Origin of the sequence: Xanthomonas arboricola pv. guizotiae (genome assembly GCF_002940205.1) — a bacterium.
Lineage (GTDB): Bacteria > Pseudomonadota > Gammaproteobacteria > Xanthomonadales > Xanthomonadaceae > Xanthomonas > Xanthomonas arboricola_C.
Genome location: NZ_MDSK01000002.1, coordinates 1 through 57,671 on the forward strand (window position 1 = coordinate 1; position 57,671 = coordinate 57,671).

The following is a 57,671-nucleotide window of genomic DNA, read 5'->3' on the forward strand; positions in this document are numbered from 1 at the left end:
AGGTAAGCAATGTTCGATGAGGGCAAATTGTGCTGGCGTGATCTCCATGTCCAATAGTTTAACCTCCCCAACCACTAGCGTTAACAGGCCCTAAAAAGGCGTGATTAAAGCAACGAACACACGATGCTTTTCAGGCGAACTCCTCAACAGCTCTGTCAGCCAGCTCCGAATGCGCCTTGCTCTGCGATTCGTTCACGGGAAAGTGAATTCGTCGATCGGCTGGTCCCCGTGGGCAGGAGGCGTAGCCTCGCCGCGTCACGTATGAGGACCTGAAGCTATGCGCATCCAGCAACACATCGGCCGTCATGTTGGTCCGTCTGTTTCGCCCGCTCCAGAGGCACCTGTTTCAGTTGAAGATTTTCCCGCTTCCAATGGCTGGCCCATGGGGCTGGGATCGTTAAGACAAGGTTTGCGTAGGAAAAATTCCTCTTCCGTGCACGCGTCCGGGAGGCATACCGGCGGAGATGTCATGGCCGAAATTCAGGAAGCAGAGGCAGTGTACGATGCATTCGTGGTGGCCAGGTATCTTGCCGATCCACTGCATGGCACTGCAGACAATACGGCGGAACTGATCGCTGAATTGCCCAACTCGGGCGAACCGGAACATTCTCCGGAAGCCGACCAACCTGTGCATTCCCACGAGCACACGCCGGGCGATCACACGGCACTGCCGGCAGCAGACCATCAGACTCAGCCTGGTAACGGCGCGGAGCACCCTATGGATCCGCATCCGATCGAGCCTGCAGCGCACGAGAGCATCATGCACACCCTGGCTGAGGAAGGGGCGCCCGGAGGCGTTGCCGATCTGGCAATGAGCTTGGGCATCAGTGGTGCCATGCTGCCGCTCTCTGGCCTTGCGATCTATGCCGCTTACAAGGAAACCCGCGAAGTGACTGAACAACGCGGTGCGCTGCGGCAACGCAAACGTCAACTGGAGTCGGAGAGGGCGTTGCTGCGACCTGCGTTTGGGAGCGGCCCATTGGGTGCAGTTGCAGGCGCTCAGATCCATGCCTTGAGCGAAGCGATCGATACCGTCGCTTACCAACAGCAGCGCAACGCACGTGATGGCGCCATCGCGATGACCTCAATGGCGTCTGCAGGCGTGATCTTTACCAAGGCCACGACAGAGCTCGGCATCCAGGGCGGGCTGGCACTCGGGGCCAAGAACGCAAATGCTGCTGGCTTGATCGGTCACAGCACCGCCGCCGCAGGCGCCGCGTCGGCGGCCGGTATTGCCGGCACATTCGTGTTGGCTCCGCTGGCAAGCGTCGCTGCCACCGCACTGGGCGGTACGTTCCTGCACCAGTCACGCAAGGAAAAAAAACGCGTGGTTGCCGATGTGGCGCGTGTGGAAGACTTCCTGCAACACCTGGAACCGGGCGAACTCAGCCCAGGCGCGCAACGCTACCAGCACTTCTTGAGCATCAAGCTGGCCCAGCGCAGCGGATTCGCCGGCAGCTTCAACAACTGGAACAAGGGCTTTGTCGTTGGCGGCGTCACCTACACGGCCAGCACCTTGACCAAAGCCGGAGTCAGCACCGCAGTCTTGCTTGGTGCAGCCACAGTGGCCGGGCCCGTGGGTACGGGTTTGGTGGTCGGTGCCGGTCTGCTGGGTGCGGTGACGATGGGTGTTGGTGGACACCAGTTCCTGCTGGCGCATGGAAAGCAAAAACGCTATCGCAAGTACGAGGCTGCAGACCTTCCCGGCGTGGATCGGGCATCGCTTGCCGTGGCCGACCTGCTGCCCGCGGCCGAGGCGGGCCTCGCTGCTGTAGCGGGTGGAGAGGACCCGTATGGCGCACCGCCCGTCAGTGACCGTACCCGAGAAGAAGCCTCGGATACCGTCGTAACCACCGATGCTGGCGACCCGCAGGTGTCTGACCACGTCATGCCCGACTCAGCCGGGCACGCAGTGACTGCCCAGTCGGTAGCGAAGAACCGGATATCGCCTGCAGCCGACGACGCGTCGTCGGTGATGGACGCAACTGCTGCCGTTCCGCAGCATGGATTTGAATTGCGCAGCGCCCTGTACGCCTGTATCGACGGTCAGGAAAGAGCACGGGAAGAGCTCTTGCAGGCCTGCGCCAGCGATATGAAGAAACGCTATCGGGCAGTGCCTCGCTCTACCGATCAGAGCCCAGCAACGGGTCAGGCTGCTCACTCGTCCTCGCTTGCGAAGCGAGCCAAGGCAGCGTTTTTTGCAGGGGCGACCTACGGGCGAGCAGTGCTCACTGGCAAACCTCGCGTGGCTGGCGAAAAAGCAGCGCGAAGCTATGCAAAACATACCGATACGTTGACCGAAACAGCGTTGGGTCAGTGGCTGCAAACGCCAGGCTCGGTCAAGCCGCAGATTGCGTACATGCAATCCTGCCTTGAGTTACAAAAGAAATATCTAGACGCAAAGCTGCGGTTGCGGGTGGAACTGCCGGCGGTGAATGCTGCAGGTGGTGCAATCCACCACACGCAAACCATAGCCACCACGGCTAGGCAGGCGCAGGCACGCCTGTCCACGCAACTGCATGAAGCGCGTGAGCGCGAAGGATTTCAGTTGCGATCCGTCAGCCTGATGTTGGAAGAACTGGACATGGCAAACAAGGAACTGGCAAGTGCGGACATTAGAGAAATCCGCCGAGCAGAAAATAGGATGCAGGGGTTGCAACAGCGCCTGATCGGTGCGTTGACCGTAAACGCGATCACACCGCAACCAGGAAGTGCGGGCTTTGCGCATTTCTGCATGAAGCAGGCCAGGCGGCACACTACCGATGTACGCGGTACGTTGCTGGCCACCGAAATGCAGGCCGCGCGCATTCGTGAAGAGGCTGCGGCAGCGGCAACGCCGTCATTCAGCTCTTGAGCGATCAGCAGCCGTGGAGTCGTTGCCAGTGGGATGCACCTGGCGCCACGGCCTGGGGGGGGCTGACAAAACGTGGCGAGCAGTCTTCAGTGTGTGCGGGCGGGCGCTCATAGCCGCAGCGTAGGAGTGGTAGGTACCGATTCGTAGCGAACGCCGTGCCCGCCTGACGGTGAGAGCAGTCGTTCTGTTGGCCTCCTATTCCTTCGGCCTGATCCACACCTGCTCCTGCACACCGCGCACGCTGGGCTTGGCGGTGTTATCCAGATCGAACACCACCACGGCGTTGTCGCCCTTGCGCTGGAACGGGGCCGGGAAATACAGCGCACGTTGCGGGCCGATGGCCCAGTGGCGGCCGAGGTTGACGCCGTTGGCCCAGGTTACGCCCTTGCCGAAGGCGCGCATGTCCAGATAGGTGTCGGTCGGTGTGCCGATGCGCAGCGAGCCGCGATGGAAGGCCGGGCCTGCGACGGGGTTGCGGGTCCAGCCGCGGATGCTGTCGGGCGAGCGCATCGGCAGCGGGAAGGCCTGCCAGCCGGTGAGCTGCCGGTTGTCCAGTAGTACCGGGTCGACCAGCCCGGCGCGGCCGTCGGCCATGCGCGGGCCGTAGTTGATGCGGCCGCTGTTTTCGACCAGCACATCCAGCGTGTGCTGGCCGGCCGGAATATCCACATCGGTGGAGACCTGCTGCAGCCGGCGTTCGACGCTGCCGACCGGCTTCTGGTCGACATACACCCGTGCCACATCGCGCACCTCGCCCAGATACAGCGGCCCCTTGCGCGGGCCGGTGACGGTGGTGCGGTAGAGGATGTAGCCGTAGTCCTGGCCGAAGTGTTCCATCGGCTGCGGGGTGTCGATGGCGATCGGGGCGGGGAGGTTGTCCCATAGCGAGGCCGATTCGCGCAGTTGCGTTTCCGGCAGGGCGGCGATGGCGATCGGCGCCGGCAGCGCCGGCGGCTGTACGCCGGTGACGCGGGCGATGGCATCGCGCATCAATGCGAACTTGGGCGTGGGGCGACCGGCCTCGTCGAGGATGGCGTCGTAGTCGTAGCTGGTGGTCTGCGGGGCGTAATGGTCGCTGGGATTGCCCTGGAAATTGGCACCATTCATGAAGCCGAAACTGGTGCCGCCGATGAACATGTAGAGATTGGCCGAGTGGCCCTGGCGCAGGATCCACTCGAATTCTTCGGTCTGTTGCTTGGCATCGGTGCTGGCGTGCGGTTTGCCCCAATGGTCGAACCAGCCGGCCCAGTATTCGCCGACCATGCGCGGTTGGTCGGGACGGAACTTGATCAGTTTGTCGAACGCGCTCCTGGCCTCGCCGGGGGCGAAGTTCACCACCGCCAGGGTGTCCGGCAAGGTGCCGTTGGCGAGCATGTCGGCACCGTCGGAGGTGAACAGCAAGGCGTCGTCGAAGCCGGCCTTGACGTACATGGCGCGGTTGTCGGCCATGTAGGCATGGTCGTCGTCGTAGGAGCCGTATTCGTTCTCCACCTGCACGGCGATGATCGGCCCGCCGTTGTGATTGAGCAGCGGTCGCACCTGTTGGGACACGGCATCCAGATAGGCCTGGCTGGCGGCGAGGAAGCGCGGGTCGCGGCTGCGTACACGGATGTTGTCCTTGCCGAACAACCAGGCGGGGTAGCCGCCGGCTTCCCACTCGGCGCAGGTGTAGGGGCCGGGCCGCAGGATCACGTTGAGGCCTTGCGCGGCGGCCTCGCGTACGAATGCGGCCACATCGTTGTTGCCGGCAAAATCGAACTGGCCTTGTTGCGGTTCGACCAGATTCCAGAATACGTAGGTCTCCACCGTGTTCAGGCCGAGTGCGCGTGCCTTCTGCAGGCGGTCTTTCCAGTAGTCACGCGGGATGCGCTGGAAATGGATGGCGCCGGAGAGCAGTTGATAGGGCTTGCCGTCGCGCACGAACTGCGTGCCCTGGGTGCCGAAGCTGGGCCAGCGTTCGGTGTCTGCGGCTGCGCCGGTGATAGGAAGCGCAAACGCGAGGGCCAGGACGAGCGGTGCAAGGGTGGTGCGCAACATGAGCGATTCTCGGCGGTAGCGAATGACTGGTGATGGCGGTGGATGGGGCGTTGGGTGGATCGGTGTTGGTGGTGTCCCTCATCCGCCCTTCGGGCACCTTCTCCCGCTTGCGGGAGAAGGGGGGCTTGCGGGAGAAGGGAAGCTTGCGGTAGCTGTCATGGTCAAGCTGCCACCGCGATGCGTTCGCTAGGCGAACGAGGGCGGGAGATCCTCCTTGTTGGCACCGAAGCTCAGATTGGGCGTGGACCCCATCTCGAACTCCAAGATGCCGCCTGCGGCAAGATCGGCATGGCGCAACCAGGAGCGGTTGGTCGGTGTGCCGTTCCAGCTCAGCGACTGCACATACACGTTCTGCGCGCTGCTGTTGTTGGCGACGATACGCAGCGTGCGGCCGTTGCCGACATCGAGTTCTGCGCGCTTGAACAGCGGGCTGCCGAGGACATAGTTGCCGCTGACCGGGTCCACCGCATACAGCCCGAGCGCGCCGAGTACGAACCAGGCGCTCATCTGCCCGCAATCCTCGTTGCCGGACAGGCCATTGCGCGCGTCGTGGTATTGCTCGCGCAGCAGCCGGCGCACCATTGCCTGGGTCTTGTACGGCTGGCCGGCGTAGGCAAACAGATACGCGACGTGATGGCTGGGCTCGTTGCCGTGCGCGTACTGGCCGACCAGGCCGTCGATATCCGGTGGCGCATCGGCGGGCAGTTCGGAGCCGGTGGAAAACAGCTCGTCGAGCTTGGCGACGAAGCCGTCGCGGCCGCCGTACAGGTCCATGTAACCGTACAGATCGTGCTGGTTGAGGAAGCTGGCCTGCCAGGCGTTGGACTCGGTGAAATCGCGCCATTTGCTGATATGGCCCATGCCGCGCGGGTCGAACGGCGTGGCCCAGCTGCCGTCCTCCAGACGCGCCTGCACGAAGCCGCTATCGCGATTGAACACATTGCGGTAGTTGCGCGAGCGCTCGCGCAGTGCGCGTGCATCGTCGGTGGCACCGGCGGCCTGCGCCAGATGCGCGCAGGCCCAGTCGTCGTAGGCGTATTCCAGCGTGCGGCTGACCGCTTCGTCCACCTTGTCGGCGGGGATGTAGCCGAGCTTGCGGTAGTACGCCAGGCCATGGGTGGTGTCGTCCATGGCGCGCTTGCGGTAGGCCGGCCAGGCGGCCTTGTAGTCGATGCCGGTGAAACCCTTGGCATGCGCCTCGGCCAGCACCACCGCCGAGTGATAGCCGATCATGCAGCCGGTTTCCACGCCTTGCAGCGGCCAGATGCCCACGCCGTCCGGGCATTCGTTGGCGCCGCGCACCAGGCATTGCAGCAGGTCCGGTACGCGCTCGGGCTGCACCAGGGTGAGCAGCGGATGCGCGGCGCGGTAGGTGTCCCACAGCGAGTAGGTGCTGTAGTTGTGATAGCCCTTGGGTGCGGTGTGGATCTGCAGGTCCATGCCGCGGTAGCGGCCATCCACGTCGCTGAAAAGGGTGGGCGCGAGCAGGCTGTGATACAGGCCGGTGTAGAAGATGCGGCGTTGTGCGTCGTCGTCGCTGTCGATGCGTACGCGTGCCAGTTCCTTTTCCCAGGCGGCCACGGCTTGTGCGTGCACGCGGGCGAAGTCGAAGTCGGGCAGTTCCGCATCCAGGTTGGCCAGCGCATTGTCGGCGCTGACCGCCGAGATGCCGACCTTGATCAGCAGCGGTGCGTCTGAGGCATCTGGGTAGTGCAGGGCGGCCTTGAGGTGCACGCCGTCCACGCTGCGAGTGCCTGCGGCCAGCGGTTGGTCTTCGTTGTACAGCTGCACCTGCTTGAACGGCCGCGACAGCCGCATGGCGAAATAGATGTAGCGCCCCTGCGCCCATTGATGGACGCGCCGGCCACCGGTGAGGGTGCGGTCGTCGACCACGCGCAGTTGCGCGTCGGTGATGCGGGTGGGGATGCCGGGTTTGTCCTGCATGCCGTGGCACAGGTCCAGCAGCACATGCGCCGGCTTGCCCTTGGGAAAGTGGTAGCGGTGCAGGCCGGCGCGCGCGGTGGCGGTGAGTTCGGCATGTACGCCGCTGTCCTTGAGCCGCACGCGGTAGTAGCCGGGCGAGGCGGCTTCGTCGGCATGGTCGTAGCGCGAGCGGTAGCCGCGGTCCGGTGCGTCGAGGGCGCCGGGCACCAGCTTCACTTCGCCGGTGGCGGGCACCAGCAGGAAGTCCAGCATGTCGCCGATACCGGTACCGGACAGATGCGTGTGCGAAAAGCCCATGATCGAGCCATCGGACTCGTGATAGCCCGAGCACGAATCCCACACTGCGTTATAGGTGTCGGGGCTGAGCTGCACCATGCCGAACGGCAGCGTGGCACCGGGAAAGGTATGGCCATGGCCGCCGGTGCCGATGAACACATCCACATGCCGGGTGAGCTCGGCGCGGGTGCGCGCATCGGCCGGGAGCGCGTAGTTGCCGGCGCGCGCGCGCGCCAGGCCGGGCAGGCCGACGCTGCCGAACAGGGCTGCGGCGATGGCGCCTTGGAGAAAACCGCGTCGTGTTGCCATGGTGATGTGCTCTTGGATGTCACGAAGTGGGGCGGGCCGTACCCTCATCCGCCCTTCGGGCACCTTCTCCCGGCGGGAGAAGGGAAGATCAAGCGCTCTGCAGTTCCGCGTTGCAAGGGCAGGCCCTTCGCAAAATCAGGCGCTGCGCAGCAGCTGGGGTTTGCGTTGGTGCAGGTCGATGATCAGTTCGCCGAACAAGGTGTTGGCCCAGGCGAACCAGTCGCGGGTGAAGCTGCCTGGGTTGTCCTTGTCGAAGGCCTCGTGCATGAAGCCGGTGCCGGCATGGGTGGTCTTCAGCCACTGCAGGCATTGCCGCAGTTGTGCGTCGTCGTCGCTGACCAGGGCGTACTGGATGATCGACATCGGCCAGATCGTGCCCATGCCGCTGTGCGGGCTGCCGACGCCTTCGGCCGCGCTGCCGCGCGAGAAATACGGGTTGCGTTCGCTCCAGGCCAGCTGGCGCGTGCGCAGGAACACCGGGTCGGCGCGGTCGCAGCAGCCCAGGTAGGCCAGGCTGAGCAGGCCGGGGGCGTTGGCGTCGTCGATGAACAACTGGTTGCCGTAGCCATCCACCTCGAATGCCCAGTAGGCCTGCCCATCGGCATCGCGCTGCTGGCCGAACTTGTGTGTCGCCGCTTCCACTTCGTCGGCCAGCGCGGTGCAGTCGGCGGCGAACCCGGCATCGCGATGCAGGGCCGTGCTCATCGTCGCCAGCTGGCGCAGCGAGGCCACCGCGAACAGGTTGGCCGGCACGAACAACGGATACACGCAGGCATCGTCGGAGGGGCGGAACATCGAGTGGATCATGCCGTTGGGCTTGGTCGGCTGGCCGTAGCCTTCCAGCACCAGGGTCTCGGTCGCCAGCGGCGAGGGGCGCTGGAACACGTAGGGGCCGCGGTCGTCCTTGCGCTGTTGCTCGCGGAAGGTTCTGACCACCACCTGCATCGCCGCGCGCCAGTCGTCGTCGAACGGGGCGGCATCGCCGGTGGCGCGCCAGTATTCGTGCGCGATGCGGATCGGGTAGCACAGCGAATCGATTTCCCACTTGCGCTCGCCTACGCCGGGCTTCATCTCGGTGATGTCGTTGAGCGACCACTTCAGGCGCTGGGTCTGGCCATCGGGCAGGAAGGCGTTGGCGTACGGGTCGAGCCGGATGCAGGCGGCCTGGCGCTGGATCAGGCCATGGAACATGCGCCGCAAGGCAGGGTCGCGCCTGGCCAGCGGCACATACGGGTGCACCTGGGCGGAGGAGTCGCGCAGCCACATCGCATGGATGTCGCCGGTGATGACGAAGGTGTCCGGCTTGCCGTTGCGGGTGCCGGTTTCCACCGTGGTGTCCAGCGTGTTGGGGTAGCAGTTCTCGAACAGCCAGGCCAGCTCGGGGTCGGCGATGCGCGCCTTGATCTGCACGATCTGCCGCTCGACCGCCGTGCTGACGAAGCGGCGCTGCGCCTTGGGCGGGCGCTTGCTGACGAAGTTGCCGGCAGCCGTGGAGGTGCCGGCAACGGGGGCGGCGAAGGCGGGCAGTGCGCCGGCGAGCAGGCCGGCGCCCGCGCTGGCGCCCAGCAACTGGAGGATGTCGCGGCGGGTGTGCATGACCTGGAGCTCCCTGGAATTTCAGCAAGCGGTCGACGCAGCGGACATCCTTGCAGCGGCGGCATCACGTGCCGGGCCGATGATGAGACCTATGCATGACCAATTCCCGATGACCATACAACGTGTGCGCCGAATGTGCATAGTGCGCCCGCACAATTCGGCGCCGTACGCGTGGGCTGCGGCCATGGCGAAGTGGCCGGTCCGCGTCCTCCGCGGTCGCGCGGCACCGGCTTTCAACCGGCCGCATGCCCGCGCCACTGCGCCGGTCCCGCGCAGTGGCCATCGTCGTGCGCATGTCCGAACAGTTCGTCCAGCAGCCGCCGCGATGGGCTCCACTCGCCGATGGCGGGGTGGATCAGCATGGCCTTGCAGGCATCCAGATGGTTGCCGCTCAGCGCCGCCTCGATCGCCGCATGCTCGTACGCCTTGAACGTGTGCACCAGTCCCTTTACGGCGCTGGGCAGCGGCGCGGCCGGGATCGGCACGATGCGGTCGCGGTCGATGTCCGAAGCGATTTCCACGATGTCGTCGTCGGCCAGTTCGGCCAGCGCGCCCTGGTTGCGCACGTTGACCACGTGCCGGCTGGGGCGGGCGCCGGTCAGCGCGCTCATTACGTCCACCGCGATGCGGTGATAGCCGGTGCTGGCACGGAACGGGTCCGGCTGCGGCGCCAGATCCGGCGCGAACGCCGAGCCGGCCTCGGCCTCCAGCTTCATGTACGAGCCGGAGCGCTGCGCCAGGTAGGCTCCATAGGTCTGCACCGCGCCGGCGGTGTCGCCAGCCTCCAGGCGGCTGCGCAGGTCGCCGATCAGACTGCGGTTGAGTCGTTCGATCTCGCCACCGCGGCTGGCCCCGCTGGCGCGCTGGTTGTCCAGGGCGCGGCGGCGTTCGTAGAAGAAGTACAGGTACTCGGTGGGAATCAGCCGCAGCGCGCGCAGCATGTCGAAGTCGAACAACGGCGCCAGGTACAGCTGGCGCAGGATGGCGTCGTCGGCGAGCACGCGGTCGAGGATGTCCACGCCGCGCAGGCGCACCGCGCGGATCCAGCCCAGATGATTGAGGCCGACGTAGTCGCATTCCACCTCTTCGGCCGGCTCGCCGAGCGCGCGCGCGATGTTGTGGAACAGCTCCACCGGCGTGTCGCAGATGCCGACCACGCGCGCGCGGGTGTGCGCGCAGATGGCCTGGGTGATCAGCCCGGCCGGATTGGTGAAGCTGACCAACCAGGCGTCCGGGCTCAGGCGCTCGATCAGGCGCGCCTGTTCGATCGCCACCGGCACCGTGCGCAAGGCCTTGGCCACGCCGCCGGGGCCGGTGGTTTCCTGGCCGGAATAACCGTGGCGGATGATGGTCTGCTCGTCGGAGGCGCGCTGGGCGATACCGCCGACGCGGATGCTGTTGAGCACGAAGTGCGCGCCTTCGATCGCCGCTTCCAGCGAGGGCGCGGCGTGCACCTGCAACGCGCCGCCGGACTCGGCGACGATGGCGCGGCCCATCGCCACCATCAGCGCCAGGCGCTCCTGGTCGGGGTCGTACAGCACGATGTCGCGCGCACCCAGCGCTTCGGCGGCCTCGTTGACGCCGTACACCACCAACGGCGTGCGGACGCCGCCGCCGCCGATCAGGGTCAGCTTGCGATTGTCGACAGAAGTGCTCATGGAACGTCCTCGTATGTGGGGGGAGATAAGAGAAAAAGGCCGCCGAGCGCGCCGAGCGCGCTGCAGCAGGCTGCGCCGGCATGGCAGCCGTGCTGTGCGCTCTCGTCCAGCGACAGGCCGCGCAGCTGGGTGGCCAGAAAGCCGGCATCGAAGGCATCGCCGGCACCGGTGGTGTCGCGCACCGGCACGATGGGCGCGGCGATCGGGCGTGCGCCGTTGTGGTCGATCACCATGGCGCCCGCCGCGCCGCGCTTGATCACCGCCTGCCGCAGGCCAAGCGCGCGCGCCCACGCCAGGCAGGCATCGGCACCATCGCCGCAGCCCATCAGCGCGGCCTCTTTCTGGTTCGGCAGGAACCAGGTCACTGCGCGGCAGGTGGCGTGGTTGGCCGGGTCGGTGAGCCAGGCCGGGCTGAAGCCCACATCCAGCGAGGTGGTGCAGCCGGCGTTTGCCAGCGGCGGCAACACGACGGCAGCCAACGCGGCCGGCAACGGCATTGCGAAATGCACATGCCGGGCCGCGCACATCGCGGCAATGGATTGCTCGCGCAGCAGCAGCGTGCCCAACCCGGCATTGGCGCCGACATAGGTGAAGAACGAGCGGTCCTCCTGTAACGACACGCTGGTGGTCACGCCGGTGCCGGCTTCCGAATCGACCAGCCCGTCGGCCGAGACACCGAACTCGCCCAGACGCTGGGCGAACAGCGCACGGTCCTGCGCACCGATCGCACCGAGCACGCGCACGCTGCAGCCCAGCCGCGCCAGCGCGCAGGCGGTGATGACGGTGCCGCCGCCGAGCTCACGCGTGTAATGGCGCGCAAGCGCTTCTTCGCCCGGTGCCGGCCAGCATTCGAAGCCGCTGAAGATGTGGTCCAGATAGACCTCGCCGATCACCACGAGTTGCGCGGTGTTCACTGCTGGAACGGCCATGCGCGCTGCCTCCGTGCCTGGATCAGATACAAGGCGCTGCCCGCGCACAGCGCCACCACGGCGGCGAGCAGGCGGTGTCCCGGGCTGGTCGCCAGCAGGTACAGCCAGCCGGCCACGCTGATCAGCAACGGCCATGGATACAGCGGCATCGCGAAGGCGCGCCGACGTCGCCTGCGTCGCAGCAGCACCACCGCCAGGCATTGCGCCAGAAACTGGAACAGGATCTGGATGATCATCAAGGTGGCGATCAGATCGTCCAGCGACAGCAGGCAGGCCAGCGCCGAGGTCGCACCGACGAACAGCAGCGACACGGTCGGAAAGCCGCCGCGCGGATGCAGCCGCGCGAATACGCCGAAGAACTGCCCGGCCGCCGCCGCCGCATACGGCACCCGCGAATACCCCAACTGCACCACCAGCGCCGAGCCCCAGCTGGCCAGCACGATCAGCGCCACCGCCACGGTGCTGCCGATGGGCCCGTAGATGGCCTGCATGAAGTCGGCCATCACCGCCTTGGAGTGCGCCGCCTGCTGCCAGGGCAGCACACCGAGCAAGGTGATGTTGAGGCCCAGATACAGCAGCGCCACGAGCGGGATCGAGATCAGCACCGCGCGCGGAATCGTGCGGCGCGGCTTGCGGATTTCGCCGCCCAGCATGCACACGTTGTTGTAGCCGCCGTAGTCGTAGACCGCGATCAAGGCCACTGCACCGAAGCCCAGCCAGAATCCGTGCGGCGACGCCGGGCGGGCGTGCAAGAACGCCGAGGCGATGCCGACGTCGAAATGCAGCACGCCACTAACGATGATCCACCCGCAGGCGCCGATCACCACGGCACTGACCAGCAACGACAGCAGTTGCACCGAGCGCACCTTGCGATACAGCAGCAGCGTGTTGAACGCGCACAAGGCCATCGCGACCGCAGTGAGCTGCGTATGGCCCAGCCCCGGCAGCAGGAACGCCAGGTACTGCACGCAACCGACCGCCGCCGAGCCCACCGACAACGGCGCGGTCAGCAGCGTCTGCCACAGATACAGAAAACCGAACAGCCGCCCCCAGCGTTCGCGCCCGTACGCCTCGCGCAGATAGTGGTACGGCCCGCCCGAGCGCGGGATCGCCGCGCCCAGTTCGGCCCACACCAGGCCATCGCACAGGCAGAGCAGCGCGCCGGCGACCCAACCGGCCAGCACCGCCGGCCCGGCCAGTGCCGACAAGGCCAGCGGGATGGTGATGAACGGCCCGATGCCGATCATGTTGAGCAGGTTGGCCGACAGCGCGCTCCAGAAACCGAGCGTGCGCGGTGGTGCGGCGGCAGATGTGGACGATGGCACCAACACCGATGGGCTCAGCATGTGCCGTACGCCGCATGCGTGTTGCGTGCTGCGGTGGCTGCACCATGTGCAGTGCGCATGTTGTCGGCACAATGGATGACGGTGGCTTCCAGTAGATGCAGATCCAGCACCAGCACTGCGTTATTGCCTTTGCGCAGCCACGCGCCGGGGCAGAACAGGCACTGTTGCGGCCCGATGTTCCAGTAACGCCCCAGCAGGCGTCCATTGACCCACAGATAGCCTTTGCGCCATTGGTGCATGTCCAGGTACACGTCGCCGACCGTGTCCAGCGCGATGTCTGCCGCAAAGAACAGGCCGGGGCGCGTGGCTGGACCCTGCAGTGGGCGCAATATCGGCACGCTGTCCTCATCCAGTGCGATGCCATGCACCTGCCACTCGCGCAGCTCGTTGCCATCCAGCTGCACCGGGCCGAGCAGGCCCTTGGCATCGCCCAGTGCCGGGCCGAAATTGATATGGCCAAAGGTGTCGACCAGCACGTCGAGCTGGCGTTGCTGGGCGGCGGCGTTCGGCAATGCGAGTTGCGCTGCACTGTTGAGGTGCGCATGCCGCATGCGCGACACATGGCCGATCTCGCGGCCATCCAGGTGCACGGCGGCGTAGTCGTGCATCTGGCCCAGATCCAGTTGCGTGCCGGCAGCAATGCGGCGCCGATAGAGCACCAGGCCCAGGTTCTGCTTCAGCAGGGTCTGGTTGTCGGTGGGGCGATCGGTATGCACGGGCCGGTCGCCGAGGTTGTCCCAGAGCGAAGCGACCGGGGTTGCGGTGACCGAATCGAAGCGCGCGCGCGCGGGTGCCGCCGGAATCGCTGGCAGCGCGCCGCTGCTGTGCTGGGCAATGATGGTGCGCAGTGCCAGATAGGCCGGGGTGGCGCGACCGCCTTCGTCGACCGGTGCGCTGTAGTCGTAGCTGGTGATCGCAGGCTGGAATTGCGACCCATCGTCTTCGGCATTGGCGCCGGCGCTCAGCCCGAAATTGCTGCCGCCATGCACCACATACAGATTGAACGAGTAGCCGGCCGTCATCAGCTGTTGCAGCATCGGTGCGTAGTCGCGGCGTGCCACATCGGCATCGCCCCAATGCGTCAACCAGCCTGGATAGCCCTCGGCCACCCACACCGGAGCGTCGCCTGCGGTGGTTCTGGCCTCCTGCAATTCGGGCAGATCCGCACCATCCAGACCCAGCGCCGCGCCGGGCAGATAGGCCTTGCGTCGGCGCAGATCCTTCATGCCCTCGGCCAATGAAAACGGACCATCGATGCCGTGCTGGCGCCATAGCGCGGCCACTGCCTGCAGGTAGCCCAGGTCGCTGCCGTGCATGCTGTATTCGTTCTCGATCTGCAGCATCAGCACCGGTCCGCCGGCACTGGCCATCAACGGGGCGATGCGCGGCGCCACGGCGGCGATGTAGCGCTGCACCGCCGCCATGTAGCGCGCGTCGCCGGCGTCGCGCAGGCGCATGCCCGGCTCGCGCAACAGATACGGCGGCAGCCCGCCCAGCGTCCACTCGGCGCAGACATACGGGCCGGGGCGCAGATACACCCATAGCCCTTCCTGCTGGCACAGCCTGATGAAGGCAACTAAATCGCGTTCGCCGGTGTCGAAATCGAACTGCCCCGGCTCGCGTTCGTATGCATTCCACATCAGGTACAGCGCGATGGTGTTCAGGCCCAGTGCCTTGGCCATGCGGATGCGATGCAGCCAGTCCGCACGGGCGATGCGCAGCGGATGCATCTCGCCGCTGCGGATTTGCCACGGCTGCCGGTCCAGCACGAACTGGCCGCGCTCGAAGCCGAACGCATGCGGCCGTCCATCCGGCAGCGGCGCATGCAGCGACGGCAGCGCCGGCGCGGCCGCCAGACCGAACGGTGCGAGCAGGCCGAACGTACACAGACTCCTGCGTTTCATCGCTGCTCCAGGGAGTGATAAGGAATCGCTGCGTTGCGCCGCGCAGTGAGTACGCCACGCGCCGCTAGAACGCGTACTTGACCGTGAACAAGGCGGTGCTGCCGGCATCGACGATGTCGGAGATCGCCAGGTTGTTGCGGCCCACATGCGCCCAGTAGCTGTATTCCTTGGTCAGGTTGGAGATCGACAGGTCCATGCTCACGCCGTTGTCGAAGCGGTAGCCGGTGTGCAGATCCACGCGCCGGGTCGGGCGTGCCCACAGGTCGTTCCAGGGCGCGCCTTCGTGCAGGAAGTCGTAGCCCAGCAGGTACGAGCTGCTGAAGTGGTAGCTCAGGTTCAACGAGAACCCGTTGTGCTCGTAGAACAACTCCAGGTTGGCCATCGCCGACGGCGCCGATTGCATGTGTTCGTTGTCGAAGCCAGCCAGGCCCAGATCGGCGCGCGCATGCTGGCGGGTGGCGTTGGCGCTGATGCCCAGGCCGTCGAAGGGCGCGGGCAGATCCTGGAACCTCTGCCGCGCGCTGAGTTCCACGCCGTAGATCTTGCCGTCGCCGCCGTTGGTGGGCATGTGGTACAGCACCGTGCCGCTGCCGGTGGTGTTGCCATTGGCCTGGGCCGAGCCGGCATCGTAGATGTAGTTGCGCAGCTGCTTGTAGAAGCCGGCCAGCGAGAAGAAGCCGCCGCGCTCGGTGGACCATTCGCCGGACAGATCCAGGTTGGTGGATTCGATCGGCTTCAGGTCGGGATTGCCCTGGGTGATGGTGGTGACGCCATTGGAGATGTCGATCTGGCTGCCGCCGCCCAGTTGCACGAAGGCCGGCCGGGTATAGCTGGTCCACAGCGAGGCGCGGTACGCGGTGCGCAGGTCCGGCCGCCAGGTCAGGAACACGCTGGGTAGCGGCTCGTTGTAGGAGGTGTGGTTGTGGTCGAAGTAGCCGACGATCTCGTTGCCGTCCGCATCCACCGGGCTCACCCAGAAGGTATTGTCGATCCCGGTGTGTTCGAAGCGCACGCCCGGCACGATATCCAGGTTGCCGACAGTGAAGGTGGCAGTGGCATAGGCGGCGCTGACCGCCTCGGTGCCGCGCATGGTGTTGCAGTTGAAGTTGTTGACGTAGAACGCGCTGCCGCAGGTGTCCAGATCGTCGTCGGTGAGGTGTTGCGCGATCACCCCGGCCACCGCCGCTTCGCTCACCCTTGGTGTATTCCAGTCGTATTTGCCGGGAAAGATCGAGGCATAGGTGCCGCTGAAGATGCCCAGATCGCCTAACGTGGTGGTGCCGTCCACGCCGCCGGTATACCAGTCGCGATTGGTGTAGCGGCGGCTGCTCTTGCTGTACTTCACTCCGAACTGCACTGACCGCAGCGCGCCATCTTCGAAATCGTAGCGGGTGTCGAAACGCGCGCCGCCCTTCTTCTGGCCCGAGTAGATCTTGGTCTGCTCGCCATAGCTGCTGGCGTACAACGCCGGGATGTTGTTGACCTGCGCCTGCAGCGCGGGCGTGAGTTGCGGGTAGGGGAATGCACCGCCGCCGTAGCGCACGAAGCTGTTGCCGGAGTAGGCGTAGTTGTCCTGGCTGAACTTGTCTTCGCGCCCGTCGATTTCGACATGGTCGGGGCGGTCGTTATTGCCGAAGCTGTAGAACAGGTTGGGCATGAAGGTCCAGCCGCCGGCGGTCTTTTTGGCGCCGATCTGGAAGGTGGCCAGGTCGGCGACTTCCGGGTTGGTCTCGTACCAGAAGCGCGAAGCGATGCGGCCGATATTCGGGGTGAACACGCCCGGCGTGCCGGTGGGCACGTAGCTCACATCCTGCGGCAGCAACTGCACGAAGGTGGTGCCTTGCTCGGTCTTGGCATAGGCGTAGGTCATGCGCGCATACAGCGACAGGCTGTCGTCCACATGCCAGTCGAACGAGGCGTTGCCACCATAGCGGCGCTCCCAGCCGGCGGCGATACCGACGTTCATGCCGGTGCTGGTGAGGTTGTGTTGCGGATCGAAACCGGCCGCGTTGCGACCTTCGGCATCGGTGTTCAGGTATTCCCAGGAGCCATCGTTGAGTGCGCTGGTGGCCGCGGCCACCTCGCTGTTGGTGGTAGTGCGGTAGTCGTAGTACGCGCTGGCATAGACGCCGAATTGCTGCGCCTCACCGAACTTGTGCTGGAACTCGCCGCCGAAGCCGCCGCCCAGGCCATCGCCACCGTAATCGCGCGCGCGGCTTTCCACCCGGCCGCTGCCGGTGACGCTGCCGCTGCTGATGTCCTTGAAGTCGTAGGCGGTGGGCGCGCGGAAATCCAGCGTGCCGCCGATCGCATCGCCGTCCATGTCGGCGGTGGAGGTCTTGTTGGCGACGATGGTCTGCAGGCCGGTGGGCGGCAACAGGCTCAGTTGCACGCTGCGGCTGTACGGCATGCCTTGCGCCACGGTGACGCCGTCGATCATGTTGACGTTGTATTCGGACGGTAGCCCGCGCACCGAGGCGAACATGCCTTCGCCACGCGCGGCGCCATCGATGCCGCCGAAATAGCCCGAGCCGGTGCTGGTAATGTTGATGCCGGCGATCAGCCCCAGCGCTTCGGCCACATTGTGCACGGCGGTGCGTTGCAGGTCGTTGGCCGACAGCACGTCCACCGTGTTGGCGGCGTTGATCTTCAGGTCGCTGGCGTCGTAGCGATTGCTCACCACGCTGACCGCCTTCAGTTGCTTGACCTCCTCCAGCGCGATGGCCACCGATGCCGTGCCGCTGTCGCCGACCTGCACACTGGTCTCGGCGGCGCTGAAGCCAGGGTAGTCCAGAGCTAGCGCGTAATGCCCGGCAGGCACATCGCGGATGACGAAGTGCCCGCGCGCATCGGCCACCGCGTTATAGGACGTGCCGGCAATGCGTACCTTCGCATTGCCGGCGGGCTTGCCGCTGTTGCCTTCCTTGAGGTCTCCCTCCACGGTGCCGGCCACTGCGGCTGCGGCAGACGCCATGCCGGTCACGGTCAGGATTGCCACGACCCACTGCTTGCCGTTCGAACGCTCACGCTTTGCCACGTGCCACCTCGCCAGATGCTGGGCAGCGTTGCCGACGGCAACGCCTTGCCGATGCCTTGCTCTTGGGCAGACGGTTGCACGGCGATGCGCGCACGGCACGGCACAGCACGCGATCAACGCGTGTGCGGGTTACCGAACGGCAGTGGCGCCGGAGCGTCTGCCAGCTGGGACAGCCATGCAGGCGTCAGTGGCGGGGCGGGGAGTACCCGGCAATGCACTTGGAGCGCGAGCGCATTGCGCTCAACTTGTAATGCTTGGTCATGACGGCTGCACCAGCGTGACGACAGCACCGCAAGCGCCGATGCGATGCACTGCATGAGCGGCGACAGATACGCGCTGGTCGGTACGACGATGCTGCATCCAACCATCTCCCGGTGCAGGTGCTACGTGGAAACGCTGTTGCCGTCATGTGCGTCGGGCGCAACGCCGATGGCGCGTGTTGCCGACCGTGGCTAGTGATAGACCGCGTTTTGGGCTCTGTCAAGTAGGTGTGAAGTGTGTGCGGAGATCCTCGTATTGCCTGCGGATAGATCACCAATTCCGTGTTGCGCTGCATCCTGCGATGCAGAGCAGCATGCGCAGATCCTGCAACAGGCGCCGGCCATGACGGCCGACGCCTGTTGTGGGTCACCCGGATGCATCGCTTATTTCGGCAACGGCGAACGCCCCGAGATCGAGAACGCTGCGGCCTCGCCAGCCGCACCGGTGCCAGGCTGGCCACCGCCGACAAACAACGTGTAATCGCCGGCTTCCACCGCACGCTGCCCGGTGCGATCCACATCGCTCAGCGCGCGCGCATCCAGGGTGAAGCGCAGCGTGCGCTGCTCGCCGGGCTTCAGATGCACACGCTGAAAGCCGACCAGGCTGCGCAACGGAGACTGCGGGCGATCTGGATATTGCAGATACACCTGCGCCACTTCGTCGCCGGCACGCGTGCCGGTATTGCGCACGGTGGTGGTCACCTGCAACGGACTGCCGGCTTGCAGGGTTGCAGTGGACAGCTGCGGCGCGCCGTAGGCAAAGCTGGTGTAGCTCAAGCCGTAGCCGAACGGAAACAGCGGCTCGCCCTTGAAGTAGCGGTAGGTGCGGCCCTTCATGTCGTAGCTGACGTAGGGCGGCAGGTCCTTGGTGGAGCGATAGAACGTCACCGGCAGGCGCCCGCCGGGATTGTCGTCGCCGGCCAGCATGCGCGCGATCGCGGTGCCGCCGGACTGGCCCGGATACCACGCCGCCACGATCGTATCGGCATGCGTCTTGGCCCAGTTCAAGGCCACCGCGCTGCCGCTCATCAGCACCACCACCAGCGGCTTGCCGGAGGCCTTGGCACGTTCCAGCAGCGCCTGCTGCGGGGCGGGCAGGGCGATGTCGTTGCGGTCGCCACCGTCGAAGCCGGGCACATCGATGCGCAGCTCCTCGCCTTCCACATCCGGCGACAGGCCGACGAAGGCCACCACCGCATCGGCCTGCGCCACCGCCTGCTCGGCCTCGGCCAGTTGCGCGGCCGCCGGTGCCAGCCACTCCAGGCGCACGCCCTGGTCCTGGCCACGGTGTTCCATCTCCAGGCGGATTTTGCGCGGGCGGGTGTCGTCGAAGTGCAGCACGGTTTCCACGCTGCGGCCGTCGGCGTTGTGCATGCCGGCCGGCACGTGCTTGTCTTCGGCATTGCCGGCGACCACCAGCTTGTCGTCGATGTACAGCCGCACCGGGTCGTGGCCGGCGCAGTCGAAGCAGCGCGCCACCCGTACCGCCAGCGTGTAGTCGCCCGCGCTAGGCGGCAACAACTCGCCGCTCCAGCGCACCGCGTAGCGATCGGCCGGCACGCCCTTTGCGGGGGCGACCTGATCCCAGTTGAAACTCACCGTGCGGTCCTGCCGCACCACGCGCGGCGCACCGTCCAGCTCGACAGTGTCGAAATATTCGCCACGCAATCCCGGCTTGCCGTCGCTGCGCAGCGCGGTTTCCGGAATCATGCCTGGCACGCCGGCGGCCAATGGCGCGCCTTGCGCGTAACGCACCTGCTGCGCACCGAAGCGCTGGCGCAGGCCGAGCAAGGGCGTCACCGGCGCGGACGAGGTGCCTTGATAATTGGCTTCCAGCGCCGCCAGCGCATCGGCATTGGGGCCAATCACCGCCAGCCGCGTGCCGGTCTTCAGCGGCAAGGTGTTGGCCTGGTTCTTGAGCAATACGATCGATTCGGCAGCGGCCTTCAGCGCCAGCGCACGGTTGGCGGCGTTATCGATATCCTTGGCACCGAGCTTTGCATACGGATCCTTGCGCGGTGCTTCCAGTTCGCCCAGGCGATAACGCGCGGCGAACAGGCGCACCAGCGATTGGTCCAGCAAGGCTTCGTCCACTTCGCCGCGTTCGATCGCGGTGCCGAGTTCGCGATAGGCGTGCCCGCAATTGAGATCGTGCCCGGCCTTGAGCGAAGCGGCCGAGGAGCCGGCGTTGTCGGGACGGAAGTAATGGAACTGGGTCATGTCGTCCACCGCATCGCAGTCGGACACCACAAAGCCCTTGAAGCCCCAGTCGCCACGCACGCGGCCGTTGAGCAACCAGTCGGCCGCGCAGGCCGGCGTGCCGTGCAGCGAGTTGTAGGCGCACATCACCGAGCCGGCCTGGCCGTCGATCAGGGCGGCGCGGAAGGCGGGCGTATAGGTCGCTTCCACGTCGCGCGGCGACACGTCCACATCGAAGCTGTGCCGGCCCGGCTCCGGGCCGCTGTGCACGGCGATGTGCTTGGGCGTGGCGATGGTGCGCGGGTGATCCAGGTCATCGCCCTGCAAGCCGCGGATGAAGCCCACCGCCAATTGCCCGGTGAGGAAGGGATCCTCGCCGTAGGTTTCCATGCCACGGCCCCAGCGCGGATCGCGGAAGATATTGATGTTGGGCGACCAGATGGTCAGGCCCGCGTAGCGCTTGTGATCCTTGCCCGGTCCGCCGGCCTGATTGAACTTGGCGCGCGCCTCGGTCGACACCACCGTGCCCACCTGCTGCATCAACGCGGTGTTCCAGCTGGCGGCCAGGCCGATCGATTGCGGAAACACCGTGGCGTAGCCATTGCGTGCGATGCCATGCAGGCCTTCGCTCCACCATTCGTAGGCGGGGATGCGCAGGCGCGGAATCGCCGGCGCATCGTTCATCGCCTGCGCGACTTTTTCCTCGCGACTCATCTGCGCGACCAGCGCGGCGGCGCGCTGGTCGGGCGTGCTGCTGCGGTCGGCGGGCGCGGAGAGTGCGATACAGGGCAGGCCAAGGCTCAGGCCCAGTGCCATGGCAAGACGCGAGACAAACACGGAAGACATCGATTCACTCCTGCGCAGCGGTGATGTCCGCCGGCGTTGTTCTGGTGTTGCCGCAGGGCTGCGGCGGGGGTAGAGGATCTGGCATGGCGATGTCATGCCTGCGATACGGTGTGGTGGTTACTGCTGCTGCGGCGGGTCGTCATCCACCCCTGTGGGCACCTTCTCCAGCCAGCGGGAGAAGGGCATCCAACGCGGGCGAGGGCATGTGTGTGAGGGGAAGGACACGCATGTAGGAGAGGGCAGGCATGACAGGAGATCACGTCCTACTCCCCGCGTACGCTAGATGCCATGCGAGGGAGACGCGCACGCATGGCCGCACATCACGTCCTTCTTCCGCCTGGCGGGAGAAGGTGCCCGAAGGGCGGATGAGGGCCGTCTTGCAGCTCATCTCGCCGCCGCTGGCTCCGGCGGCGCGCCGGCCAGCGTGCTCGCCAGATCGCGCACCTGCAGCGTGGACTGCAGCTGCGCCAGCGCCGCCTTGCTGCGCACGCGCACGGTCAACGGCTCGCCCGGCAACAGGTCGAACGCGTTGTCCGACAGCGTGGCATCCACATCGCCGAACGATAGCCAGACCTCGCGCGCCAGCGCGGTGCTGGACAGCGTCAGCGCGTAGCCATCGCCATCGGCGCGCCACTGGCTGTCGATCTTGGCGGCCGGCAACGCCAGCTGCTTGGCGGGCGCGAAGAACACCACCTCGCGCGACAGCAGCTTGTCGCCGTCGAACAACTCGAACACCGCGTAGCTGCGCTTGGGATCGGCGCTGCCCAGCAACTGCTTGTCGCTGAAGTTGCCCACCTGCAGGCTGCTGAGCGGTTTGATGGTGGCCTTTTCCTCGCGCTTGCCCAGCAGCTTGCCGTCCATGTTCATCACCCGCATGCGCCAACGCGCCGCCAGCGGGGTGGTGCGATCGGAGACCAGCGACACCTCGGTCTGGCCCTTGTCGTTACGCAATGCGGCGATCAGCTCCGGCGCGTAGAAGCGGCGGGCGTGGTAGTGCAGCGCCTTCCAGCGGCCGTAGTAGTCCACGCTGGACCACGACGCACCCGGCCACACATCGTTGAGCTGCCAGTACAACGAGCCCATCGATTGCGGGCGCGAGGCGCGCAGATGCGAGGCGGCCAGGTTGATGCCTTCGGCCTGCATCAGCTGGCTCAGGTAGACGAAGCTCTCGAAGTCCTTGGGCTCGCCGAATTCGCGCCGGATGTACAGCATCAGCCGCTTGTTGCCGTTGCCCTTGTCGAACTTCTGATGCACGCGCATCACCGGCGATTCCGGATCCATGTCGCCGGGTTCGGCGAACGCGCGCACGGTGCGCATGTCCGGGAACGACTGCAGGCCGTATTCGGACATGAAGCGCGGGGTGACGTTGAGGTATTCGGTCACCGGCAGCGCGGGGCCGCCCCAGACCTTCCAGTAATGCATGTCGCCATCGTTGGCCTGGTCGGCGGCGCCGTCGAAGTTGGTGCCCGGCGAGGTGGACCAGTACGGCACGTCGTTGTCGTAGGTGGCCACCACTTCGCGGAACACCGTGCCGAACAAGGTGGTCATGCCGCGCTCGATGCGGCTGCGTTCCTCCGGGTCCACCGACTGCTTGAACTTGACCCGGTCGCCCCAGTTTTCCCAGCCGGTCTGCACTTCGTTGTTGCCGCACCACAGCACGATGCTGGGGTGGTCGCGCAGGCGCTTGACCTGTTCGATCGCCTCCTGCCGGGTGTTCTCGCGGAACTCCACCTCGTACGGCGGCACCGCGCCGCCGAACATGAAGTCCTGCCAGATCATGATGCCCAGCTCGTCGGCCACCTCGTAGAAATGGTCGTCCTGGTAATGCCCGCCGCCCCACATGCGCAGCATGTTCATATTGGCATCGCGCGCATCCTGCAAGGTGCTGCGCATGCGCTCGGGGCTCACACGTGCGGGGAACGCATCCAGCGGGATCAGGTTGGCCCCCTTGGCGAAGATCGGGATGCCGTTGATCACGATCTCCATGCTCTTGCCGTACTTATCTTTCTCGCGGCGCAGCTCCACCGAGCGCAGGCCGGTGACCCGCTTGATCTGCTGGCTTTCGCCGTCGGCATCGCGCACACTGGCCACGAAGGTGTAGCGGTCCTGCGCGCCGTAGCCGGACGGGAACCAGCGCTTGGGCTTGGCGATACGCACGGCCAGATCGATACGGTTCTGGCCGGGATCGACCACCGCGTCCTGGGTGAACTGGCCCACCTTCTGCCCATCCGGGCCCAGCACATCCAGCGTCACCTGCACCGGGCCGCTGCGGCCGGCCTGCAGTTCCAGCTGCGCCTGCAATTGCGCGCTGTCGGCGTCCACGCGTTGCTGGGCGATATGCAGCCCGTCCACACGCACCGCATCCCAGGCTTCCATGCGCACGTCTTTCCAGATGCCGGCGTTGACCATGCGCGGGCCCCAGTCCCAACCGAAGTTGTACGGCGCCTTGCGCACATAGGTGGAGCTGTGGCGGGACTCGGGTTCGTCGCCGAAGGCCGAATCGTAGGCGCCCGGCAGCGCGTACGGCTGCTTGGCCAGCCACGGCTGGATCTTCTTGATCGGCGAGAACAGCTTGACCTCGAGCACATTGTCGCCGCGCTTGAGCAGGGATTTGGCATCCACGCGCCACTGCCGGAACATGTTGTCGGCGCTGAGCAGTTTCTTGCCGTTGAGGGTGACTTCGGCAAACGTATCCAGGCCGTCGAACACCAGCTCGACATGTTCGCGCTTGAGCGTGGCCGCATCCACGTTGAAACGGGTCTGGTACTGCCAATCGCTCAGGCCGGCCCACTGGATCTTGCCTTCGTTGTCGCGATAGAACGGGTCGGGCACGATCTTGGCGGCGATCAGATCGGTCTGCACCGCGCCCGGCACCTGCGCCGGCAACCATGCCGCTGCTTTCGGATACGTCCTGGCCTGCTCCTGGCCCGGCACCAGCCGCACCTGCCAGCCGGTATCCAGCGTCACCGCCGTGGGCGGCGCGGCCCAGGCCTGCGAGATGGCAACGGCCAGGGCAAGCCCGAGACGGGCGGGGGCAGGAACAAAACGATGACGGGACAGGGGCATGCGTGACTCTCCTTGGATGGCTCAGCGCGTGGCGGCGGGGGGCGCCTGCGCGGTGGTTTCAATCAGTTGGACGGCGCCGATGGCATACAACGGGCCACGGATCGGCGCGGTGAAGCGCAGGCACAGATCGTGGATGCCGGTGCGTGCAGGCAGTGCGGTTTCCAGCGTGAATTGCTCGCCCAGCGTGGCGCTGTCGGGCAATTGCACGCTGGCGATCAGTTCGCCCTCGCAGCCCTGGCGCACTTCCAGCTCGCCGCGGCGCGTCTTGGCCGGGTACTGCACCACCTTGGATTGTTCGTGGGCCAGGCCGAAGTTGTTCGGCAGGCGTGCGGCCTCGATCCGGATCGCGCCGACGCCATCCAGGCGCGCCTGCGGATACAGCCGGCAGGCATGGAACAGGTCGACGTTGTAGACCGGCGTGTCGGCAGCGGTCAGTTCCGGCAGCAGCGGCAGGCGCAGGCCGAGCGCACCGGTGTCCCCGCAATCGCGCAGGCCCTGGGTGTCCACGCGCAACAAGCCGGCGCGATCGAAGCTGCGGCTGCGCGTGGCCGCCAGCGGCGTGCCGTTGGCAGCGAACGCAGTGGCCTTGACCGTGGTCGGCAGCTGGATCGTAAACGGCGCCTCGTAGCGCGGCGATGCCGGCGTGGGCTCGCTGCCGTCGATGGTGTAGTGCAGCGTGCCCGCACCGGTCTGCGTGCTCAGCGCCACCTTGGCCGGCCCGCCGGCCAGCACCGGGTTGGGGCCGCTTTCCAGGGCGATATCGGCGGCGAAGGCGCCGTCGCTGTAGTCGATGCCCAGCGCCTTGTAGCGCTGCAGCTGCGCCGGCAGGCGCGCCAGGAAATCCTTCCAGTTGCGTGCAGCCATCGGCGACCAGGTCACTTCGGCGATGGCGGACAGACGCGGGAACAGCGCGTGATCCACATGCCAGCGCGAGGGAATGTATTCGGACCACAACGCGCCTTGCGCGCCGAGTACATGCGTGGCTTGCTCGGCGGTCAGTGTGTCGGGCACCGGGTCGAAGGCGTAGACCTTGGACAACGGCAGTACGGTCAGGCGACCGTTGGGTTCGTCGCTGCGCGTGGTCTGCAGGTTGTCCAGGTACAGCCAGTCGCCCGGTGCCAGCACCACATCGTGGCCTTGCCTGGCGGCGGTCACCGCACCTTCGGTGCCGCGCCACGACATCACCGAGGCACTGGCCGGCACGCCGCCTTCGAGGATTTCGTCCCAGCCGATCATGCGCCGGCCGTGCTGTGTGAGGTAGGCCGCAAGCTGTTCGTTGAACCAGCCCTGCATCGCATGCGCGTCCTTGACCCCGAGCTTGCGCATCTGCGCGCGCACCGCGGGCGAGGCTTCCCACTGATCCTTGACCGCCTCGTCGCCACCGATATGGATATACGCCGACGGGAACAAGGTCAGCACCTCGTCCAGCACGTTGGTGATGAAGCCCAGGCTGCGTTCGCTGGTGTTGAACAGGTACGGGTTGACGCCCCAGTCCACACCTACCTGCGTGCGCTGGCCGGGCACGCCGACTTCTTCCGGATACGCCGCCACCGCGGCCTGCGCATGCCCGGGCATGTCCAGCTCGGGCAGCACGGTGATGTGCAGGCGCGCCGCATAGGCGACGATTTCGCTGATCTGCTGCTGCGTATAGAAACCGCCATAGCGCTCGGGCGTGCCGTGCTGGCCGGCGCCGGGCGGGGTGCGCCAGGCACCGACCTCGGTGAGCTTGGGATAGCGCTTGATCTCGATGCGCCAGCCCTGGTCGTCGGTGAGATGCCAATGCAGCACATTGAGCTTGTGCGCGGCCATCGCGTCCAGCACATGCTTGACGGTGTCCACGTCGTGGAAGTGGCGGGCCACATCCAGATGCTGGCCGCGCCAGCCAAAGCGCGGCCAGTCGCGGATCGCCACCGCCGGTACGGTGACATCGCCCTTGCCCGCATCCGGCGTCATCAATTGCCAGGCGCTGATCGCGCCATAGAACAGGCCGGCACCATCGCGCGCGGTGATGCGGATGCCGTTGCCGTCCACATCCAGGCTATAGCCTTCCTTGTGTGCCACCGGCGCCTGCGCTGTGCGCTCCAGGCGGATGCTGTGCGGCGAGGCGCTGGTTTCGGTGCGCACTTCCAGGGTCAGGCCGCGGGTGCGTTGCAACAGGCTGGCCAGCGACTCGGCGCTACGTCGCACTTCGGCGTTGCCGGTGGGGATGGAGATCACCGTGCCGGTGCCGACGCGGAAACTGCCGGTGCCGCGCCTGGCTTCGGCCGGGGCGGGAATCAGCGGCAGCGGTGCGCTGGTCGCAGGCAGTGTCGCGGTGTTGCCGGGGTTGGCCGCAGCCGGTGCGGTCGCTGCATCGCGTTGGACGCAGCCCGCCAACGCCAGCGCCGTCAGCGCCATCGCAAGCAGGCGCGAGGAGCGTCCGTGCGATGACAGCAGGCGCGACGACAGGCTGCGCAACGACGGCCTGGATAACGGTGAGCGCAGGCTCGGTGCGGAGTTCGACATCATGCAATCACATCCCGGTATGGCGGGGGAGATACGGCAGCCCCGCACAGTAGCAAAGCCGTGCCGGATCGCGCAGGGACTGGCGCACGCTTCGTCGGGGTGCGCGGTGCGCGGTGCGCGGTGTGTGGTGTCGCGTAGCGACCGCGCTCCGCACGGCGTGGTGCAGGACGGGCGCGGGCAGTGCACGCATCGGCATGCAGTGGACGCATTCCGATGCGACCACCGACCGCGCCCGTTGTGTGGTGCAACAGTGCGATGACGTGGTCAGCGCTGCGCGGTCGGCAACTCGTCCCACACCTTCGGGTCTTCGGCGCCCAGCACCCAGCAGCTGAAGCCTTCCAGGCCGTACTGCTTCACCAAATCGTAGCGTGCCTTGAAGCTGCGCGCATCCGGGCGGAACACCCACTCGCGCATGTCGTCGCGGTAGAAGTAGAACCACGATTCCTGCTCGACCGGATCCCATTGCACGGTGGCGTTCTGCTCGATCGCCAGCGGGAACGATTCGTCGGCATCGATGTAGGTGGCCGAGATGTTCGACGCCTCGGTGCCGTCTTCCTTGACCGGGTTACCGGTGTACCAGCGGTAGCCGTAGGTGGCGATGCCGAGCGAGAGCTTGTCCTTCGGCACCTGGGTGATCGCGTAATCCAGGTGCTTCTTCATCCACACCATGCCGTCGACCGGGCCCGGCGTGGTCCAGCGGGTGTGCTGGTCGTAGGTCATGATGCTGACCAGGTCCGCGGCCTGGCCCAGCGCCTTGAGGTCGTACGCGCCGCGCCAGTATTCCCACATCCACTTGGAGAACTGGCCGCCTTCGGCATGGCCCGGGGCATTGGGCACCACCGCCACCGACATCTTGAAGCCGGCCTTGTGCAGCGCATCGGCGGTCTGCTTGACCATCAGCGTGTAGGCGTCGCGGTCGGTCCAGGCGATGTTCTCGAAATCGAACTGGAAGCCGTAGTACTTGTGCTGCTTGCCGTGGATCAGCAGCGATTCGATCATGCGCTTCTTGGCGGCTTCGTCGTGCATCAGCTTGTGGAAGCCGTCGCGCCCGGTGGTCATCGACAGGATCGGCATCACCCGCAGGTTCTTCTGCTTGGCGATGTCGTACAGGTACATGTTGGGCGTGCCGTTGACCAGGCCGTTCTGGTCGACGCCGTACCAGGTCGGCACCACCACGTCGATCTTGTCGATATTGGCCAGGAACGAGTTGGTCGATTTCTGCGTGTTCATCAGATAGAACAACGCCGTGGGGGTTTTGGCCAGGGCCGGCGCGCACAGCAGCGCCAGCGCCAGCAGGATCCAGGTCAATCGCTTGCTCATGAAAACAGCATCCGTCAGGGAGTGGAGGAAGAAGAAAGATCGATGCGCAGCACGTAGGCGTGCTCGCCGACCGGCTTGGCAGGCAGGCTCAGATGCAGGCCGTCGGCCTGCTGCTCGAACGGCACCTTCTTGCCGTTGGCCAGCAGCGTCACGCCGCGCACGCCGTCGGCCGGTGTCAGCGAGCGGATCACCGCCTTGCCACCGGCCGGCCAGCCGAGTTCGATCGCATACAGCGCGCCATCGCGGGTGGTGAAGCGGAAATCTTCGGCCGTGTAGGGCTTGGTCTTGACGTCCTGGAAGGTGCCGCCGACCACCTCGGTCGGGCCTTCGCCGTACACGCGCCACGGCTTGCTGTCGTAGATCGCGCCGCCGTTGGTCTTGAGCCACTTGCCGATCGCCAGCAGGATGCCGCGCTCGGTCTCCGGGATCGAGCCATCGGCACGCGGGCCGATGTTGAGCATCAGGTTGCCGTTCTTGGCCACCACATCGGCCAGCATATGGATGATGAAGGTCGGCGACTTGTAGGTGTCGTTCTCGATGTAGCCCCACGACGCATTACTCACCGAAGTGTCGGTCTGCCAATGGGTGGGATGGATGCCGGTGAGCTGGCCGCGCTCGATGTCCAGCGTGCCGGCCCCTTCCGGAAACGCGCCCAGCTTGTAGTTCACCACCACGCCGCGATCGGCTTCGGTGCGCGCCGCGCCCTGGTTGTAGTAGTAGGCCAGCATGGTCGGCAGGCTGCTGCGGAAGGTGGGGTGGGCAATCCACCAATCGAAATAGATCAGGTCCGGCTGATAGGTGTCGATCAGCTCGGTGGTACGCGCCAGCCAGTCGTCCAGCCAGGCCTGCGACACCGGCGTCCAGTCGTTGGCCACATCGGCATCGTCCTTGCCCGGCAGGCGCACCTGCGCCGGGCCGTACAGCGCGGCATAGCGCGGGTCGTTGACGTCCGAATCGAAGGTGCGCCCACCATCGAAGAACCAGTTGTGCTCGGCGCGGTGCGACGACAAACCGAAGTGCAATCCCTGCGCGCGGATCGACTTGGATAATTCGCCCAGCAGATCGCGCTTGGGCCCCATCTTGACCGCGGTCCAGTCCGACAATCTGGAGTCGTACAGCGCAAAGCCGTCGTGGTGTTCGGCCACCGGCACCACATAGCGCGCGCCGGATTGCCGGAACAGCTTGGCCCAGCCATTCGGATCGAACTTGGGCGCGGTGAATTTCGGAATCAGATCCTTGTAGCCGCTGGTCGCCTGCGGTCCGTAGGTCGCCACGTGATGGGCGAATTCCTTGGAGCCTTGCAGATACATGTTGCGCGAATACCACTCGCTGCCGAACGCCGGCACCGAGAACACGCCCCAGTGGATGAAGATGCCGAACTTGGCATTGTCGTACCACGCCGGCGATTCATAGGCCTTGAGTGCAGCCCAGTCGGGGCGGAACGGACCCTTGCGTGCGCCGGCCTCGGCTTCGCGCACCAGGCGCTCGCGCTCGGGTGCGTATTTGGCGGTGGCGCTGAGCCACTGCTGATCGATCTGTTCCGGGCTGAGCGTGGTGGCGGTAGCCGCGGTAGGCGATTGCGCGCTGAGCGTGGCAGCAGGCAACGCGAGCAGCAGACCGAGCGCGAGCATTCGCGTTCTGGGTGCAGCTCCGGCGTGGCGGCGGGATGGAGCCGCGGGGCGGCTATCGGTCGTCATGGGAACTGCACTCCTTCAAGCGAGACGTGTCGGTTGCAGCGCAGCCGGCACGTGGATGGCAAAAGCGGGCCTGGCCATGCTCCCTCGACAGTGAAGGGGCGTGGCCAGTACCACTCCTTGGTACAACATCGAGCGGTGCGCTGCATGCAACGCACCGCTCAAAAAAAACGCGCCACCGTGGAGGGTCGGTGGCGCGCCGGTGCTACATCAGAACTTGAAGTTCAGCTGGGCCTGATAACCGCGGCCGTTCTTGTAGAACGCCGTGGGGGTATCACGGGTGTTGCTGAAGACCCGATAGGTGGAATCGAGCAGGTTGGTCGCGCCGAAGGTGATGCCCATGTAATCGGTAATCTGATACGAGGCATTCAGATCCAACTGCTTGTAGGCATCCGCAAAGTCACGCGATGACAGTCGACCGATCTGGGTGAAGTACTTGGAGCGGTAGCTGTAGTTCACACGCACCGTCCAGTCGCCGTGCTCCCAGTACGGGATCACGTTGTAGGTATCGCGCGACAGGTACGGCAGGTTCAAGTCGGAGCTGGATTCAGACTCGGCAAACGTGTAGTTGGCCTGCAAACCAAAACCGAGACCGAAAGACTGCTGGTAATTGACTGCCACGCCTTTGACCTTGGCATCTGACACGTTGACCGGTGAGTTGACCTCATACAAGCCTGGTTGAGCCGGCGGACCCGGATTCAACTGCTGAGTCGTGGTGACGTTGACGATGTAGGAGCTGATGTCACGGTAGAACACTTCGCCAGACAGCATGCTGGAAGGCGCGAAGTACCACTCTGCAGCAATGTCGTAGTTGGTGGATTCATAAGGCTTTAGGTCGGGGTTGCCGCCGCCAGCAGTGAGGTTGCCTGAACCGCCATTGCCGTTATTGATGGTGAAAGTGCCGGCCAGGTCGGAATACCGCGGCCGCGCAATAACTTTGGCTGCCGAGAAGCGCAGCACTGCATCGTCAGTAATGTCGTAGGCGAGGTTGAAGCTTGGCAGCGCCTTGCGATAGCTATTTGTCTCGGCAACACGATCGAAGCTACTACCGGCATTGTTGCTTTGCCAGTACTCCGACTTGTCGCTGGTATCCACCAAACGTACACCGACGTTACCGCGCCACTTGCCGGTCTCGTAGTTCAACTGCGTGTAGAAATTCTGGGTGATTTCCTTGACCTGGAAAGACGCGCCGAAATCGGTGGTGTACGGACCCTGCGGCTGTGAGAGCAAGTAACGACGAACCGCCTCGAGGTTTGCAGTCGGCCACGTGGTCAAATCGCCGCTTGCGCCCAGGCCGTCGTACAGGCTGCTGGGCGTGGTGCCTGGATTGAACTGCGTCAACGACACTGGGTCTGTGGTGTTGATGCGGTTGCCGCGCGCGTCTACACCGTTGTTGTGGTTGATGTACTTGTAGCCAAACTGCAGCTTGGTGAACGGACCCCATTCCAGGTCTCGGGCCGCATCCCACTGGAAGTACTTCTCATCGTCCTTGCTCTTCTGGTAGGCGATACCGCCCGCCTGCATGATGCCGGTACTTGTGCCAGGAAGGTTGCCTTGCTGTCCCGGAGCTAAGCCTGCGGGATTGCCGGGCAGCGTCCAGTTGGCCGCGCCGCCGTTGTCATAGTTGACTGCAGTGTTCTGACCATTGAACGCGTAGTTGTAGCCACCGTCCTGCATCAGGAACTTCATCAGGTATTCGGGGTCCTTGCCACCGGTTGCCTCGGTGTAGCCACCCTGAGTGGTGAACACCCACTTCTCGCCCGACCAGTCGTGACGCAGGTTCAGGCTCTTGGTGGTAACGGTGCTCTCTCGGTAATTAGCGTCCAATTGCGCATACGGCTGTGCCAGTCCGCCATCAGAAACTGTTGCAGAGGTAACGACGCCATTCTGGACATTCGCCTGAGTCACCAGCCTCAGGTTATTGATGCTGTCTCCAGAACCGTCAGCGGCCGGCGATCCACACGCAGGACACATGTAACGCGACTGGCTGAAGTTGTTGTACTTGCCCTTGATGTACAGGCCGGTCAGGTTGAATTCGTTCTGCTCGTTCGGCTTCCACTGCAACGCGCCCTGCACGCCGCTGCGTTCGCGGGTCTGCTGGAAGAATGCGCTGTTGATGCCGGCCGGTACACGGGCGGTGGCGACATCGCCGCCGTCGCCGGTGATGGTGGCGCTGGCGGGAATGTTGGCGCCGGTGGTGTAGCCGAAGTATTCGATACCGGCGCGTGCCAGGTCCTGCTTGTCATGCGTGGCGGAGATCAACGCGCCGAAGGTCTCGTCGTCGTTCTTCCAGCTCCACAGCGCCGAGCCGCGCGGATTGCCTTCTTCCGAACGGTCGTTGTAGTTGTAGCCGACCGAGCCGCGGATGGTGTTCTTGGGCAGGTCCAGCGGCTTGCGGGTATGCACGATCACGGTACCGCCGATCGAGCCTTCGTCGATGCGCGCTTCCGGGGTCTTGTAGACCTCCATCAGGCCGATGATTTCCGGCGACAGCAGGGTGTAGTTGAAGGTACGGCCGCTGGTGTCGGTCGGGTTGCCGCCCCAGTCGCCCGAGGCGATGGTCTGGCCATTGAGCAGCACGCGGTTCAAGGCCGGGTCGGTGCCGTTGATGCTGACCTTCTCGCCTTCGCCGAACTGGCGGTCGACGCTGATGCCCGGCAGGTGCGACAGCGATTCGGCCGCATTGATGTCCGGGAACTTGCCGATGTCTTCGGCGCTGATCGCATCGACGATCGAGTTGGCCGAGCGCTTGACCGCCTGGCTCTTCTCCAGCGACGCGCGGTAGCCGGTGACGGTGATCGTGTCCAATTCGGTGGTGGCAGATGGCGTGGTGCCAGCCGCTGCTGGTTGTTCTTGTCCGGCAGCCATTGCAGAGCCGGAGCAGTACAGGGCGGCGGTGATACAGAGTGCTAACGTCGTGGTGCGGCTGTGCATGGCTAAACCTCGTTGGTTAGTGCTGTGAGCGCGCCGCCTCCGTAGAGACGTCACGCGCTCGGCGTGGCCGGCAAAACAACACGCCCTGACCGATCGCGGTGATCGCACTGGCACGCGTCGCAAGAGGCGGGCCCGGGTGATTCGCGTGGTAGAGGAGGTGTCCCCCGTGTGGTGAAGCGGTAGAGCGAGTGCGACTTCAGCGAGTCGGACATCGGGTGATGTTCCGCTCACGAATCTGGAATGCACCGGCGAGGGAGTAGCGCGTTCCTGAGTACCGAACAGTCCATGGCCCCCTGCCAGAAACCCCGATTTGGACCGAGTCTCGCGTAGCGCTGACAGCGTTGTCAACACATCGTCACAGATCTCTGAAGCGGTTGCGATTGCGCTGCAATGCAGCATTTCTCGACGATGGCACGCACTGCGCCGATACGGCTGCGCAATGCGCCATCGGCGGCTCACCAACGCGACCAGCTGTTTCCATGGCGAATCGCGCCTGGGCACACGACGGGCGCCATTTTGTGCTGAAATCGCTGCCGCAAGTGCGGAATTCGAGTGGATGATGAAATCGACGGCATCCTGTTTAAATCGTGATCGCCACGGTTGCGTTACACGGCGATTACTGACAACGTTGTCTACCCCGTTACCGTTCGTCGGACAACGGGCATGACGCCAGCCCGCGGCCACTTATCAGGAGAATGCGTGAGCGCAAGCAGTCCAATGGAAGCGGTGGCCTTTCCGCGCCCCGACACCTTCGTTGCCGCAGACGTGGGGGGGACGCATGTGCGTCTGGCGCTGGTGTGCGAAGGCGTCGACCCACGCCAGCCGGTCACGGTGCTGGACTACCGCAAGTACCGGTGCGCCGACTACCCGGGCCTGGCCGAGATCATGGCCGCGTTCTTTGCGGAGCTGGGCTGCGCGCCGGTGCAGCGTGGCGTCATCGCCAGCGCCGGCTATGCGCTGGAAGACGGCAGCGTGATCACCGCCAACTTGCCGTGGGTGCTGGCGCCTGAGCAGATCCGCCGCCAGCTCGGTATGCAGGCGCTGCATCTGGTCAACGATTTCGAAGCGGTCGCGCATGCGGCCAATTACATGGCGGGCAATCAGGTCATGCAGTTGTCCGGCCCGCCGCAGGGCGCGCCGGGTCCGGCGCTGATATTGGGCCCCGGCACCGGCCTGGGCGCGGCGTTGTGGATTCCCAACGGTGCCAACCCGGTGGTGCTGCCGACCGAGGCCGGCCACGCCGCGCTTGCTGCCGCCAGCGATCTGGAAGTGGCCTTGCTGCAGGAGCTGCGTCGCACCCGCACGCACGTGGCCACCGAGCATCTGCTCTCCGGCCCGGGCCTGTTGAATCTCTACACCGCCCTGGCCGCGCTGCGGGGTGTGCCGGCGCTGCATGCCAGCCCGGCCGATGTCACTGCTGCCGCACTGGCTGGCGAGGACATGCTGGCCCGCGATGCGCTACAGGCGTTCTGCGGCTTCATGGGCAGCGTGGTCGGCGACATGATGCTGCTCTATGGCGTGCGCAGCGGTGTCTATCTGGCGGGTGGATTCCTGCCGCAGATCGCCGCATTCGTGGGCGCAAGCGATTTCGTCGTACGTCTGCTCGACAAGGGCGCATTGCGTCCGGCGCTGGAGCAGGTGCCGGTGAGCATCGTCGAGCACGGCCAGCTCGGCGTGATCGGCGCGGCCAGCTGGTTCCTGCAGCACGGCCGCTGAGCCGCGCGCATCCCCAGGCGCAGCAAGCCGGCTGCACCAAACCGATCAACTCCACATCCCCGTAGGAGCGCACCCGGGCGCGACGGGCGTTCCCGATAAAGCCCCGTCGCGCCCAGGTGCGCTCCTACGAGTCAGCGCAGGCTGGACGAGGCTGTCAACGCAACACGCAACGGACGACGCGATGCCGGCAGATTCCGCATCCCCGTACCGTAGGAGCGCACCCGGGCGCGACGGGGCATTGCCGATAAGGCCTGGTCGCGCCCAGGTGCGCTCCTACGAGTCAGCGCGGGCTAGACGAGGCTGTCAACGCAACACGCAACGGACGACGCGAAGCCGGCAGATTCCGCATCCCCGTACCGTAGGAGCGCACCCGGGCGCGACGGGGCATTGCCGATAAGGCCTGGTCGCGCCCAGGTGCGCTCCTACGATGTCGTGGCGCTATAGGTCGCCGAACCGCGACTGCAGTGCAGCAATCGCCGCCAGCCCCGCCGTTTCGGTGCGCAAAATGCGCGGCCCCAGTTGCAGGCCGCTGAAGCCGGCCTCGGCGAGGCTGGCGCGATCGCGCGGCGACCAGCCGCCTTCCGGGCCGATCGCCACGATTACATGCGGTTGCGCGTCCACCGCCAGGCTACCCAGGCGATGCGCGCCGTGCGGGTCCAGCGTCAGCCGTAGCGCCTGCGGGTCGCTGGCCCGCGCCGCGTCCTGCAGGCCGTGCGGCGCAGCGACCGTGGGAATGCGTGCACGCCCGGACTGCTCGCACGCCGAGACCACCACGCTGCGCCAATGCGCCAGGCGTTTTTCCATGCGCGCCGGATCCAGCTTGACTTCGGTGCGCTCGGCGTTGACCGGCACGACCGCCGTCACCCCCAGCTCGGTGGCCTTCTGCAGGATCAGATCCATCTTCTCGCCGCGCGCGATGCCCTGGAGCAGGGTGATCGACAACGGCGATTCGTTGCGCAACGGCTCGACACGTTCCACCCATGCGCGCGCCTCGCGTTTGCCGGCCAGGGTGATGCGCGCGTGGTAGTCGCTGCCGTCGCCGTTGAACAGCACGCAGGCATCGCCCTCGCGCAGTCGCAGCACACGCAGCAGGTGGCTGGCCGACGCTTCCGGCAGCGTCACCTCCTGCTCGCAGTGCAGCGGCAGTGCGACATGGGAGCGGGTCAGGCGCATGCAACGGCCTCCTCGATGGCGTGGCGGGTGGTCGCAGCCAGCAGCGCAAGTTGCGCCTCGTCCACGCAATACGGTGGCATCCAGTACAGCACGTCGCCGAGCGGGCGCAGCACCACGCCCTTGTCGAGTGCGGCGCGATACGCCTTCAGACCCACCCGCGCCGCAGACGGAAACGGCGTGCGCTTGTCGCCGCCCTGCGTGAGTTCGAACGCCACGATCATGCCGGCCTGGCGCACGTCCGCCACCGCGGGGTGTTCGCCGATCTGCGCAGCCAGCGCGCTCATGTGCGCGGCGGTGCGCTGGTTGCGCGCAATCACATCGTCGTCCGCAAAGATCTGCAGGGTCGCCAGCGCGGCGGCGCATGCCAGCGGATTGCCGGTGTAGCTATGCGAATGCAGGAACGCGCGTTCGCGCGAGTCGTCCAGGAACGCCTCGTACAGCTGCTGCGTGGCCAGCACCGCCGACAGCGGCAGGAATCCGCCGGTCAGCCCCTTGGACAGGCACAACAGGTCGGGCATGATCCCGGCCTGTTCGCAGGCGAACAGGCTGCCGGTGCGACCGAAGCCGGTGGCGATCTCGTCGGCGATCAGGAACGCGCCATGCGCGTCGCACAGTTCGCGTGCGCGGCGCAGATAGGCCGGGTGATACATGCGCATGCCGCCTGCGCACTGCACGCGCGGCTCCAGGATCAGCGCGCAGATTTCGCCGGGCGAGCGTTCGAACACCGCCTGCAGCGCATCGGCCGCCTGCAGCGCGTAGTCTTCCGCGCTCTGTCCGGGCTCGACCAGGTAGGCATCGGGCGAGGGCGCAAAGATCGACTCCAGCAGCAACGGCGCATACACGCGCCGATACAGCGGGATGTCGCCGACCGACAGCGCGCCGATGGTCTCGCCGTGGTAGCCGTTTTCCAGCGCGACGAAACGCGTGCGGCGGTGCTCGCCGCGGTTATGGAAATAATGGAAGGCCATCTTCAAGGCCACTTCCACGCCGGCCGAACCATTGTCGGCGTAGAACACCTTGGACAACGGCGCGCGGCCGGCCTGGCGCGGCGCGATCGCCAACAGGCGCTCGGCCAGCCGCACGGCGGGCGCATGGGTGAAGCCGGCCAGCATCACCTGCTCCAGTTCGCCAGCCTGGCGCGCGATGGCCGCGCCGATGCGCGGTTCGCTATGGCCGAACAGGTTGGTCCACCAACTGCTGACCGCGTCCAGGTAGTGGCGACCGTCGTGGCCGATCAGCCACGCACCGTCGCCACGCGCGATCGGTACCAGCGGAAGTGTGTGCGGGTGCTCGCGCATCTGCGTGCAGGGGTGCCACAGCACCTCGAGATCGCGCTGCCGCCAATGTTCGTCAGCTTGAGAGGCTGCCGGGTCTGCTAGGATTTCGGGCTCATGAACATGTCGATGCATACGCCTATTCTATCGGTCGGCTCCGCCGCTGCGTGCGACGCATGAGCCCGCGCCTGCCGACCATCCACAAGATCACCGATCTGGGCGACGGGCCGTTCCGTCGCCAGCAGCTGGATCTGGAATTTTCCAACGGCGAGCGTCGCCTTTACGAGCGCCAGCTCAGCCAGGGCCATGGCGCGGTGGTGGTGGTTCCCATGCTCGACGCGCAGACCGTATTGCTGGTGCGCGAATACGCCGCCGGCGTGCATCGCTACGAGCTGGGTCTGGTCAAGGGCCGCATCGATGCCGGCGAAACGCCGGAACAGGCCGCCGACCGCGAACTCAAGGAAGAGGCCGGGTACGGCGCGCGCCAGCTGCAGGTGCTGCGCGCGATGACGCTCGCTCCTACTTATATGAGTCACCAATCTTGGTTGGTGCTGGCACGCGACCTCTATCCCGGGCGCCTGGTAGGCGACGAGCCGGAAGAGATGGAGGTGGTGCCCTGGCCGATCGCCCGTCTGGACGAATTGATGCTGCGCGAAGATTTTTCCGAAGGCCGTTCGCTGGCCGCCTTGTTCATTGCGCGCGAGTGGCTGGAGCGCAACCCATGATCCGCATCCCCATGGAACTGCGCGAAACCGTGATCGCCATCGCCCGCGAGGCGGGTGCGGCGATCATGGAGGTCTATGCGCAGGATTTTGCGGTGGAGCTTAAGGACGACGCCAGCCCGCTGACCCAGGCCGATCTTGCCGCCAACCGTGTCATCGTCGAGGGCTTGCGCCGGGTCACCCCGGACGTGCCGGTGCTGTCGGAAGAATCCGCGCACGTGGCCTGGGAAGACCGTCAGTTCTGGACCAGCTACTGGCTGGTCGACCCGCTCGACGGCACCCGCGAATTCGTCAAGCGCAACGGCGAGTTCAGCGTCAACATCGCCCTGATCCATATGGGCGCACCGGTACTCGGCGTGGTGCAGGCGCCGGTCGATGGCCGGGTCTGGTACGCCGCACGGGGCGAGAACGCCTACCGCCGCGATGGCGACCGCGACGAGATGCTGCACACGCGCACGCCGGCGGCCACGCCGCTGCGGGTCGCGGCCAGTCGCTCGCATCGCGACGCGCGCACCGCCGCCGCGCTGGCGCGCATGGGCGAGATCGATGTGGTCGCGCAAGGCTCGTCGTTGAAGTTCTGCCGCATCGCCGAAGGCGACCTGGACGTGTATCCGCGCTTCGGCCCCACCTCCGAGTGGGACACCGCAGCAGGCCAATGCGTGCTGCACGCCGCCGGCGGTGTGCTGCTGGCCGGCGGCACCGGCAAACCGTTCCGTTACAACCGCCGCGACACCTTGCTCAATGGCGATTTCATCGCGCTGGGCGATCCCAATCTGCCGTGGCGCAGCTGGCTGGTGTGAGCACTGCCGACCGCCGCTTGCGCGCTCGCCGGTTGGATCCGGCAGTTGCGCGCAATCCCGATGCAGTCATGTCCAATGCGGTCCCTGCCCATCGCCTGCCGCCAGGTGACGCGGCACGTGCCTGCGGCATCGCCCGGGCACGCCACTCAACTGCACCACACCTGCCAGGAACACACCATGTCTCAGTCCCCGCCGACCGGCGACCTCCAGCGCCTGCTGCAGCTGATGGCGCGCCTGCGCGATCGTGAGCACGGCTGTCCGTGGGATGTGGAGCAGACCTTCGCCAGCATCGCGCCGTACACCATCGAAGAAGCCTACGAAGTCGCCGACGCCATCGATCGCAATGACCTGCCGGCCCTGCGCGACGAGCTGGGCGACCTTCTCCTGCAGGTGGTGTTCCACGCGCAGATGGCCGCCGAGCAGGGCGCGTTCGGATTCGCCGACGTGGTCGCCACGCTCAGCGACAAGCTGGTGCGTCGCCACCCGCACGTGTTTGCCGAGCAACGTGCCGACGATGCGCAGGCGGTGAGCGCCAACTGGGAGCAGATCAAGCGCGACGAACGTCGCGCGGCCGGCCATCAGGATGACTCCGCACTTGCCGGCATCGCCCGCGGCCTGCCGGAATGGCAACGCTCCACCAAGCTGCAGGCGCGTGCGGCGCGGGTCGGCTTCGATTGGCCCGGCCCGGGCCCGGTGCTGGAAAAGTTGCAGGAAGAAATCGAGGAGCTGCGCGTGGAGTTCGCGCGTGGCCCGGTCGCCGACAACCAGGCGCGGCTGGAAGACGAACTCGGCGATGTGTTGTTCGTCTGCGCCAACCTGGCGCGCCACGCCAGGGTCGACGTGGGTGCGGCGCTGCGCCACGCCAATCTCAAGTTCGAGCGCCGCTTTCGCGCGATGGAAGCGCAGGCACAGGCGGACGGCACCCCCCTGGGCGTGCTGTCGCTGCAGCAACAGGAGGCGCTGTGGCAGCAGGTCAAGCGCGGCGAACGCGGCCATGGTCCGTCTGCTCCCGGCCAGTCGGCTGCCGCGACGGCGGCCATCGATGCGCCTGTGGTCGATCGGGCGCACGACATCCCGGACCTGCCGCAGGCTGACGGTGGCAAGCAGGGCGTCGACAAGCCAGGCCGCGTATGAGTCTCGCACCGACCACGCTATTGCTGTTCGCGGCCACCGCCGTCGCCGAGCTGGTCGGTTGCTACCTGCCTTATCTGTGGCTGCGGAAGGGCGACAGCATCTGGTTGCTGCTGCCGACGGCGCTGAGCCTGGCCATTTTCGTATGGTTGTTGAGCCTGCATCCCGATGCCAGTGGGCGCGTGTATGCCGCCTATGGCGGGGTGTATATCGCCAGTGCGCTGCTGTGGCTGTGGTGGGTGGACGGGGTGACGCCGACGCGTTGGGATCTGCTGGGCGCAGCCTGCTGCCTGCTCGGCATGGCGATCATCATGTTCTCGCCGCGCGGCGCCTGAGCGCGCCTTTTTACCGACGGCTGCGCGTTGCGGCGAGCTGCGCAACGCCGACACGCTGCCCGAGGTAGTCAGCCACAGCGCCGCATGCAGGGTCGCGGCCGCCGTCGCCGAAGCTGGGGCGCGCAGTGGGGACAGGTGGCGCTAGGGCATACTCAAGCCAAGGATCGACTCGTCATCGCAAGGGGCTGCTCATGTTTCCGACTTCTTTCTTGGCCATCGCCGTTCTGGTCGCTGGCGTGATCGTGCTGTTCAAGACCGTGCGCATGGTGCCGCAGGGCTTTCAGTGGACGGTGGAGCGCTTCGGCCGCTACACCCACACCATGAGTCCGGGTCTGCACTTTCTGGTGCCGGTGGTCTACGGCGTGGGGCGCAAGATCAACATGATGGAGCAGGTGCTCGACGTCCCCAGCCAGGACGTCATCACCAAGGACAACGCGGTGGTGCGCGTGGATGGCGTGGTGTTCTTCCAGGTGCTCGATGCCGCCAAGGCCGCCTATGAGGTCTCCAACCTGGAGATCGCCTCGATCGCGCTGGTGCAGACCAACATCCGCACCGTGATCGGCTCGATGGATCTGGACGAATCGCTGAGCCAGCGCGAGACCATCAATGCGCAGCTGCTCAGCGTGGTCGACCAGGCCACCAATCCCTGGGGCATCAAGGTCACCCGCATCGAGATCCGCGACATCCAGCCGCCGCGCGACCTGATCGACTCGATGGCGCGGCAGATGAAGGCCGAGCGCGAGAAGCGCGCGCAGATCCTCGAAGCCGAGGGCTCGCGCCAGTCGGAAATCCTGCGCGCCGAAGGCGAGAAGCAGGCCGCCGTGCTCGAAGCCGAAGGCCGCAAGGAAGCCGCGTTCCGCGATGCCGAGGCGCGCGAGCGTCTGGCCGAGGCCGAAGCCAAGGCCACCCAGATGGTCTCCGATGCGATCGCCAACGGCAGCGTGCAGGCGATCAATTACTTCGTCGCGCAGAAGTATGTGGAAGCGTTCAAGGCGCTGGCCACCGCGCCCAACCAGAAGTTCGTGCTGATGCCGATGGAATCCAGCGGCGTCATCGGCTCGATCGCCGGCATCGCCGAGCTGGCCAAGGAGGCGCTGAACAAACCCGAGGCGAGCCATGTGCGGGTGCCGCCGATGCCGCCGCGCGCGGGAGGCTGAGCCATGCATTGGGACGTGGTGGCCTGGGCGGTGCTGGCGTTGCTGTTGATTGCTGCCGAGACGCTGGTGCCCGGCGCGTTCCTGCTGTGGATGGGCATTGCCGCCGCAGCCGTGTGCGTGCTGGTGCTCGCGCTGCCGGGCATGTCGCTGCTGCTGCAGATCGTCGCCTTCGTGCTGCTGAGTTTCGTGTCGGTGCAGGTGTATCGCAGCTGGTTTCGCGGCAAGGGCCGGCAGAGCGATCGGCCCCTGCTCAACCGACGTGCCGAGCAGTTGATCGGCCGCTGCGTGGTGCTCGAGCAGGCGATCCACCAGGGACGTGGCCGTGCCAAGGTCGACGACGCGTTCTGGGTGGTCAGCGGCCCGGATCTTGCGGCCGGCACACCGGTGCGTATCGTCGGTGTCGATGGCATGACCTTGCAGGTGCAGGCGGCCGGTTGATCGGGCAGGGCACGCGTCGTGCCCATGCAGCGATGCTGCAGCGCGGCGCGATAGGGCGCGGCCAGGTCCAGGTGTCGGCGGCGCGTTGCCGCATCGCCTGCGCCGTTTCCCCAGGCACGGCCGGGCGGCGATAATGGTCCTCTTTCCCTTGGACCGGTGCGCATGACCCAGAAGACCATCCTCAACGACACCCATCGTGCGCTCGGCGCCAAGATGGTCGACTTCGGCGGTTGGGACATGCCGATCCATTACGGCTCGCAGCTGGACGAGCACCACCAGGTGCGTCGCGACGCCGGCATGTTCGATGTCAGCCACATGACCGTGGTCGACCTGCACGGTGCACGCGTGCGCGCGTTCCTGCGCTACCTGCTGGCCAACTCGGTGGACAAGCTCAAGGTCTCCGGCAAGGCGCTGTACACCTGCATGCTCAACCCGCAGGGCGGGGTGATCGATGATCTGATCGTCTACTTCCTGCGCGAGGACTTCTTCCGCCTGGTGGTCAACGCCGCCACCCGCGAAAAGGACCTGCAGTGGATCGGCGAACAGGCCGCAGCCTTCCAGGTGCGCGTGGAAGAGCGCGGCGACTTTGCGATGATCGCCGTGCAAGGGCCCAACGCGCGCGCCAAGGTGATCGAACTGGTGGATCCGGCCGATACCGTAGCGGCGAGCAAGCTCGGCCGCTTCGCTGCGCTGCAGACGCGTTCGCGCGATGGCGTGGAGCTGTTCCTTGCGCGTACCGGCTACACCGGCGAAGACGGTTTCGAAATCGTGTTGCCGCAGCAGGCGGCGGTAGCGTTCTGGAATGCGCTGCTCGCGCAAGGCGTCAAGCCGGCCGGTCTGGGCGCGCGCGACACCCTGCGTCTGGAGGCCGGCATGAATCTCTACGGCCAGGACATGGACGACACCGTCAGTCCGTACGAGGCTGCGCTGGCCTGGACGATCGCCCTGGACGAGGGCCGCGACTTCATCGGTCGCGCCGTGCTCGAGTCGCAAAAGGCGCAGGGCGCACCGCGTCAGCTGATCGGCGTGGTGATGGACGAGAAGGGCGTGCTGCGGCATGGCCAGACCGTGCTCAGCGCCGGCGGCGAAGGCGAGATCCTGTCCGGCACCTTCTCGCCCACGCTCGGCAAGGCGATCGCGTTCGCGCGCGTGCCGGCCGGCAGCATCGACGCGCTGCGCGTGGACATCCGTGGCAAGCAGGTGCCGTTGCGCGCGTGAAGTTTCCGTTCGTGCGCGATGGCCAGGCGCAGCCCGGCATCCTCGGCGAATGAGTCGGGCCGCTGCCGGGCGTGCAAACGTCCGGCAGCGCGCAGCATCCGTCGCCGTCCACCCGCCGACACGCGCGTGCACCTGTGTTGTCGTGCGGTCTAAACTAGCCACCTGTCCCCAACCCATCAGTTTCCCCGGAGCACACCCATGAGCGAGATCCCTGGCGACCTCAAGTTCCTCAAATCCCACGAGTGGGCCCGCGTCGAAAGCAGCGGCCGCGTGACTGTCGGCATTTCCGACCACGCGCAGGGCTTGCTGGGCGACCTGGTCTACGTCGAACTGCCGGGCGTCGGCGACACCGTGCAGGTCGGCAATGGCGCTGCGGTGGTGGAATCGGTCAAGGCTGCCTCCGACGTCTACAGCCCGGTCAGCGGTACCGTCGTCGAGGTCAACAGCGCACTCAGCGACAAGCCGGAGACCATCAACGAAGATGCCTACGGCGAAGGCTGGATCTTCGTGGTCGAACTCGACGACAAGGAAGAGCTCAACGACCTGCTGTCGCCGGACGACTATGCCGAGCTGCTGGAAGACGACGCGCACTGAGCTCGCCTCGCTCGTTGCAGATCCGGATGGCCGCTCGTTGGAGCGGCCATTTTTTTGCCTGCGTGGCGGTGGCCGCGCGCCGATCCCGCCTGCCGATGGCGTGCGTCCTGCCGATCTGCGCGCGACCGACCGGCGCCGGCTGTCGCGCGCAGTCGAAGCCTTTCCCGATGTTCGACGACCGTGCACTCGCCAGCGGCACGCGCGCGCGACATCGTCGAACGCGACGCGACTGTCGTGGTGTCGGATTTCTGACGTGAGCCGGTCGTGAGGAGATGGCGTGCAGCCGGTGAAAAAACATCCGCCGCATCGCGTGCGTCCTAGCTCGGAGACAGTGCGCAACGCATGCCGTTGGTAGTGCATGCGGGTGCATGCATGGGTCGAAAAACGCGCGACAAGTTTGCGCATTTTTGCTTGTGCGAGGCCTTGGGCAAGCTTGGTCGATAAAAAATTTTCAGCTGGCGGACAGGCGGCGCGCGCTGCAGCGAGCGGGGGGGCGTCGCTGCGTCGCTGCGGTGGGCGATAGCGTGCGTGTCTGCATCGCTAAAAAAAAACAGCACAAAAGCAGTGCTTTTTTGCAGACGGCGTTGCACGGCTGCATGCCAAGGGCAGCTGCGCGCGCCATCGCGCGGCGTCTTTGGAGCCGTCCGACGGGACGCGTGGCGACGAGGCGTTGAAAAAAAAAATGCAAAAGAGTGTTGACAGTAAAAAAAAGCGTGATTAGGTTTCGCCCAGCAGACGTTGCTGCGAAAGAGAGTGAGCAGAATCGACATCAAGCCGACACGCTTGTTCCCGATGTCCACCGAAGCGCTATCCACGGTGGAGTTGGGTCCGCTTCTCTCCAAAAAAGCAGCAGTCGCTCCGATCACGCACCCGCGTCGCTGTTCGATGCGGGTGTTTCTGTATCCGTCCCGTCGCGCATTCCCTGCGGACGGTTCCCGACGACGGCATGCCGTTGCGGGGTTTGCTTCAACTGGGCGTTTCACCTCCATAGTTCACTGACGAGGAGCCAATTACATGGCCACTGCAAAAGCTGCGAAAAAGAAACCCACTGCCAAGAAGGCAGTGAAGAAGACTGCCGCCAAGAAGGCCGTCAAGAAGGTCGCCAAAAAGGCAACCGCCAAGAAGGCAGTGAAGAAGACTGCTGCCAAGAAGGCCGTCAAGAAGACTGCAAAGAAGGCAACCGCCAAGAAGGCAGTGAAGAAGACTGCAAAGAAGGCAACCAAGAAGACTGCCGCCAAGAAGGCAGTGAAGAAGACTGCAAAGAAGGCGACCAAGAAGACCGCCGCCAAGAAGGCCGTCAAGAAGACCGCCAAGAAAGCGGTGAAGAAGACCGCAAAGAAGGCAGTTGCCAAGAAGGCGACCAAGAAGTCCGCCACCAAGAAGACTGCCGCCAAGAAGCCTGCTGTGAAGAAGGTCGCCAAGAAGAAGCCGGCCGTTCGCAAGAAGAAGGCCGCTCCGGTCGCGCTGCCCGCAACCCCGGCGCCGCTGATCTGATCCGCACTACCCGATCGCCGTAAACATCGAGCTCTCTCCCCGACGCCCAGCGGGGAGGGAGCTTTTTTATTGGCGGGCCCAGGGCGTCCGTGATCGAGGAAGTGCCGATCGCACGCGGACAGCCGAAGCTATGCCTGCCGGACGCGCCGCGTTCTGCTTGGCGGGATGTCAGGCCGGAGTGTTGTGGCTATCTCCGCACTATCGCTATTTGCCATTCGCCACCCGCCACTCGCTTTCTCCAGTCCAACCCTGCTGGTGGGCTGGACCGCTGCGCCGCCCGCCCAACTGACCATCGTCTGTCCCGATCGGTCGTGCCGCCATCGATTGGCGTAGCGGTGCGGTGTGTTGGTCGTGCCAAGCGGGGGCAGATGCAGTGGGCCGCATCGTGGGGCGAGCCACGCTCTGGCTTTTCAGGTCTGGCGCGCGCACTCGGCAAGCTGACTCAACCTGCGCCTGCCATGACCGTCATCGCATGGCCATGCAGCGATGCCAGGTTCCCGGTCAGCGATGTCGACGCGCCCGACGCGATTCTCTGCAGGCCAGAAACGACACAGGCGGCCGAAGCCGCCTGTGTGCGAGGTCGCCGCAACGCCAACTCAGCGCGGCGATGCCACCGACTTGCCCGACGAGGCACCCTTGCCAGCAGGATCGGGACGCTCGGCCAGCATGTTCTCGCTGCCGAAGTCGCCGTCCACATCGATATCCAGCCAACGCTTGGCGGGCAGGCCCAGCGCACGATCCAGAATGGTCGGCAGCATGCCGGAAGGCAGGCCGCTCTCGCCGTTCCACATGATCGCGATGCCGAGATCGCGCTCGGGCAGCAGTGCGACCAGGCCGCGATAGCCTTGCACGGCGCCGGCATGGAAGACGACCTGATGGCCGGCGTAGTCGAACACGCGCCAGCCCAGCGCATAGCTGGCAGCGTCCACACGCTCATGGCGCCAACCCGAGCGCATCTCCCCAGGCGTGGAGATCAGCGGCGCGTGCAGCGTCGCCAGCAGGGGCGCAGGCAGCACGTCGGTGCGGTGGCCGGTGTGCGCGAGCAGCCATTGCGCCATGTCGCTGGCGCTGGCATTGACCCCGGCAGCGGGGGCCAGGCGGTAGTAGGTCGGCTTGGGCGTCAACGACACCCAGCCATTGCGGCTGCGCACGTGCGGGCGCGCCCAGCGCGGGCTGGCCTGGATGCCGGCCAGACCCATGCTCGCATCGTTCATGCCCAGCGGCTTGAAGATGCGGCGCTCCACCGACTGCTCGTAGAAGCTGCCCGACGCAGCGAACACCACATCGCCGACCAGGCTGAAGGCGACGTTCTGGTACGCATAGCAATCGCCGGGCGCGCAGCGCAACGGTGCGGCGGCAAGCTTATGGCTGAGCGAGTAGTAGTCGACGTTGGATTCGATATCGCTGTCGTAGGCATTGCGGGTCAGCCCGACGCGGTGGCTGAGCACCTCGGCGACGGTGAGCTGCCGGGTGGCGACGTTATTGCTGAGCTGGAAGCCGGGCACGTAGTCCACCACCTTGCTGTCCCAACGCAGCACGCCGTCGTTGACCAGCAATCCGGCCATGGTGCCGGCGAAGGCCTTGGACAGCGACGCCAGACGGAACACGGTATGCGCGTCGACCGGCTGCGGGTGATTGACGTCGGTGACGCCATAGCCGCGTGCGCTCAGCACCTTGCCGCCCTGCACGATCGCCATCGCCATGCCGGGCAGGCGATTGCCGTAGGTCAACTGGTTGGCCATCGATTCGAACGCGGCCACATCGAACCCGGCCGCCGGAGCAAGCACCTGGCTGGCCGGGAGCGACGCACGATACTGCAGCGGAGCGGTGGTCGACTGCACGACGGTGGCCGGCTGCAGCGCAGAAGCAGCCGGCGCGGGTGTCTGCGCGGTGGAAGAGAGGGCCAGAGGCAATAACGCCCCGAGCAGCCCGATGGCCAACGGTCGGAACCGTCGGCGCCTGCGCATTTGAGTCATGGTTGTCCCGCCTGTTCCACTGCCTCCGGCGATTCTAGCGCCGCGCTTCGCAATAGCACAAACTGCCGCAAGATGAATGGGCATCATATTGATCCTATTGATGATTTTAGGTTCATAAATCGACCTGCGCGGCGCCCTTGAACGCAACCCGGCGCCTGTGCGGGAACAACTGCAAGCGGCGTGCCGTCTCCGCAGGCGATCGATTCGGTACGTGCCGCGCGCTGCTGCTGGTGATGCAGCGCGGCATCGGCTAACTTGCGCGCTTGTTTCGCGGGTGTTGCCGCTGCCATGTCCCTGCTGTCGCGCCCGTTGATGCGGGCGAGCCTAACCCGATGACCAGCCCATCGTCGCCGCGTTCGGCGGCTGGCCGTCTGAGCGCGGCATTGCGCAGCTCGCCGCCGCTGGCGTGGTCGTTCCTGTACTTCTTTTGCCTGCTCAGCGGCTACTACGTGCTGCGCCCGGTGCGCGAGGCGATGAGCGCGTCGGCGGATATGCAAGCGATCTTCCCCACCGGCATGATCGCCTTCTTCGCCGCGCATGGCGTGCCGCTCAAGGACTTCACCCTGCAGGTACTGTTCACCTGCACCTTCCTGATCATGGTGTTGCTGCAGCCGGTTTACGGCGCGCTGGTCAGCCGTTATCCGCGCCGGGTGTTCCTGCCGGCGGTGTATGGCTTCTTCATCGCAACCCTGTTGCTGTTCTACGTGTTGTTCGACAGCGGCGTGCCTGGGCGCGGCCTGGCGTTCTTCCTGTGGGTGACGGTCTTCAACCTGTTTGCGGTGGCGGTGTTCTGGAGCTTCATGGCCGACGTCTTCAGCAATGCCGAAGCGCGCAATTACTATGGCTACATCGGTGCGGCCGGCACGCTGGGCGCGTTTCTCGGGCCGATCCTCACCCGCACCCTGGTCGAACGCATCGGCATCGCGCATCTGATGCTGGTGTCGGCCGGGTTTCTGACGGTGTGCGTGGTCTGCGTGCTGCGTCTGCGCCTGTGGGCGGTTGCGCGCGAGCAGGAGCGACAGCTGAGCTCCGGCGAGGTGCCGATGGGCGGCGATGTGCTGGGCGGGCTCAAGCTGATCGTGCGCGAGCCGTTGCTGCGCTGGCTGGCCTTCATGGTGCTGTTCGGCGTGGGCGTCGGCACCTTGCTTTACAACGAGCAGGCAGCGCTGGTACGCCGGCTCTACACGGACGCAGCGGCGGCCACCGCCTATTACGCCAGTATCGACCTGGCGATCAACGCGCTGACCCTGGTGCTGCAGCTGCTGGTGACGCGCGCGCTGCTGTCGCGTTTCGGCATCGCACCGGCGCTGCTGATTCCGGGCGTGGCGATCACGCTGGGCTATGCCGTACTGACGGCCTCGCCGTTGCCGATGATGCTGGCGATCGTGCAGGTGATCACCCGCTCCAGCGAGTTCGCACTGGCCAAGCCGGCGCGCGAGACCTTGTACACGCGGGTGGATCGGGAATGGCGTTACAAGGCCGGCGCGGCGATCGACACGGTGATCTACCGCGGTGGCGATCTCACCTTCGTCTGGGTGCACAAGCTGGTGTCGGCATTCGGCTCCGGCGCGGTGTTCGGCATCGGACTGCTGGTGGCATCGGGCATGACCCTGGGCGCGTTCGGCCTGCTGCGCGAGGCGCGCAAACTGCCCGCAGAGCGCGATGCGGAGACTGGCAATCAGGTCTCCGACTAGGAGCGGTCAACAAGTGGCCTGGTTGCAGCGCCCTTGCCCGCCCACCCTGGCAGGGCACGCCGCAGGTACGTCCCGGTAGGCGCTTACGCGGCATCCATGCCGCGTAAGGTCCCGCGACGGTGGGCGGGCAAGGACCGGTCGAGATGGTCGCTGTGCACAGGCAAGCAGGGCATGACATGCATTAGCGATGCCGCTGTTTGAACTAGCCGCTTTTGCCTTTGGGAGAGCGTGGCGAGCAGATAGATCAGGCCATTGCAGGACACGCCGCCGATGCCGGCAATGGCGACGCTCCGATCATGCATGCAGGTGCTGCACATCCCCCATCTCTTGCTGGCGCGCCGGGTTCCGTCGCCTGCTCCGAACAGCAGGGCCGCAATCACCGCTATGCTGGCCGCCACATCCATCACGCCGATCTGCCATGTCCCTGTTCGCCATCGTTGCCGGCCTGGGCGTCGCCCTGCTGCACGTCTACATCCTGGTCTTGGAGATGGTGCTGTGGACGCGGCCGCTGGGCCTGAAGACCTTCCGCAATACCCTTGAGAAGGCGCAGGCCACGCGCGTGCTGGCGGCCAACCAGGGCCTGTACAACGGCTTCCTGGCAGCGGGCCTGTTCTGGGGTGCGTTGCAGGCACGCGTGGATGTGCTGGGCTTCTTTCTGGGCTGTGTCGTCGTGGCAGGCTGCTATGGCGCCTACAGCGTCAACCGGCGCATCTTTTTCGTGCAGGCCTTGCCCGCGCTGATTGCCCTGGCATTGCTATGGCTGCCGCGTTGAGGCGGCTTGCTCGCTGTCGGTAGGAGCGGGCCTGCCCGCGATGAGGCGTTACCGGTGGAGCTTCATCGCGGCAAGCCCGCTCCTACCAGGCGGCTCGCTGGAATTGCAGTTGTCGCGAACTGGTCGAGGGTGACGGCGGCAGGCAATGCAACTGCGAGATGGTCGGTCTCCACGGTAGCCAATCTCCACAAACGACAACGGCGGGCCGAAGCCCGCCGCTGTCTGCTTGTCACCTCGGCCTGAGATTTACGCCGCTTCGCGCGGCTGCTGGGCCTGCGGCTTGTCGTAGTAGCTGGCCGCACGCAGCTCATGCGGATCGAAATCGTCCACGGTGATGGTGTCCATCATCATCTCGCGCAACTCTTCCAGCTGCCTGCGCTCGTCGCCGGTGATCACGCCTTCGGCCACGGCCTCGTCCAGCTGCGCGGTGAAGTCCAGCGCTTCGATGCCCTTGGTCTTGAGCGCCTTGAGGAACTTGCGCTCCACCGGCTCGGCCAGCACTGCCTTGGCCAGATAGCTGGCGATACGTCCGCCCGGGTTGTTGGCGCACGGGGTCAGGAACACGCCCTGGCCCAGACGGTCGCGTGCTTCGTTCGGCGTCATCAGGATCGATGCCACGCGGTGCCCCAGCCGGTCGCCCGGTGCTTCGGCACGACGGCCCAGCGGGAAGATCAGCACCCACATCAGCCAGCCCACCGGACGGATCGGGAAGTTGCGCAGCGCCGCAGACAGTGCGGTTTCGATCTTGTGCACGCTGTCATGGAACGCCCAGGCCAGCAGCGGCTGATCGGTCGCCGGCGCGCCTTCGTCGTGATAGCGCTTGAGCATCGCGCTGGTCAGGTAGATATGGCTCAGCACATCGCCCAGACGGCCGGACAACGATTCCTTGAACTTGAGCTTGCCGCCGAGCATCAGCATCGACACGTCGGCCATCAGCGCCAGGTTGGCGGAATAACGATCCAGCTTGCGGAAGAAACGCCGGGTATACGCATCGCCCGGCGCTGCCCCGATGCGCGCACCGGTCAGACCGAACCAGACCGAACGCACCGCATTGGAGATGCCGAAGCGGATATGCCCGAACAGGCTCTGGTCGAACGCTTCCAGGCCACGACGCGTATCCGGATCCTGCGCTGCCTGCATCTCCTTCATCACCCACGGATGGCACAGGATCGCGCCCTGCCCGAAGATCAACAGGCTTCGGGTCATGATGTTGGCGCCTTCCACGGTCACGCCGATCGGCGCAGCCTGCCAGGCACGGCCGGCGAAGTTGCGCGGTCCCAGGATGATGCCCTTGCCGCCGATCACATCCATCATGTCGCTGACCACTTCGCGGCCCATGGTGGTGCAGTGATACTTGGCGATCGCCGATGGCACCGACGGCACATCGCCACGGTCCACCGCCGCAGCGGTGGCCTGCGACAACGCGCTGATCGCATACGCCTTGCCACCGATCCGCGCGAGCGCTTCTTCGACGCCCTCGAAGCGGCCGACCGACAGGCCAAACTGCTTGCGGATGCGCGCATACGCGCCGGTGACCACGGCGGCATACTTGCTGCCGCCGCTGGCCGTGGAGGGCAGGGTGATCGAGCGGCCCACCGCCAGGCACTCATTGAGCATGTTCCAGCCCTTGCCGACCATCTCCACGCCGCCGATCAACTGGCTCAGCGGGATGAACACTTCCTCGCCGTGGATCGGGCCATTCTGGAACGGCGAATTGAGCGGGAAATGGCGACGGCCGATTTCCACGCCGGGGGTTTCGCGCGGCAACAGTGCCAGGGTGATGCCGATGTCCTTCTTGTCGCCGATCAGGCCATCCGGATCGTAGGCGCGGAACGCCAGGCCGATCAGCGAGGCCACCGGCGCGAGGGTGATGTAGCGCTTGTCGAAGGTGAGCTTGACGCCAAGCACGTTGGCGCCATTCCACTCGCCCTTGCAGACGATGCCGTAGTCGGGGATCGAGGTCGCATCGGAGCCGGCGAACGGGCCAGTCAGACCGAAACACGGCACCTCGGCGCCGACCGCCAGACGCGGCAGGTAATAGTCCTTCTGTTCCGGCGTGCCGTAATGCAGCAGCAGCTCACCCGGCCCGAGCGAATTCGGCACGCCGACGGTGGAGCTGACCACGCTGGAGATCGAAGACAGCTTCTGGATCACCTTGTGATGCGCCAGCGCGCTGAAGCCCAACCCGCCATACTGCTTGGGAATGATCATGCCGAAGAACTTGTTCTTCTTGATGTACTCCCACAGCTCCGGCGGCAGGTCGGCATGGACGTGGGTGATCTCCCAGTCGTTGACCATCCTGCACAGCTCTTCGACCGGGCCATCCAGGAAGGCCTGCTCTTCGGCGCTCAGTTGCGGCTTGGGGTAGTTGAGCAGCTTCTGCCAATCCGGGTCGCCGGTGAACAGCTCGCCTTCGAAACCCACCGAGCCGGTTTCCAGCGCGATGCGCTCGGTCTGCGACAGCGGCGGCAGCACCTTGCGGAAAAAGCCCATCAACGGCGTGGTCAGCAGCGGCTTGCGCAGGAACGGCAACAGCACTGGTGCGGAGACCAGCACCACCAGCACGGCAGCGACGATGGTGGCGGTGAGATTGGCACCCAGCAACCAGCAGGCCACCAGCACACAGGCGCTCAGCGCGACCCAGGTGGCAAGGCGCATGCGGTGATAGGCAGCGATGCCCGCCGCCAGGATGACGAGGAGGAACGGTGCAACGATGCTCATGGTCTTGCTCCAGTGACATGCTCGGTGATGTTGGACGCTGCGATGGTGCCAACCGGGGGCAGTGCGTCCAGATAATGCAACACGGTTGCGGTAAACGTGGTGTTGTCGTCGCCGGCCAGCATGTGCGTGGCGTCGGGCAGCTGCACGTGCTGCGCATGCGGCGCGATCGACAGGAATTCCTTGATGGTGTCCGGCGTGACCAGATCGCTGCGCCCGCCGCTGATCAGCAACAGCGGGCAGCGCACCCGCGCGGCAGCGTCCAGCAAGGTCTGCTGTTGTGCGTGCGGATCCTGTCCCGCCAGTTCATCGACCAGCCGCGGATCCCAGCGCCAGCGCCAGCGCCCGTCCGCGCGCTGCCTCAACCAGGCCTGCAACTGCTCAAACGTCTTGCGCGGGCGCTGCGGCAGATACGCAGCGATCGCATCGGCAGCTGCATCCAGCGCTGCGAAGCCATCCGGATGCGCGGTCATGAAGCGCAGGATGCGCTCCACGCCTGCGGTATCCCAGCGCGGCGTGATGTCGACCAGCACGATCGCGCGAAACAGACCTGGCCAGCGCGCCTCCGCAAGCAGGCCGAACAAGCCGCCCATGGATGCGGCAACCAGCACCGGCGGCTCGGCCTGCTCGCCTGCCAGCACGATCAGGTCATCGGTGAATTGCGTGGCCGAGTAGGGCAGGTCTGCGTCGTTGAAACCGGAATCGCCATGACCGCGCGCATCGTAGGCCAGCGCCCGGTAGCCAGCATGGGCCAATTGGGCCGCCGTGCCTTCCCAGGCATGCCGGGTCTGTCCAAACCCGTGTGCCAGCAGCACCGTCGGCGCGTGCTCCGTGCCGCGCACCGACACCGCGAGCGACGTCTCGCCAGCGTCGATGCGCGTGGTGGACGCACGGTGGGCGAGGCTAGGAGGGGAAGTGACCATACCTCATGGTATGGATCTGCCCGGGCTGCTGTCAATACTGCCTGGTATGGACGGTTAAGCCGTTGAATCATGGCCGTGGTGTGTCTTTTGTGATGCATACTGCAACTGACTCAAGCGTATGGTTAAATCGCTGCAATGAATGACATCACCGACCCAAGCCTCACCACGCCCCGCGCCACTTCCGGTCGCGGCAACCGCCTCAGCGCGGACGATTGGGCGCAGGCCGCACTGGACCTGATCGCCGAACAAGGGGTGGGCGCCGTGGCGGTGGAGCCGTTGGCACGCCGTCTCGGCGTGACCAAGGGCAGCTTCTACTGGCATTTTCCCTCGCGCGATGCCTTGCTGCAGGCAGCCCTGGAGCGCTGGGAGATCTTCGAACAAAAAGAAGTGTTTGGCAGCCTGGAAGACGTCCCGGACCCGAGCGCACGCCTGCGTGCGCTGTTCCAACTGGTCGCGCACGAAGTCAAGCCGCACGTCATCTACAGCGAACTGCTCAAGGCACTCGACCACCCGGCCGTGCGCCCGGTCATCGACCGCGTCTCGCAGCGCCGCCTCGACTATCTGATCGCCTCGTTCCGCCAGGCCGGCCTCAGCCGCACCGACGCCCAACACCGCGCCCGCCTGGCCTACGCCGCCTACGTCGGCTTCCTGCAGCTCTCGCTGCAACTGCAGCAGCCCAAGCAGGCCCGCGAAGACTTCGAGGCCTACGTCGAGCATGTGATCCAGACCTTGATTCCGGGGTGAACGGCATGACTTATTCCACGCCAGACTGATTACTCTTTTAGCTTGATGCTTAGGAATATCACAACAAAAAACGGCCCCTCCCGGGGCCGTTTCCTTAAACCTCGGTTCTGATCTGCATCAGAAGCGCTGCTGATACTTCATGTACATGAAACGACCGATGTCATACCCACCGTAATAGGAATAGCCGGAATTGGGTTGACCGTAAGCAGGCGCAGAGTAGTGTTCGAAAATGTTGTTCGCACCAACGGCAACCGTCGCGTTCCAGGGAAGGACGTAGGCAACTTGCAGGTCGTGGAACGTATTCGAGCCTAGTTCATTCATGCCAACGATAGAGCCCTGGAATTCAGGGGCACTGAAGTTCGGCAAGCTGCAGCGGTCATCAGCAAAGCAGCGCTCCTTGGTGCGCGAGAAATAACGCGTACTCCAGGTTACAGACCAATCGTCCCACTGCCAGTTCACCGAAAGATTGGAGCGAACCCGGAAGTTGCCACCAAAGCCGTTCTGCTGGCTGGGGGGATTGTCGGTGTTATCAGCTTTCAGCTCGTTCTTGGACACATATGTATTCAGGAGCGAGGTGGTGAAATTGCCCCACTGAGTTTCAAAGCGATAGGTCAGGTCAAAGTCGAAACCTTCGGTTTCCACGTAGCCGGCATTACGCAACCCGAAGGAAAGTTCACTGACATTACCCGCCGCGTTACGGGTGAAGCCGACGCAACGCGACTCTAGCCCACGTAGATAGCAGTCATCCAAAAGGTCCGTCGGCGTGTCAGCAACGATCGTGTTTTCAATGCGGATGTTCCACCAATCCAACGAGGCGTTGAGGCCATTGAGGAAGCCAGGGCTCCACACAAGCCCAAGCGTCTTGGAAGTAGAGGTTTCCGGAGTCAAGGTTGGCGTACTGCCAGAAATGAAAGGCACGTTCGACTGTTCGCCTGGACCCGGTGCCGGAGCAATACCCGATGCGTTGAGCTGACGGAAGCCAGCCGGAACATCTGCCAAGCAGCGTGCATTGCCTGCCGCCGGACCGAAAGATGTATCGCATGGGTCAGTGTAATTTTCAAAGCTTTGCGAGAGGCCGCCGAACAGGTCCGCCACGGTCGGTGCGCGGAAACCTTCTGACCACGTACCGCGTACCAAAAGGGATTCGATCGGCTTCCACTTGAAGCCGAACTTGCTGTTGGTGGTGTTGCCGAAGGTGTCGTAATCCGAATAACGGGAGGCGAGGGTTACACTGAGTTCCTGCGCGCCCGGCAGATCTGCAAGCAGTGGGACCTGCAATTCGGCATAGATTTCGTTGAGGTTGTAACCACCACGTGTCGGGCCGGCGGCCAGATCAGTTGAAATACCGGTTTGCGCCAATGCGTCCGGCGAGAACGAACCGCTTTCTTCGCGACGCTCAACGCCAAATGCCATGCCAAGGTCACCCGCCGGCAGAGTTGCGAGCACTCCAGCCACGCTTGCGAAGTAGTTCTTCGTCGTGGTTTCGGACAATGCCTGGCCCGGCTGATACAGGTATGCCTGAACATTTGGATCACTTAAGCCGTTTGGCGCGTTATAGCCAAACGGAACTAGCGGATTCCATGGCGTGCAGGCCCCGGGGCCGGAACCGAGCGGAATCGAAGCACCTGCAGTACCGCACTGGGCGACACCGTCTGCATTGATGAAGGATGGTCCAGTGGCCTGACCGACAGCAAAGGTGTTTAGGTTGCCCGTGCTGATTTGGGTGCCCTTGTTCTGGTTGTAAAGGAAACCAGCTTCCCAATCCCAGTACTTCTCACCGAAGTTGAAGCTTCCACTGAACTTACCCGTGAACCGTGAAGTTGTCAGGTTGTTCATGACTTCGCGGGGAACTTCCCAGCCGCGACGGACATATTGAACGCTTTGAGGTGCCACGCCCGGCGGCAATGCACCGCTTGCCTGATTGCCCAAAGGATTGAACACGCTGTCCACCGACAAGCCGCCACTGCTCAGATCAAATGCAGCGCTTTGCATCGGATAGCCAGCGTTCTGTGCAAATGATTCGCGGTCCGTGTAGAGAACGCTGGTGTCGAATGCAACATTGTCGGTGAAGTCAAAATGGCCGTTAAGAAACGCTGACTTGCGCTTGATGCCGCTATAGACGGTTGAGGCTAATGAAGGGTTGGACGTATCGGTGCCATTGAGCGGGCGATAGCTTGAAAAATCTGCCGGATCAAGTCCTGCCACATCGCGGCGCAGTGTCGCCGTGGACGTCCCGCCGGCAGCATTGCGATACGCCAGTCGACCGAATTCGGTGGTGCCAGAAAGGCCTCCCGGCCGCGGTTCGGTCTTCTCGCCTGTGGGGAAGCGGTTGCGGCTGAACCAGCGATCACGCGCCCATACCGGATCTTCGTTGGTGTATTCGACGCCGGCGGTCAGCGAGCCGCGATCACCACGGAAACCCATCGTGAAATCGTACACTTCGCGCTGACCATCGCCCTGGCCCCACTGGCCGATGTAGACGTTGGCTTCAGCACCCTCGAAATCCTTGCGGGTGATGATATTGATCACGCCCGCAATCGCGTCAGAGCCATAAATCGTGGATGCGCCATCCTTTAGGACTTCGATGCGCTCAACCATAACTGCGGGAATGGATGCAACGTCTTGCAAACCGCCGTTGGTGATGCCAAGGCGGTGGCCATCAACCAAGATCAAAGTGCGATTTGCACCTAAGTTGCGCAGATCGATGTAGTAGCCGCCAACGTTTTCGCCCGAACTCAAGGGCGAGGTGCGGCTGATTGCCGGCGAACCTGCGGTAGGAATGTTCTGCAGAATGTCCGCAACAGACTTGAAGCCCTGCTTTTCGATTTGGTCACGGCTGATCAACATCACCGGCTGAGCGGTTTCACTATCGACCTGACGAATACGCGAACCGGTGACCTCGATCTTGTCAAGGTTGGTGGCGCCGCCGGCTTCCTGGGCGATGGCGGTACCGGTACCGCCGACGCCTACGACAAGCGCGAGGACGACTGCATCGCGCAGCTTGTTGGACTTGTAATTCATTAGCTCTCTCTCCAAGTGATCTTGGGTACTGCCAAGGGTTGTTTGCCTGTCGGGGGTCCGAAAGAAGCGGATCCAAGACGTCAGGGTGAACCGATGGTATATGCGTTATGCGAGAAATTAAAGTCCCGTTAACGAAAAAGAAGAAAGACGTGAAAGGCCGCCGCAGTCAGGGGGCCGAAACGCAGAACGCCACCGGCTACAAACCGGTGGCGTCAGATGAAATCATCTAAAAATCAATAAATTAGAGGTCTTGCTCGTACCGGACGTATGGGATCGTGCCGTCGCTGTTGCTCTCGTTGCTCGGCGCAAACGGGTTCTTGCCGCGGGAAATGACGTTCTCTGCGCCGACCGTCAGCTGGCCGCTCCAGGGGGTGCGCCAGGTCAGGCCCAGGCCCAGGCCTTCCCATTTCTCCGGCTGGCCGGGAACGTCGACGACACGGCCGATGACGTTGGCGCTGAAGGCGCCATAGCCGCCGCCGACGCTCAAGGTCTTGCTGTCCCACTGGTCGGCGATCGCGGGCGAAACGTCGGCCAGCGGTACCAGGCGCGCACGCGCATAGGTGCCGCCGATCGAGACGAAGCCTTCGCGGCCGATGTTCTTCTGCCCGAACACGGTCAGGTCGTTCTGCTCGACGCGGGTCAGCGGTGCCTTGCCGGCGCCGATCAACCAGGCTGGCAGGGTATCGCGGCCGGTACCGGCGGTGACGCCGGCGCGTGCGCCGCCGCGGTTGAAGCCCAGTGTCGCCGAAACCCGGCGCGATGCCGCGGCGCTGTCTTCTTCGTCATCGCCGATGCCTGCGAGCAGGCAGTGGCTGGCGAGTCCGTTGATATTGGTGCCGCGGCTGCTGTTGCAGATCAGGCCCAGCGAATCGCCCGAGGTCAGGCCGAAGGCTGCGTCCAGCGAGTTGCGACCGAAGTGCCAGCGTGCACCGGCCTTCTGCTCGCCAGTGGGCTCCAGGTACAAGAACGCTTCGACCTTGCCGCTGCCCTTGTTCCAAACCGGCAGGATGGTGCTTTCACGTATCTGCTGGGTCGACTGCGCATGCGCACCCGTGGC

The 57,671-nt window shown here is 65.2% G+C and carries 35 protein-coding genes and 1 pseudogene (1 of these 36 running past the window's edge); 14 read left to right on the forward strand and 22 right to left on the reverse strand.

The annotated features are described in order from the left end of the window. Positions 1-277 precede the first annotated feature (277 nt). Entirely contained in the window at positions 278-2,854 is a 2,577-nt protein-coding gene (gene xopK, locus XarbCFBP7408_RS01620) for a type III secretion system effector XopK (RefSeq protein WP_308632329.1), read from the forward strand. A gap of 195 nt (positions 2,855-3,049) precedes the next feature. Here xopK and XarbCFBP7408_RS01630 read toward each other — a convergent pair whose 3' ends face one another. The 14 genes from XarbCFBP7408_RS01630 to XarbCFBP7408_RS01695 all read right to left on the reverse strand — a co-directional run bounded on the left by XarbCFBP7408_RS01630 (position 3,050) and on the right by XarbCFBP7408_RS01695 (position 32,714). Continuing rightward, positions 3,050-4,891, reverse strand: coding sequence for a glycoside hydrolase family 35 protein (locus tag XarbCFBP7408_RS01630; protein ID WP_104560797.1), 1,842 nt, complete (start codon positions 4,889-4,891; stop codon positions 3,050-3,052). A 186-nt stretch (positions 4,892-5,077) separates the two neighbouring features. Further along, a complete protein-coding gene (locus XarbCFBP7408_RS01635; RefSeq protein ID WP_104560799.1) occupies positions 5,078-7,420 on the reverse strand; it encodes a GH92 family glycosyl hydrolase in 2,343 nt (780 codons plus the stop codon). 135 nt (positions 7,421-7,555) lie between these two features. Then, complete coding sequence (locus tag XarbCFBP7408_RS01640; RefSeq protein ID WP_104560801.1) at positions 7,556-9,016, reverse strand: glycoside hydrolase family 125 protein; 1,461 nt, start codon at positions 9,014-9,016, stop codon at positions 7,556-7,558. A 233-nt stretch (positions 9,017-9,249) separates the two neighbouring features. Further along, a complete protein-coding gene (locus tag XarbCFBP7408_RS01645) occupies positions 9,250-10,674 on the reverse strand; it encodes a 6-phospho-beta-glucosidase (RefSeq protein ID WP_104560803.1) in 1,425 nt (474 codons plus the stop codon). Continuing rightward, positions 10,671-11,603 (reverse strand): carbohydrate kinase family protein, encoded by a 933-nt coding sequence (locus tag XarbCFBP7408_RS01650; protein ID WP_181106803.1) that lies wholly within the window; start codon positions 11,601-11,603, stop codon positions 10,671-10,673. Before XarbCFBP7408_RS01650 ends, XarbCFBP7408_RS01645 begins: the two co-directional genes overlap by 4 nt. Beyond that, on the reverse strand, positions 11,585-12,949 hold the full coding sequence (locus tag XarbCFBP7408_RS01655) for an APC family permease (protein ID WP_104560807.1): 1,365 nt from the start codon (positions 12,947-12,949) through the stop codon (positions 11,585-11,587). The genes XarbCFBP7408_RS01650 and XarbCFBP7408_RS01655 overlap by 19 nt, the downstream gene beginning before the upstream one ends. Beyond that, entirely contained in the window at positions 12,943-14,853 is a 1,911-nt protein-coding gene (locus tag XarbCFBP7408_RS01660) for a beta-galactosidase (protein WP_104560809.1), read from the reverse strand. Before XarbCFBP7408_RS01660 ends, XarbCFBP7408_RS01655 begins: the two co-directional genes overlap by 7 nt. 64 nt (positions 14,854-14,917) lie before the next feature. Next, a complete protein-coding gene (locus XarbCFBP7408_RS01665) occupies positions 14,918-17,827 on the reverse strand; it encodes a TonB-dependent receptor (RefSeq protein ID WP_429001406.1) in 2,910 nt (969 codons plus the stop codon). 707 nt (positions 17,828-18,534) lie between these two features. Next, positions 18,535-21,195, reverse strand: a complete 2,661-nt coding sequence (locus XarbCFBP7408_RS01670; protein WP_104560813.1) for a glycoside hydrolase family 3 C-terminal domain-containing protein — start codon at positions 21,193-21,195, stop codon at positions 18,535-18,537. Positions 21,196-21,579: 384 nt separating this feature from the next. Next, on the reverse strand, positions 21,580-24,261 hold the full coding sequence (locus tag XarbCFBP7408_RS01675) for a beta-mannosidase (protein ID WP_181106805.1): 2,682 nt from the start codon (positions 24,259-24,261) through the stop codon (positions 21,580-21,582). A 21-nt stretch (positions 24,262-24,282) separates the two neighbouring features. Further along, positions 24,283-26,658, reverse strand: a complete 2,376-nt coding sequence (locus XarbCFBP7408_RS01680) for a family 20 glycosylhydrolase (protein ID WP_258071986.1) — start codon at positions 26,656-26,658, stop codon at positions 24,283-24,285. 372 nt (positions 26,659-27,030) lie between these two features. Beyond that, positions 27,031-28,086 carry a glycosyl hydrolase family 18 protein gene (locus XarbCFBP7408_RS01685; protein WP_104560817.1) on the reverse strand — a complete coding sequence of 352 codons (1,056 nt, stop codon included), beginning with the start codon at positions 28,084-28,086 and terminating at the stop codon, positions 27,031-27,033. A 14-nt stretch (positions 28,087-28,100) separates the two neighbouring features. Further along, entirely contained in the window at positions 28,101-29,783 is a 1,683-nt protein-coding gene (locus tag XarbCFBP7408_RS01690; RefSeq protein ID WP_104560819.1) for an alpha-L-fucosidase, read from the reverse strand. 207 nt (positions 29,784-29,990) lie between these two features. Beyond that, entirely contained in the window at positions 29,991-32,714 is a 2,724-nt protein-coding gene (locus XarbCFBP7408_RS01695) for a TonB-dependent receptor (protein WP_104560821.1), read from the reverse strand. A 717-nt stretch (positions 32,715-33,431) separates the two neighbouring features. Here XarbCFBP7408_RS01695 and XarbCFBP7408_RS01700 point away from each other — a divergent pair. After that, a complete protein-coding gene (locus XarbCFBP7408_RS01700; RefSeq protein WP_181106817.1) occupies positions 33,432-34,430 on the forward strand; it encodes a glucokinase family protein in 999 nt (332 codons plus the stop codon). Between the two features lie 438 nt (positions 34,431-34,868). On the opposite strand, the gene XarbCFBP7408_RS01705 is transcribed toward XarbCFBP7408_RS01700, so the two are convergent. After that, the gene (locus XarbCFBP7408_RS01705; RefSeq protein WP_104560825.1) at positions 34,869-35,603 is read right to left on the reverse strand and encodes a 16S rRNA (uracil(1498)-N(3))-methyltransferase; all 735 of its coding nucleotides are present in this window, start codon (positions 35,601-35,603) and stop codon (positions 34,869-34,871) included. Further along, a complete protein-coding gene (bioA, locus tag XarbCFBP7408_RS01710) occupies positions 35,594-37,012 on the reverse strand; it encodes an adenosylmethionine--8-amino-7-oxononanoate transaminase (RefSeq protein ID WP_104560827.1) in 1,419 nt (472 codons plus the stop codon). The genes XarbCFBP7408_RS01705 and bioA overlap by 10 nt, the downstream gene beginning before the upstream one ends. Before the next feature lie 41 nt (positions 37,013-37,053). On the opposite strand from bioA, the gene nudE reads away from it, so the two are divergent. The 9 genes and pseudogenes from nudE to XarbCFBP7408_RS01760 all read left to right on the forward strand — a co-directional run bounded on the left by nudE (position 37,054) and on the right by XarbCFBP7408_RS01760 (position 44,766). Further along, positions 37,054-37,602: an ADP compounds hydrolase NudE gene (nudE, locus tag XarbCFBP7408_RS01715; protein WP_181106807.1), complete on the forward strand. Its 549-nt coding sequence runs from the start codon at positions 37,054-37,056 to the stop codon at positions 37,600-37,602. Then, positions 37,599-38,399, forward strand: coding sequence for a 3'(2'),5'-bisphosphate nucleotidase CysQ (cysQ, locus tag XarbCFBP7408_RS01720; RefSeq protein WP_104560831.1), 801 nt, complete (start codon positions 37,599-37,601; stop codon positions 38,397-38,399). The genes nudE and cysQ overlap by 4 nt, the downstream gene beginning before the upstream one ends. A gap of 177 nt (positions 38,400-38,576) precedes the next feature. Next, positions 38,577-39,533 carry a nucleoside triphosphate pyrophosphohydrolase gene (mazG, locus tag XarbCFBP7408_RS01725; protein ID WP_258071974.1) on the forward strand — a complete coding sequence of 319 codons (957 nt, stop codon included), beginning with the start codon at positions 38,577-38,579 and terminating at the stop codon, positions 39,531-39,533. Further along, positions 39,530-39,865, forward strand: coding sequence for a YnfA family protein (locus tag XarbCFBP7408_RS01730; protein ID WP_104560833.1), 336 nt, complete (start codon positions 39,530-39,532; stop codon positions 39,863-39,865). The genes mazG and XarbCFBP7408_RS01730 overlap by 4 nt, the downstream gene beginning before the upstream one ends. 191 nt (positions 39,866-40,056) lie before the next feature. After that, entirely contained in the window at positions 40,057-41,022 is a 966-nt protein-coding gene (locus XarbCFBP7408_RS01735) for an SPFH domain-containing protein (RefSeq protein WP_104560835.1), read from the forward strand. 3 nt (positions 41,023-41,025) lie between these two features. Then, positions 41,026-41,460, forward strand: a complete 435-nt coding sequence (locus XarbCFBP7408_RS01740) for an NfeD family protein (protein WP_104560837.1) — start codon at positions 41,026-41,028, stop codon at positions 41,458-41,460. Positions 41,461-41,622: 162 nt separating this feature from the next. Beyond that, positions 41,623-42,731 (forward strand): annotated as a pseudogene (gcvT, locus tag XarbCFBP7408_RS01745) (glycine cleavage system aminomethyltransferase GcvT). A 145-nt stretch (positions 42,732-42,876) separates the two neighbouring features. Further along, positions 42,877-43,272: a glycine cleavage system protein GcvH gene (gene gcvH / locus XarbCFBP7408_RS01750; RefSeq protein WP_046343750.1), complete on the forward strand. Its 396-nt coding sequence runs from the start codon at positions 42,877-42,879 to the stop codon at positions 43,270-43,272. 1,014 nt (positions 43,273-44,286) lie between these two features. Next, positions 44,287-44,766 (forward strand): hypothetical protein, encoded by a 480-nt coding sequence (locus tag XarbCFBP7408_RS01760; RefSeq protein WP_039519650.1) that lies wholly within the window; start codon positions 44,287-44,289, stop codon positions 44,764-44,766. 596 nt (positions 44,767-45,362) lie between these two features. Here XarbCFBP7408_RS01760 and XarbCFBP7408_RS01765 read toward each other — a convergent pair. Next, complete coding sequence (locus XarbCFBP7408_RS01765; RefSeq protein WP_181106809.1) at positions 45,363-46,706, reverse strand: serine hydrolase domain-containing protein; 1,344 nt, start codon at positions 46,704-46,706, stop codon at positions 45,363-45,365. A gap of 368 nt (positions 46,707-47,074) precedes the next feature. On the opposite strand from XarbCFBP7408_RS01765, the gene XarbCFBP7408_RS01770 reads away from it, so the two are divergent. Continuing rightward, entirely contained in the window at positions 47,075-48,436 is a 1,362-nt protein-coding gene (locus tag XarbCFBP7408_RS01770) for an NTP/NDP exchange transporter (RefSeq protein ID WP_104560841.1), read from the forward strand. Positions 48,437-48,519: 83 nt separating this feature from the next. Here the strand turns inward: XarbCFBP7408_RS01770 and XarbCFBP7408_RS01775 are convergent, their stop codons facing one another. Then, positions 48,520-48,840 carry a hypothetical protein gene (locus XarbCFBP7408_RS01775; protein ID WP_104560843.1) on the reverse strand — a complete coding sequence of 107 codons (321 nt, stop codon included), beginning with the start codon at positions 48,838-48,840 and terminating at the stop codon, positions 48,520-48,522. 14 nt (positions 48,841-48,854) lie between these two features. Here XarbCFBP7408_RS01775 and XarbCFBP7408_RS01780 point away from each other — a divergent pair, with 14 nt between their 5' ends. Next, positions 48,855-49,208: a DUF1304 domain-containing protein gene (locus XarbCFBP7408_RS01780; RefSeq protein WP_104560845.1), complete on the forward strand. Its 354-nt coding sequence runs from the start codon at positions 48,855-48,857 to the stop codon at positions 49,206-49,208. Between the two features lie 246 nt (positions 49,209-49,454). On the opposite strand, the gene XarbCFBP7408_RS01785 is transcribed toward XarbCFBP7408_RS01780, so the two are convergent. Together XarbCFBP7408_RS01785 and XarbCFBP7408_RS01790 are read right to left on the reverse strand one after the other, a co-directional pair. After that, a complete protein-coding gene (locus tag XarbCFBP7408_RS01785; RefSeq protein ID WP_104560847.1) occupies positions 49,455-51,929 on the reverse strand; it encodes an acyl-CoA dehydrogenase in 2,475 nt (824 codons plus the stop codon). Next, complete coding sequence (locus XarbCFBP7408_RS01790) at positions 51,926-52,849, reverse strand: alpha/beta fold hydrolase (RefSeq protein WP_181106811.1); 924 nt, start codon at positions 52,847-52,849, stop codon at positions 51,926-51,928. Before XarbCFBP7408_RS01790 ends, XarbCFBP7408_RS01785 begins: the two co-directional genes overlap by 4 nt. A gap of 135 nt (positions 52,850-52,984) precedes the next feature. On the opposite strand from XarbCFBP7408_RS01790, the gene XarbCFBP7408_RS01795 reads away from it, so the two are divergent. Next, entirely contained in the window at positions 52,985-53,593 is a 609-nt protein-coding gene (locus tag XarbCFBP7408_RS01795; protein WP_016902764.1) for a TetR/AcrR family transcriptional regulator, read from the forward strand. 117 nt (positions 53,594-53,710) lie between these two features. Here XarbCFBP7408_RS01795 and XarbCFBP7408_RS01800 read toward each other — a convergent pair whose 3' ends face one another. Beyond that, complete coding sequence (locus XarbCFBP7408_RS01800; protein WP_104560849.1) at positions 53,711-56,614, reverse strand: TonB-dependent receptor domain-containing protein; 2,904 nt, start codon at positions 56,612-56,614, stop codon at positions 53,711-53,713. A gap of 241 nt (positions 56,615-56,855) precedes the next feature. Further along, a protein-coding gene (locus tag XarbCFBP7408_RS01805) for a hypothetical protein (RefSeq protein ID WP_181106994.1) crosses the window boundary here: on the reverse strand, positions 56,856-57,671 show its 3' portion. The gene runs 18 nt beyond the window's last position; 816 of the gene's 834 nt are visible here — the last part of the coding sequence; its start codon lies off the right edge, out of view; the stop codon is at positions 56,856-56,858.

What these genes read in the sequence shown, in the direction of transcription:
- xopK (WP_308632329.1), top strand. Translation starts at nt 278, where the DNA reads ATGCGCATCCAGCAACACATCGGCCGTCATGTTGGTCCGTCTGTTTCG.
- XarbCFBP7408_RS01630 (WP_104560797.1), bottom strand. Translation starts at nt 4,891, where the DNA reads ATGTTGCGCACCACCCTTGCACCGCTCGTCCTGGCCCTCGCGTTTGCG.
- XarbCFBP7408_RS01635 (WP_104560799.1), bottom strand. Translation starts at nt 7,420, where the DNA reads ATGGCAACACGACGCGGTTTTCTCCAAGGCGCCATCGCCGCAGCCCTG.
- XarbCFBP7408_RS01640 (WP_104560801.1), bottom strand. Translation starts at nt 9,016, where the DNA reads ATGCACACCCGCCGCGACATCCTCCAGTTGCTGGGCGCCAGCGCGGGC.
- XarbCFBP7408_RS01645 (WP_104560803.1), bottom strand. Translation starts at nt 10,674, where the DNA reads ATGAGCACTTCTGTCGACAATCGCAAGCTGACCCTGATCGGCGGCGGC.
- XarbCFBP7408_RS01650 (WP_181106803.1), bottom strand. Translation starts at nt 11,603, where the DNA reads ATGGCCGTTCCAGCAGTGAACACCGCGCAACTCGTGGTGATCGGCGAG.
- XarbCFBP7408_RS01655 (WP_104560807.1), bottom strand. Translation starts at nt 12,949, where the DNA reads ATGCTGAGCCCATCGGTGTTGGTGCCATCGTCCACATCTGCCGCCGCA.
- XarbCFBP7408_RS01660 (WP_104560809.1), bottom strand. Translation starts at nt 14,853, where the DNA reads ATGAAACGCAGGAGTCTGTGTACGTTCGGCCTGCTCGCACCGTTCGGT.
- XarbCFBP7408_RS01665 (WP_429001406.1), bottom strand. Translation starts at nt 17,827, where the DNA reads ATGGCGTCTGCCGCAGCCGCAGTGGCCGGCACCGTGGAGGGAGACCTC.
- XarbCFBP7408_RS01670 (WP_104560813.1), bottom strand. Translation starts at nt 21,195, where the DNA reads ATGTCTTCCGTGTTTGTCTCGCGTCTTGCCATGGCACTGGGCCTGAGC.
- XarbCFBP7408_RS01675 (WP_181106805.1), bottom strand. Translation starts at nt 24,261, where the DNA reads ATGCCCCTGTCCCGTCATCGTTTTGTTCCTGCCCCCGCCCGTCTCGGG.
- XarbCFBP7408_RS01680 (WP_258071986.1), bottom strand. Translation starts at nt 26,658, where the DNA reads ATGGCGCTGACGGCGCTGGCGTTGGCGGGCTGCGTCCAACGCGATGCA.
- XarbCFBP7408_RS01685 (WP_104560817.1), bottom strand. Translation starts at nt 28,086, where the DNA reads ATGAGCAAGCGATTGACCTGGATCCTGCTGGCGCTGGCGCTGCTGTGC.
- XarbCFBP7408_RS01690 (WP_104560819.1), bottom strand. Translation starts at nt 29,783, where the DNA reads ATGACGACCGATAGCCGCCCCGCGGCTCCATCCCGCCGCCACGCCGGA.
- XarbCFBP7408_RS01695 (WP_104560821.1), bottom strand. Translation starts at nt 32,714, where the DNA reads ATGCACAGCCGCACCACGACGTTAGCACTCTGTATCACCGCCGCCCTG.
- XarbCFBP7408_RS01700 (WP_181106817.1), top strand. Translation starts at nt 33,432, where the DNA reads ATGGAAGCGGTGGCCTTTCCGCGCCCCGACACCTTCGTTGCCGCAGAC.
- XarbCFBP7408_RS01705 (WP_104560825.1), bottom strand. Translation starts at nt 35,603, where the DNA reads ATGCGCCTGACCCGCTCCCATGTCGCACTGCCGCTGCACTGCGAGCAG.
- bioA (WP_104560827.1), bottom strand. Translation starts at nt 37,012, where the DNA reads ATGCATCGACATGTTCATGAGCCCGAAATCCTAGCAGACCCGGCAGCC.
- nudE (WP_181106807.1), top strand. Translation starts at nt 37,054, where the DNA reads ATGAGCCCGCGCCTGCCGACCATCCACAAGATCACCGATCTGGGCGAC.
- cysQ (WP_104560831.1), top strand. Translation starts at nt 37,599, where the DNA reads ATGATCCGCATCCCCATGGAACTGCGCGAAACCGTGATCGCCATCGCC.
- mazG (WP_258071974.1), top strand. Translation starts at nt 38,577, where the DNA reads ATGTCTCAGTCCCCGCCGACCGGCGACCTCCAGCGCCTGCTGCAGCTG.
- XarbCFBP7408_RS01730 (WP_104560833.1), top strand. Translation starts at nt 39,530, where the DNA reads ATGAGTCTCGCACCGACCACGCTATTGCTGTTCGCGGCCACCGCCGTC.
- XarbCFBP7408_RS01735 (WP_104560835.1), top strand. Translation starts at nt 40,057, where the DNA reads ATGTTTCCGACTTCTTTCTTGGCCATCGCCGTTCTGGTCGCTGGCGTG.
- XarbCFBP7408_RS01740 (WP_104560837.1), top strand. Translation starts at nt 41,026, where the DNA reads ATGCATTGGGACGTGGTGGCCTGGGCGGTGCTGGCGTTGCTGTTGATT.
- gcvH (WP_046343750.1), top strand. Translation starts at nt 42,877, where the DNA reads ATGAGCGAGATCCCTGGCGACCTCAAGTTCCTCAAATCCCACGAGTGG.
- XarbCFBP7408_RS01760 (WP_039519650.1), top strand. Translation starts at nt 44,287, where the DNA reads ATGGCCACTGCAAAAGCTGCGAAAAAGAAACCCACTGCCAAGAAGGCA.
- XarbCFBP7408_RS01770 (WP_104560841.1), top strand. Translation starts at nt 47,075, where the DNA reads ATGACCAGCCCATCGTCGCCGCGTTCGGCGGCTGGCCGTCTGAGCGCG.
- XarbCFBP7408_RS01775 (WP_104560843.1), bottom strand. Translation starts at nt 48,840, where the DNA reads ATGGATGTGGCGGCCAGCATAGCGGTGATTGCGGCCCTGCTGTTCGGA.
- XarbCFBP7408_RS01780 (WP_104560845.1), top strand. Translation starts at nt 48,855, where the DNA reads ATGTCCCTGTTCGCCATCGTTGCCGGCCTGGGCGTCGCCCTGCTGCAC.
- XarbCFBP7408_RS01785 (WP_104560847.1), bottom strand. Translation starts at nt 51,929, where the DNA reads ATGAGCATCGTTGCACCGTTCCTCCTCGTCATCCTGGCGGCGGGCATC.
- XarbCFBP7408_RS01790 (WP_181106811.1), bottom strand. Translation starts at nt 52,849, where the DNA reads ATGGTCACTTCCCCTCCTAGCCTCGCCCACCGTGCGTCCACCACGCGC.
- XarbCFBP7408_RS01795 (WP_016902764.1), top strand. Translation starts at nt 52,985, where the DNA reads ATGAATGACATCACCGACCCAAGCCTCACCACGCCCCGCGCCACTTCC.
- XarbCFBP7408_RS01800 (WP_104560849.1), bottom strand. Translation starts at nt 56,614, where the DNA reads ATGAATTACAAGTCCAACAAGCTGCGCGATGCAGTCGTCCTCGCGCTT.